Source organism: Pseudonocardia sp. TRM90224 (assembly GCF_021245725.1).
Lineage (GTDB): Bacteria > Actinomycetota > Actinomycetes > Mycobacteriales > Pseudonocardiaceae > Pseudonocardia.
On sequence record NZ_JAJGSX010000011.1, the window covers coordinates 56677 to 114347 of the forward strand.

The following is a 57671-nucleotide window of genomic DNA, read 5'->3' on the forward strand; positions in this document are numbered from 1 at the left end:
TGCCACCAGGGCCGAAGACGTTGCCGAGCAGCACCTCGTCGCAGCTGTCGAGGCCGACGTCGGCGATCGCAGCGCGCAGCACCGGCGCGGCCAGCTCGTCCACCGTGAACCGGCGCAGCACCCCACCCGCGTTGCCGATCGCGGTGCGGCGGGCGGCCACGACGACCGGGGTCCGGTCGTTCATCGCGGTGCTGATCATTGCAGGGTCGCCGCGTCGAGCGCTCCCGCTGAGAGCTGCGAGGCGATCGCAGCCCGCGCGGGCTTGCCGGCCGGTGTGCGCGGCAGCTCCTCGACGGTGAGCCAGCGCCGCGGCCGCTTCGCCGGCTCCAACCGGGCCCGTGCGGCGTCGCGCAGCGCCGGGAGCGCGGGTGGGGCGGCCGGGTCGGGCTCGACGACCGCGGTGACCAGCGCGCCGAACACGGCGTGTGGGGTGCCCGCGACCACGACGTCACGCACGCCGGGTACCGCGCGCAGCGCAGCCTCCACCTCCTCGACGGCAACGAGCTTGCCGCCGCTCTCGACGACCCCCGAACCTCCGCGCCCGTGCAGCGTGAGCGTGCCGCCGGTGTGCAGGGTCGCGGTGTCGTCGACCGTCGACCAGCCCGCCGGCGCCGGCTGCAGCTCCCCGGCGCGCAGGTAGCCGCTGAAGGCCAGCGGCGACCGGACGAACAGCACGCCGTCGCGGACCTCGACGTCGACGCCCTCGACCGGGCGCAAGGCGGTGTCGTCGCCGCGGCGGATCGCGATCAGCGAGTGCTCGGCGGAGCCGTAGTACTCGACGAGCTCGCACGCCGGCAGGAGCTCCCGCAGCCGCGCCCGCAGCGGGTCGCCGATCGCGGCGCCCCCGCAGACGACGGTGCGCAGCGTGCACGCGGCCCGCAGCTCCGGGCGCTGCACGAGCACGTCGAGCAGCGCGGCGAGCATCGCCGGGACGACGTGCACCACCGTGCAGCTCGTCGCGTGCTCGGCGGCTGTGGGGGCATGCCATCGGTGCATCAGGACGGGCCGGCGTCCGGCGTGCAGCGCGTGCAGGGCCGCGAAGAGGAAGAGCGACGAGCTGAGCGGACCGGGCACGAGCACCGGACCGTCACCCGGGAGCGGCAGCGCGGCGAAGCTGCGCAGCCACGACGCCCGGGTGCGTTGCAGCACCTTGGGCCGGCCGCTGCTGCCCGACGTCGTCGGGAGGTAGAACGCGGTGTCCCCGTTGCCGTACGGCTCGACCTCGACCGCCGACGGTGCCGGTACGCCGTCGACGACGGTGTCGGGGCGGGCGTCGGCGAGCACGGCCTCGGTCTCGATGGGCGTCCAGCTCGGCTCCAGCACGAGCGTCGCGGCCCCGAGCAGGTCGGCGCCCAGGAGCCACGGCAGCGGGTCGGCCGCCGCGACCGCCACGCGGCTCCCGACGTGGACCCCGCGGGCCGCCAGCTCGCCGGCCGCCCCGCGCACGGACGCCGCGAGCGGCGCAGGGAGTCGGGTGCCGCCGAGAACGGGTGGGCGGGTCACGCGCCCGGATCGCCCGGCTTCGTGCTCGGCCTGGACGTAGGCGCAGCGAGCGTGCCGGGGAGTGCGCGGTGCACGAGCGAGGCGATCACCGCGGCGGCGACGACCTTGGCCAGGTCGCCGGGTACGAACACCGCCGACTGGACGAGGGCCGCCCCCATGTTGCCGTTGTAGATGCCGAGGAAGGGGATCCCGATGAGGTAGTCGGCGGCGAGGCCGGCGAGGTTCGCGACGAGCATCCGGGGCAGCGTAAGCAGCCCTCGGCTCGCGATGATGCCCACGACGAAGGCGGAGAGGATCCAGCCGATCAGGAAGCCACCGCTCGGCCCGAGGAACGGGCCGATGCCACCGCGACCGCCGGACAGCAGCGGCAGGCCGACCGCCGTGACCGCGAGGAACAGCACCACGGAAGCCGTCGCCCGGCGCGCGCCGAGGATGCTGCCGGCCAGCAGCGGGCCCGCGTTCTGCAGCACGATCGGGACGCCGGAGCCGCCGACGTAGACCCCCGGGAAGACGCCGAGCACCGCGATGAACGCCGCGAAGACCACCGTCCGCGCGACGTCGGCGGCGGGCAGAGTGGCACGGGGTTCGGGCACTGGCACTCCTCGGTCGAGCTCGGCGGAAGGTGATCCTAACCGGGCTCGCCGGCACGTCGACGCCGTTGCGCACGACGTCACGTCCGCGGTGGGTCGACACCTCCAGCCCGGTGAGTCGACACTTCCAGCCCGGTGAGTTGTCACTTCCAGCCCGGTGAGTTGTCACTTCCAGCCCGGCGGGTCGTGCCGCGGGTGTCGACTCACCGTGTCAGGGGTGTCGACTCACCGCGTCGGAAGTGTCGACTCACCGTGTCAGGGGTGTCGACTCACCGCGTCGGAAGTGTCGACTCGACGGGGTGCTTCAGCCCGTCTCGCCGGTTTCGCCGTGCGGCACGCCCACCGGTTTGGACTCGGGGGAGCCGCGTTGGCGCAGGTAGACGCCGAAGACGGCCATGCTGCCCACCGCGAGCATCTCCGACTGCCAGTTCTGCGTGGTGCGGTTCCAGAAGTCCGCGTCGCCGAGGTAGGCCACCCACGTCAGCGCCGGCTCGCCGTGGCGGGCCTGCTCGGCGTTGTGCGCCGCCCACCCCGCGACCGACTGCGCGAACATGCACAGCAGGAAGATCCCGCCCATCACGATCCCGAGCGAGCGGGAGAAGACGGCGGTGCGCCAGTCGCCGGGGCGCGCCCACCGCGGCGACCCGGCGCGGGCGAACCGGCCGACCCGCTGCTCCTCGTCGCTCTCGGTGCCGGCCTCGTCGAGGTGCTTCGACTCCGGCGAGCCGCGCTGCACCAGCCACACCGTCGCAAAGATGTAGAGGAAGAACTGCAGGTACTCCGACTGCCAGTTCTCCACGACGTCCACCGCGAACGACGACGACAGGAGGTACCCGCCCAGCGACACCGCCGCGGCCCCGTGCGTCGTGAGGTCGTCGTTGTACTGCGCCAAACCCGAGATCGCCTGGCCGCCGAGCGCGAGCAGGAACAGTGCCCCGAACACCAGCCCGAGGCCGTTGTCGTGCAGGACCTTCCGGAGGGCGCTCATCTCCCCAGTACCCCGACGGTGATCGCCCACGCCAACCCCAGCGCGATGACGGCGAGATATGCGACGAACAGAGCGCGGACAGTCTTCATGCGCAGGCGTTCCCGATCACGATGCCGGGGAAACGCCCCTGATCAGGCGATGAGCGTGCCGCTGCGCACGACGTCGATCATGGGCGCGTACAGCCGGAGGATGTCGATCGCCTTGGCGTGGCTCGCGTCGTCGACACCGGCGCAGACGTCCTCGACGACCTGCACCGGCACGCCGGCGTCGGCCGCGGCGAGCGCGGTGGAGAGCACGCAGCAGTCCGTCGACACCCCGGCCAGCACGAGCGTGCCGTCACCGACCGCCGCGGCCAGCTCGTGGCCCCACTTCGAGAACGTCGTCGCGGTGACGACGTGGGACGTGCCCGGTGCGAGGTCGGTGACGACGTCGTAGAGCTCGGCGTCGGGCGAGGTCAGCGCGAACGGCCACCGGTCGTAGTACGTCTGCCACGAGCCGTGCGGGACCGGCGGCGGGACGAAGCGGGTGAACGTCACCCGCGGCGCCATCGACTCGACGAGCTGCTGCACCCGGGGAACGATCTGGGCGAAACGCGGGGTGGCCCACGGGCTCGCCGGGTTGGCGAACACGACCTGCATGTCGATCACAGCGAGATGGCGGTTCACGCGGTGATCGTCTCCTGCCACCGCCCCGAAAGCACGCGAACTTCCCCACCGTTTTGCCAATCTGCACACCCTCGGAGGTCTGCAAGTTGGCAAAACGGTGGGGAAGTTACGGGGCTGCCAGCGAGGACGGGCCGCTGGCGAGCACGGCGGTCGTGAGCGCGCGGGTGGCGGGCCGGTGCTCCGTGCGCGGGTTGGTGATCAGCACGAGGTCGATGAAGCCGAGCTCGGGCAGCCGGTGCTGCGCGCCGAGCCGGGTGAGCTGCACGGGGACGAGGCTGCCGGCCATCGCCGAGACCCCGATCCCCGCCGAGACGGCCGCGATGAGCCCGTTGACGCCGCGGCAGATGCAGGCGCTGCGGTAGGCCGTGTTGGTGCGGTCGAGCGCGTGCTGCATCGCCGTGCGGCTCAGGCTCGGGTTGGGGTAGACGACGAGCGGCACCGGCCGGCTCGGGTCGATGCGGGTCGCCGCGGCGCCGACCCACACCATCCGGTCGCGCTTGACCAGCGTGCCCTCGTGCTCGCCGCGCGGGCGCTTGCCGACGAACAGGTCGAGGCGGTCGTTCTCCAGCCGGCGGTGCAGAGTGCCGCTCTGGTCGATGGTCAGGTCGAGGTCGACGAGCGGGTTGGCGCGGCGGAAGTCGCGCAGGATCTGCGGCAGGCGGGTCAACGCGAGGTCGTCGGACATGCCGATCCGCAGCCGACCGTGCGGCTGCTCGCCGCGGAAGTACGAGGCGGCGTGCTCGTGCGAGGCGAGGATCGCGCGCGCGAACCCGATCATCGCCTCGCCGTCGCCGGTGATCTCGACGGTGTGCGTGTCGCGCTGCACGAGCGTGCGGCCCGTCATCTCCTCCAGCTTGCGCACGTGCTGGCTCACCGTGGGCTGCCGGATGCCCAGCCTGGCGGCGGCCTGCGTGAAGCTGCGGGTCTGCGCGACCGCGAGGAACGTCTGCAGCTGGATCGGGTCATAGAGGTCGGTCATTACGCCCCGCAATAACAGTAAGTCGAATGATCGGGGTTCAGAATAGCGTTCCGGCGTTCGAAACTGGGAATGTTCCCCGATCACGACGGAAGGTTTGCAGTGACAACGGCGGCGGCCGCTCCCACCCCGACCAGCCCGATCGAACCGATCGACCCGATCAAGAACCCAGCACCACCACCGCGGCGCCGCACCTTCGCAGCCTTCGCCGTGCCCAATTTCCGCGTCTACGCCGCAGGTCAGAGCGTTGCCAACACCGGCAACTGGATGCAGAGCATCGCGCAGGACTGGCTGGTGCTCCAGCTGACCGGCAGCCCCACGGCCGTCGGCTTCACGATGGCGTTGCAGTTCCTGCCGATGTTGCTGCTCGGCATGCATGGCGGGATGCTCGCTGACAGATATCCGAAACGTCTGATTCTGGCCGTTACCCAGTCGCTCAACCTCGCGCTCACCAGCACGCTCGCGGTACTCACGCTCACCGGCCAGGTCCAAGTAGGACACGTCTATCTGCTCGCGCTCGCGGGCGGGCTGGTGTTCGTCGTCGACAATCCCACCAGGCAGGTGTTCGTCAACGAGGTCGTGCCCGCGCGGTACGTGCCCAACGCGATCGCGCTCAACGCCGCGGTGTTCCAGACTTCGCGTCTGCTCGGCCCCGCCGTGGCCGCGGTCCTCATCGGGACGGTCGGCATCGGGTGGGCGTTCGCGGCCAACGCGCTCTGCTACGCGGGCCCGCTGCTCGGCCTGCTGCTGATCAAGGGCGCCGACCTGGTGCGGACGCCGCCGGCCCCGCGCGCGCCGCGCCAGCTGCGGTCGGCGCTGCGCTACGTCGCCGACCGGCCCGACGTCGCGTGGACGATCGTGCTGGTCGGGGTGGTCGGCACGTTCGGCCTGAAGTTCCCGGTGGTGCTCACGGCGATGGCGGACACGACGTTCGCCGGCGGCGCCGACCTGTACGGCCTGTTCAACGTGGTCCTCGCGGTCGGCTCGGTCGCCGGCGCGCTGCTGGCCGGCGGGCGCACCCGCTCGCACACCGGGTTGATCGTCGTGATGGCCGCGGCGTTCAGCATCGCCCAGATCGCGGCGGGGTGGGCGCCGGGCGTCCCGCTGTTCCTCGTCGCGCTGGTGCTGATGGGCATCACGAACCTGGCGTTCCAGGCAATGGCGAACTCGTCGGTGCAGACGGCCGTCGCGCCGGCCATGCGCGGCCGGGTGATGGGCCTCTACATGCTCGCGTTCACCGGCGGCACGCCGATCGGCGCGCCCATCATCGGCTGGATCACCGCCGCCTACGGTCCGCGGATCGGCATGACGTTCTGCGGTGTCGTGCCGCTGCTCGCGGCCGTCGCGATCGTGCTGCTGAACCGGCGCCGGCGCCGGGCACCCGGCGGCGACGCCGTCGACAACGACGTTGTGGTTGTTTCACGAGCCGTGGGGCAGCCATAACGTCGTTGTCGACGGGATAGCGTCGCGCCGTGGAGTCGATCAGTCGGTGCTGGCCGGAGCCGTTGCGGGTGGGGGACCGGGTCGAGGTGATAGCGCCGGCAGGCCCGCCCCCGGCCCCGCAGCTCGCCGCGGGCCTGGACGTGCTGCGGTCGTGGGGCCTCGACGTGCGGTGCGCCGCAGACCCGGAGCGGCACCACCCGACGCTGCCCTACCTCGCCGGGACCGACGCCGAGCGGGCCGCGCAGCTGCAGAAGGCGTGGTGCGACCCCGGGAACGCCGCCGTGGTCTGCGCCCGCGGTGGCTACGGGGCGTTGCGCATCCTGGACCTGCTCGACTGGACGGCGATGGCGGCGGCCGGCCCGAAGGTCTTCACCGGCTCCAGCGACATCACGGCGCTGCACGCCGTCCTCGGCCCGGCCTGCGGGCTGGTCACGATGTTCACCCCGCTAGTCGCGAGCGACGCGATGGCCGAGCCGGTCGCGCAGGAGAACATGCGCCGGATGCTGTTCGAGCGGGAGCCGACCCTGCACGGCGGCCCGTCCGCCCGCACGCTGGTCGGCGGCACCGCGGCCGGCCCGACGGTGGGCGGCACGCTCAGCCTCATCGTTTCGACGCTGGGCGTCGCAGGCGTGCCGGCCCCGCCCGACGGCTCGATCGTGCTGCTGGAGGACATCACGGAGGCGCCGTACCGGATCGACCACTTCCTGACCCACCTGCTGCGCAGCGGCTGGTTCGACACCGTCGCCGGGGTCGTGCTGGGGTCGTGGCTCAAGTGCGGCAAGCCCGAGCGGGTGCACGACGTGATGGTCGACCGGCTCGGTGGGCTCGGCATCCCGGTCGTCGAGGAGTTCGGTTTCGGCCACGCCGAGGGCCAGCTCAGCGTGCCCCTCGGGGCGAGCGTGGTGCTCGATGCGGATACACCCACATTGACGTTCGTTCGGTAAAGGGCTGGCGGTTGACGCAGGGGCAACCACTACGGTCGCCGTCATGACCATCACCGTGATCGACAGCTACGCGGCGATGCGCGAGATCCTGCACGCTCCGCTCGCCGACCGCCCGGCCCTGCTGCGTCGCATGCTGGAGCCGGTCGCGGGCATGTACCGGTTCTTCCCCGGCGAGCCCGACCTCGTCGACCTGCACCAAATGGGCAGCGCGTTCCGCATCGACCGCGACGACGAGCGCGTCCTGCCCGCGCTGGAGACGATGCACGAGGCCCGGGTGTGGGATCGGATCGAGACGGCGCTGAACGACGCGCTGAAGGTGCAGCTCGACGCCACACCGGGCATCACGGTGCCCGACATCCAGGTGCTGCTCGTGCTGGGCGACCCCGCCGACACCCTCTTCATGGACGCCGCGCTCGGGGTGACGGGCAACGGCGGGCTCTCCGGCTACATCCTGCTCAACGTCTGGCCGTTCCCGGAGAACCTGGAGCGGATCGAGGCGACCGCCGTGCACGAGCTGAACCACAACCTGCGCTACAGCACGGTCGTCTGGAACCCGATGACGGTGACCGTCGGGGAGCACGTCGTCAGCGAGGGGTTGGCCGACGCGTTCGCCCGGCAGCTGTACGGGGACCTCGGCTACACGCGCATCGGCGTGCCGTCGCAGGGCGACGACGCGGTGTTCGAGAAGGTGCTGGCCGGCCTCGACGTCACCGGGATGCAGAACTTCGCGTCCTACGTCCACGGCGACACGATCGCCGCGCGGTACGGGGGGACGCCCGTCGGGCTGCCGACCGGCGCCGGGTACGCCGCGGGCAACCGGCTCGTCGACACCTACCTCGCGGCCACCGGCAAGACGGCCGCCGAGGCGACGCTCGTCGACGCGGCGGAGATCATCGCGCACACGAGGTAGCCGTCGAGAACGACGTCCACGCTGTTCCGCTATCCCGGATCGGCCGCGACGTCGTTCTCGACGTTCGTCGGCAGCACCGAGAGCAGCAGCTTGGTGTAGTCGTGCTGGGGGTCGAGCAGCACCTCCTCCGCAGGGCCCGACTCCACGATCCGGCCCTGGTGCATGACGGCGACGCGGTCGGCGATCGTCCAGGCCAGCCCGAGATCGTGGGTGATCACCAGCGCGCCCAGCCCGAGCTCGGTGCGCAGCCGCAGCAGCAGCGCGAGGATCTCCCGGCGCACCGAGGCGTCGAGCGACGCGACCGGTTCGTCGGCCACGAGGAACGTCGGGGCGAGCGCCAGCGCGCCCGCGATGACGACCCGCTGCCGCTGCCCGCCCGACAGCTGCGAGGGCAGCACCGGCAGGAACCGCTCCGGCGGGCGCAGCTCGGCCTGCTCCAGCGCCGCGGCGACGATCGCGGCCTCGTCGCCGGGCAGCCGGTGCACCCGCGGCCCTTCCGCGACGGCCTCGTAGACGCTGTGGCGCGGGTTGAGCGCCCCGGTCGGATCCTGCAGCACCAGCTGGACGCTGCGGCGGTACCCGCGCAGCCTGCGCGACGACCGCGGCAGTGGCGCGTCGCCGTAGCGCACCTCGCCCGAGGTGGGCTGCTGCACGCCGAGCAGGCACCGGGCCAGGGTCGTCTTGCCGGATCCGGACTGGCCGACCAGCGCGACGATCTCGCCCGGCCGGACCTGCAACGACACGCCGTCGACCGCGCGGACACCGCCGCCGCCGCGCAGCGGGAAGTCGACGGTGAGCCGCTCGGCCGCGAGCGTCGGCCCCGGTCCGGGTTCGGCGTGCTCGACGAGCCGCGACGCCGGGTCGCCGACGGTGGGGAACGCCGCTGCGAGCGCGCGGGCGTGCGGGTGCTGCGGCCGGTGGATGACCTGATCCGACGGCCCGTCCTCGACCACCAGCCCGTCCTGCATGACGACGACCCGCCGGCAGCTCGCGGCGAGCACCGAGAGGTCGTGGCTGATCATCATCAGCCCGACGCCGCGCTCGGCGACCAGCACGGCGAGCCGGTCGAGCACCTGCTGCTGCACGACGACGTCCAGCGCGGTCGTCGGCTCGTCGGCGATTACGAGGTCGGGGTCGCACGCCAGTGCCATCGCGATCATGACCCGCTGCCGCTGCCCGCCGGAGAGCTCGTGCGGGTAGGCGTTCGTGCGGGCCGCGGGCAGCTCCACCTGCGCCAGCAGCTCAGTGACGCGCTGCGGGACCCCCTTGGCCGCGGGGGAGTGCAGCCGGATCGGCTCGGCGATCTGGTCGCCGACCGTGCGGACGGGGTTGAGCGAGTGCATCGCGCCCTGGAACACGATCGACGCCTGCGCCCACCGCAGCGCGCGCAGCTTGCCCCACGACAGCCCGGTCACGTCCACGCCGCCGACCAGCACCGACCCGCCGATCCGGGCATCCCGCGGGAGCAGCCGCAGCGCCGCCATGGCGAGCGTCGTCTTCCCGCAGCCCGACTCGCCGGCGATCCCGAGCGTCTCGCCGGCGCCGAGCGACAGCGAGACGCCCCGCACCGCGGGTTCCCAGCCGCGCGGGGTGCGGTAGTCGACCGTCAGGTCCCGGTACTCCAGCAACGGGGTCTCCGATGTCGGTGTCATCGGCGAGCCGCCAGCGCCGGGTTCAGCACGATCTCCAGCGCCCGCCCGCACAGGGTGAACCCGAGCACCACGGCGACGATCGCGATCCCCGGCGGCAGCAGGTACCACCACGCGCCTGCGGTGATCGCCCCGGAGTCGACGGCCGCTTTCAGCATGGTTCCCCAGGAGACGCTCGCCGGGTCGCCGAGCCCGAGGAACGCGAGCGTCGACTCGGAGATGATCGCGCTGCCGACCGTCAGCGTCGTGTTGGCGAGCACCAGCGGCAGCACCGCCGGCAGGACGTGCTTGCCGAGCACGTGCGCGTGGCCGCCGCCCAGCACCTGGGCCCGCTCGATGTAGGGCCGGGCCTCGATCGCGAGCGTCTGCGCGCGCACGAGCCGCGCGGTCGACGCCCACGACGTCACGCCGATCGCGACGATGATCGTGAACGCGCCGCGCTGCAGCACCGTCGAGAGCACGATCGCGAGCACCAGCGAGGGCAGCACGAGGAAGAAGTCGGTCAGCCGCATCAGGATCGCGGAGGGCCAGCCGCCGAAGTGCGCGGCGAGCATGCCGACCAGCGAGCCGATCACCACCGAGAGCAGCGTCGCCGCGACCCCGACCAGCAGTGAGATCCGGCTGCCCATGATCGTCAGGGCCAGCACCGAGCGGCCGCTCTCGTCGGTGCCGAGCGGGTAGGCGGCGCTCGGCGGCTCCAGCACGCCACCGGTCGCCGTGATCACCGAGAGGTCGTCGGCGGTGATGTAGAGCGGCGCGGTGAGCGCGACGACCAGCGTGGCGCCCAGCACGACGAGGCCGGCCAGCCCGCTGCGTTGCTCGGCGTACGTGCGGGCGAACCGGGCGGCCGCCGTGCGGCGTCGCTCCCACGCGATGCTCGCGGTCACCGGGTCCGCACCCGCGGGTCGACGAGCCGGTAGACCAGGTCGGCGGCCACGTTCATGATCACCACAGCGGAGGAGAGCGCGATGAGCGTGCCCTGCAGCAGCGGGATGTCGGGCACGGCGAGCGCCTGGTAGGTCAGCAGGCCCAGGCCCGGCCAGGAGAACACCGTCTCGACGGTCACCGCGCCCGAGACGACGAACCCGACCTGCAGGAAGATGATCGTGATCGTCGGCAGCAGCGCGTTGGGCACGGCGTGCCGGCGCCGCACGAGGTCCTCGCGCAGCCCCTTGGCCCGCGCCGTCGTCAGGTAGTCGGCGGTCATCTCCTCCAGCAGCGACGACCGCATCACCATCAGGTACTGCGCGTAGACGACCGCGACCATCGTCAGGCACGGCAGCACCAGGTGGTGCGCGACGTCCAGCACGGCGGGGAAGAACCCGTCGACGCCACCCGGTGAGGTCATCCCGGCGGTCGGGAACAGGTCGAGCGCCACCGCGAACACCATCAGCACGATCAGCCCGAGCCAGAACGTCGGCACCGACCACAGCACCAGCGCCGTCGCCGTCGTGAACCGGTCGAACGCGCTGCCGTGCCGCCACGCCGCGCGGCTGCCCAGCCACAGCCCGAGCGCCACCGAGATCACCAGCGCGGTGCCGGTGAGCAGCACCGTCGGCCAGAGCCGCCCGAGGATCAGGTCGGTGACGGGCTGGCTGTACTTGTACGACGTGCCGAGGTCGCCGCGGGCGAGATCGCCCAGGTAGTCGAGGAACTGCTGGGGCAGCGGCTGGTCGAGCCCGAACTCGGCGCGCAGCCGCGCGAGCTGCTCCGGGTTGCCCGGCCGGTCGCGGGTCATCGCCCGCACCGGGTCGCCCGGCAGCACCCGGAACATGAAGAAGCCCAGCACGACGATCAGCGCCATGCTGATCAGCCCGCCGCCGATCGTGCGCAGGACGAACGCGAGCCCGCCCTGTGCACGTCCCTTGGTGGGTTCGGCGAGGTCGGTGGCGGTGGTGGTGCTCGGGAGCAGGTCGGTCACCGGTGATCCGCCCGGCCGGCTATTCGCGCTCGTCGCTGGACGACCGCCGGCCGCGCACGACGAAGAACGCCACCAGCCCCAGCACGATCACGCCGCCGATGACTGCCGCGATGATCCCCGCGGGGTTGCCGCCGCCGGTGTTCGCCTGCGTCGCGACCGGGGTGGCGTTGTAGTAGCCCCAGTAGCCGGTCTGCCCGGTGATCACGCCGCCCTCGGCGGGCTGCGTGACGAACCCGGTGAACCGGTCGGAACGGTAGGCCTCCAGCAGCCGGTCGTGGGTCAGCACCACCGCGTGCACGTCGTCGTAGAGCAGGCTGTTCATCTGCTTGACGATCTCCTGGCGCTTCGGCTTGTCCAGCTCGGCCTGCTGCGCCGCGTAGAGCCGGTCGTACTCGGGATTGCAGTAGCCGGAGTCGCTCTGCGCCGTCGCGTTGTAGCTGCAGGTCTGCTGGTGCAGCATCGGGTCGGGGTCGGGGTTGACGCTCCACCCGCTGAACGCGAGGTCGAAGTTGCCGGCGCTCATGTCGTCGTCGGCCTGGTTGGACGACTTGAAGGTCGGGGTCAGCGTGACGCCGATCTGGTTGAACCAGCCGACCATGAAGTCGGCGAGCTGCCGGTTCGTGGCGACGTCGGTCGAGGAGACCAGCCGCAGCGCGAGCGGTTTCCCGTCAGGGCCGACGCGCTTGCCGTCCGGGCCCGCGCGGTAGCCGGCCTCGTCGAGCAGCGCCTTGGCCTTCTCGGGGTCGAAGTCGCGCCGCTGGCCCGGGGCCGGGGTGAACGTCCAGTCCGGGTAGACCGGCGGGATGATGCTGTAACCGGGCTCGGAGTGGCCCTGCTTGATCCGCTCGACCACCGCGTTGACGTCGATCGCGTGGTGCAGCGCCCGACGCACCCGCACGTCCTTGAGCGCCGGGTTGCCGTCGCCGAACGGCTTGCCGTCGACACCGCTCGGGTTGGACCAGTTCATGAGCAGCTCGGTGAAGCGGCGGTTGCGGCCCTCGTTGCGCGTGATGTTCGGGTCGCCGGCGAGCGAGTCGAACTGGGCAGGCGTCGTGTCGCGAACGAGGTCGATGTCGCCCTTGCGCAGGCCCTGCACCGCCGCGTCGGTGTTCTCGTACTTGACCAGCTGCACGCCGTCGGCCTTGGGCCGGCCGCGCCAGTAGGAGTCGTTGGCCTGGAGCGTGACGCTCTGCCCCTCCTGGTAGCCGGTCAGCACGTACGGGCCGCTGCCGACGACGGGGAACGTCTCGGTGTTGGTGAGGGTGCCGATCCGGTCGACCTGGGACGCCCAGATGTGCTCGGGCACGATCGGGATCTCGGAGTTGAGGATCGACGCCATCGGCTGCTTGGTGACGATCACCAGCGTCCGGTCGTCGGTCGCCGTGACCGAGGCGTAGTTCTCGACGGCGCCGCCGTTCGCCTCCTTGGCCGCGTCGTTGGTCATGATCTGGTTGTAGGTGAAGGCGACGTCCTTGGCCGTGATCGGCTTGCCGTCGGACCAGTTGGCCTCGCGGATGCGGAAGGTCCAGGTCAGCTTGTCGGGCGCGGCCTGCCAGCTCTCCGCGAGCGCCGGCTGCGCGGAGTTGTCCGGCCCCGCGGTCGTCAGGTACTCGTACATCAGCCGGTTGACCTGCGTCGAGGTCAGGAACACCGCGACGAACGGGTTCAGCGAGTCGATCTCCTGGGTCACCGCCACGCGGAGCACCGCCCCGCCGGGCGGTTGGGCGAGCGCGGTGCCTGCCCCGCCCGCCAGCGCCATCACCATGGCCGCGAACAGGCACGCCAACCTTCGAAGACCCCGAGACATGTGATTCCCCCCACCTCGTCGTGCTGGGAACCAACCACTGCCCACCGATGGCGTCAATGCTTTCCCGCCGATAGCGTCACGATCATGCGGGTGCTCGTGTCGGCGGACATGGAGGGCGCCACCGGTGTGACGTGGACCGACGACTGCGTGCCCGGCACGGAGCCGTGGCAGCGCATGCGGCGGCTCTTCGCCGGTGACGTGAACGCGGCCGTTGCCGGTCTCGTCCGGGGTGGGGCGACGGACGTGCTGGTCAACGAGGCGCACTCGGCCCAGCGCAACCTCCTGCTGGAGGAGCTGGACGAGCGGGCGCGAATGCTGACCGGCCGGCACAAACCGCTCTCGATGATGCAGGGCATCGACGCGAGCGGTGAATCGGCGGTGGACGGGGTGGTGTTCCTCGGCTACCACGCCGGCGCGGGGCAGCAGGGCGTGCTCGCGCACACCTACCTGGAGAACTCGATCACCGGGGTGTGGCTCGACGGCGAGCCGGCCGGCGAGGGCGGGCTCAACGCGGCGCTGGCCGCCGAGCACGGCGTGCCGGTGCTGCTCGTGACCGGCGACGACCGGGCGTGCGCCGAAGCCGGGCGTTACGCGCCGGAGGCGACCACGGTGGCCGTCAAGGAATGCGTGAGCCGCTACGCCGCGATCTGCCTCCCACCGGCCAGGACGGCCAGCATGATCAGCGAGGCCGCGCAGGCCGCGATGACCCGGGCCGGCCGCCGCGAGGGTGCGGTCGGGCCGCACCGGATCGAGGTCGAGTTCGACGCCGCGCACCTCGCCGACGCCGCGGCCGTCGTGCCCACGGTCGAGCAGCTCGACGTGCGCAGGGTCGGCTTCGACGCGCCGTCGATGACGGCGGCGATGCAGGCCTTCAAGATCGTCACGGCGATCGCGGGCGGGGCGGTGCAGGGCATCTATGGATGACCTGACGGATGATTGGTCCGGGGGCGTCGCGGAGCTCTGCGCCGCGCTGATCCGGATCGACACGACCAATCGCGGGCCCGGCGACGCCGTGGGGGAGCGGGTGGCGGCGGAGGTCGTCGCCGCGATGCTGGGCGACGAGGTCGGTGTCGAGCCCGCCGTGCTGGAGTCGGCGCCGCGGCGCACGAACGTCGTCGCGCGCATCCCCGGGCAGGACCCGTCGCTGGGCGCGCTGCTGGTGCACGGGCACCTCGACGTCGTGCCGGCCGCCGCGGCCGACTGGTCGGTGCCGCCGTTCGCGGGCGAGATCCGGGACGGGTACGTGTGGGGCCGCGGCGCGGTCGACATGAAGGACATGTGCGCGTGCGTGCTGTCCGTCGTCGGCTCGTGGCGGCGACGCGGTGTGGCGCCCCGGCGCGACATCGTGCTCGCGTTCGTCGCCGACGAGGAGACCGGCGGCGACCTGGGCGCGAAGTGGCTGGTCGAGAAGCACCCCGAGCTGTTCGACGGCTGCGCGGCGGCCATCGGCGAATCGGGCGGCTTCTCCGTCACCGTCGACGGTGTGCGGCTCTACCCGATCGGCTCCGCGGAACGCGGCACGATGCACATGCGGCTGCGCGCGACCGGCCGCGCGGGACACGCGTCGCGGCCCAACCCCGACAACGCCGTCGTGACGCTCGTGTCGGCGCTCGCGCGCGTCGCGGCGCACCGCTGGCCGGTGCAGCTGACCCCGACCGTGCGGGAGTTCCTGACCCGCGCCGGCGCCGCGCTCGACGTGCCCGTCGACCTCGACACCGACGACGGCGTCGACGCCACCGTCGCCCGGCTCGGCCGGATCGGCGTGCTGGCCGCGGCCACGGTGCGCAACAGCACGACGCTGACCGGGCTGACCGCCGGCAGCGCGGTGAACGTCATCCCGTCGGTTGCGGAGGCGCTGCTGGACACCCGCGTGCTGCCGGGCGCGCCCGACGAGGTGCTCGCCACCGTCGACGAGCTGCTCGGGCCCGGCGTCACACGTACGTTCATCACCCGCGGCGATCCCGTGCAGTCGCCGTTCGACTCGGAGTGGTTCGACGCGATGACCGCGGCGCTGCTTGCCGAGGACCCCGACGCCGTCGTCCTGCCGTACTGCCTCGGCGGTGGCACCGACGCCAAGGCCTTCACCGCGCTCGGCATCCCGACGTACGGGTTCGGGCCGCTGCGGCTGCCGGCCGACCCCGCCGTCTACGACCACCGTGCGATGGCGCATGGTGTCGACGAACGGGTGCCCGTCGACGCGTTGCGGTTCGGCGCGCGGGTTCTGGACCACTTCCTCCGGACGGTGTGAACGATGTCGAACGGCTCTCCTCAACGGGTCGCGGTGCTCGGTGCCGGCGCGGTCGGCGGGATGCTCGGCGTGCTGCTGGCCGAGGCCGGCCACGACGTCACGCTGCTCGGCTCCGACCGCACCTGCACCGCGATCAACGCGCAGGGGCTGACGCTGCGCAGCCGCGCGTTCGGTGAGCTGTCCGCCGCCGTGCCGGCCCGGCCGTGGCTCGTCGGGCCGGTGGACGTTCTCGTCGTCGCGGTGAAGGCGCCCGACCTGCTCAGCGCGCTGACCAGGGCCCCGGCCCCGCTGCTCGACGGCGCCGCGGTGGTCCCGCTGCTGAACGGGGTCGACCACGTCGCGCTGCTGCGCGCGGCGTACCCGCAGGCGCGGGTGGTGCCGATGACGGTCGGGGTGGAGGCGACCCGGGTCGCGCCGGGGGTGATCGAGCACTTGTCACCGTTCGCCGACTACGCGCTCTCGACCGAGCACGACACCCCCGACGGGCCGGGCGCGCTGCTCGCCGCGGCGGGGTTGAAGGTCGACTCGTCCGCGCCCGACGAGACCACGCTGCTCTGGCGCAAGCTGGCGTTCCTCGCGCCGTTCGCGCTGCTCACGACGTCCGCGATGGACGCGGTCGGACCGGCGCGGGAGGCCCGCCCCGGGCTGCTCGACGCGCTCGTCGACGAGACCGGCGCCGCGGCCGTCGCCATGAGGGCCGCGATCGACCCCGACGCCGTCCGCACCCGGCTGGAGACGCTGCCCCCGACCATGCGCTCGTCGATGCTCAAGGACGCCGTCGCCGGCGCGACCCTGGAGCTCGACGCGATCGCCGGCCCGATCCTGCGCTCCGGCGTCGACGCCCCCGTCACCCGCGAGGTGGTCCGGGAGATCGCCGCCCGCTGACGAAGTTCCCCACCGTTTTGGGCACATGCGCGCCCGCAGAGCGCGCATCCACCCAAAACGGTGGGGGAGTTGGGCCAGACTGCGGGGGTGGACCGGCTGGGCGGGCTGAACGCAGCGGATGAAGGTGGTCTGCCGGAGCCCGGGTTGGTCAGGGTCGGGGTGACGGTGCTCGCGGCCGGGGTCGGGGTGCTCGCGCTGACGACCGATCCCGGGACCGCGGCGGATGCGGCGTGGGCGCTGGTCGCGGTGGTGCTGCTGCCGCTGTGGGTGTGGTTGCCGCAGCTGCCGTTGCGGCTCGTCGTGGTCGCCGTGCTGGTCGCGGCCGTGCTCGCCACGCGCGGTGGGGACGTCGAACCGACGTTGTTCCTGGTGTCCACGGCGGCGGTGCTGGTCGGCTGGTTCGAGTGGTCGACGGCGTGGTCGGTCGGCCTGGTGGTGCTGGCGGCGCTGTGCCCGCTGGTCGTGCGGGTGCTGATGCCCCCCGAGGGGTTCAGCCAGTGGATCTGGGTGCTCGGGATCGTGTTCCCGTGGCTGCTCGGCGTGCTGGCGCGGCAGCAGTTCGCGCTCGCGCACCGGTTGCAGGACGCCCGTGCCGAGCTCGCCGAGCAGGCGGTCGCGGGGGAGCGGCAGCGGATCGCGCGGGACGTGCACGACCTCGTCGGGCACGGGCTGGCCGCGGTGCTGCTGCAGATCACGAGCGCCCGGCACGTCCTGCGCCGCGATCCGGACGCCGCCGACGAGGCGCTCGCCGCGGCCGAGACCGCCGGCCGGAGCAGCATGGCCGAGCTGCGGCGCACGATGGCGCTGCTGCGCGACGAGCCCGGCGGGCCCGCCGCCGACCTGGACGGCATCGCCGAGGTGGTGCGCAGCGTGCGTGAGCAGGGGCTGCGAGTGCGCTATGAACGCAGCGGCGAGGCACCCGTGCCCGACGGGGTCGGCATCGCGGTGCACCGGATCGCCCAGGAGGCGCTGGCCAACGCGGTGCGCCACGCCCCCGACGCGGAGACCGCGGTGGTGCTCACCGCCGAGGACGGTGCGGTGAAGCTGACGGTCACCAGCCTCGGCCCGCTCCGGGTGCGGGAACGCGACGAGCGGCCGCGCTACGGTCTCGTCGGGATGCGCGAGCGCGCGGAGGTCGCCGGCGGTGAGCTGTCGGCGGGGCCGGTCGCAGGGGGCTGGGAGGTGCGGTGTCGAGTGCCGCTGACGTGACCGGCGCTGACGTGACCGGCGCTGACGTGACGGGCGCTGACGTGACGGGAACTGGGTTGATCCGGACCGTCATCGTCGACGACCAGGCGCTCGTCCGGGCCGGGCTGGCCCGGATCCTGGGCCCCGACGACGGTTTCACGGTGGTCGCGGAGTTCGCCGACGGCGCCGAGCTGCTCGCCGGCCTGCCCGCGGCCGACCTGGTGTTGATGGATGTCCGGATGCCCCGCACCAGCGGGATCGAGGCGACCAGGGCGTTGCGGTCGCGCGTGGACCCGCCGCCCGTCCTGATCCTCACCACGTTCGATGAGGACGACGTGCTCTGGGGCGCGATCGAGGCGGGCGCCGCGGGGTTCGTGCTGAAGGACGCGAGCGCCGCCGACCTGATCAGCGCGGCGCGTGCGGTGGCCGGCGGGGGAGCGTGGTTCGACAGCGCTGTGACCGGCCGGGTGCTGCAGGCCTACCGGCGGGCGGCGCCGGGGCGGCGGGCCGGCGGGCGGCTCGACCTGCTCACGGACCGCGAGCTGGACGTCCTGCGGCGGATGGCCCGCGGCGCCACGAACACCGAGATCGCGCAGGCGCTGCACCTGAGTGAGGCGACGGTCAAGACGCACGTCCGCTCGATCTTCACGAAGCTGGGAGCGCGGGACCGGGCGGCGGCGATCGTCTTCGCGTTCGACCACGGGGTGGTGCCGGCCGGCGGCGCTCCACCCGTGGGCTGAGCGCGGGTCCCGCCCGCGGGTTGATGTGCCCGGGCCGCCGCCCGGCGACGATTTCCGGCATGACCGCAGCCGCGCTGCCCACCGATCCGACTCCCGACCGGGCTCTCCCGCCGTCGGAGTGGCGACGTGGGCCCGCGTTGCTGCTCGCGCTGGCGACCGTCGGGCTGCACGTGGTGTTCGCGGCCGGGTACGGCTACCACCGCGACGAGCTGTACTTCCTCGCCGAGTCGAAGCGGCTCGACTGGGGGTTCGTGAGCGAGCAGCCGTTCGTGCCCGCGCTCGGCGCGTTCTCGAAGTTGCTGTTCGGCGACTCGGTCGTCGCGGCCCGGCTGTGGCCGGCGCTGGCCGGTGCGGGGGTCGTGCTCATCGCGACGGTGGTGGCGGCGAGGTTCGGCGGCGGCCTGGTCGCGCAGCTCTCGGCGGGGATGTGCGTCGGGACGTCGACGATCTCGCTGGCGCTGTTCCACCTGTTCGGGCCATCGGCGTTCGACCAGCTGGCGTGGGCTGGCTGCCTGCTCGTGCTGGTGCGGCTGCTCGACGGCCTCGACGGTTTCGACCGTACCGACGACCGGTGGTGGCTCGGGTTCGGCGCGATCGCCGGGCTCGGGCTGTGGAACAAGAACACGCTGGTGATGCTCGCGATCGCGCTGGTCGTCGCGGTTGCCGTCACCCGGGAGCGGTGGGGGGTGGTGCGCTCGCCGTGGCCGTGGGCCGGTGGTGCGCTCGCCGTGCTGATCGCTTCTCCGAACCTGGTGTGGCAGGCCGTGCACGGCTGGCCGATGCTGGAGATCGCCGCGACGGTCCGCGAGGACGAGGGCGGTCCGCTCGCCGCGGCGCTGTTCGTCCCGATGCAGGTGCTCACGATGAACCCGCTGCTGGCCCCGGTGTGGATCGCCGGGCTGGTGTGGCTGGCCCGCTCGGCGCGGTACCGGCTGCTGGCGTGGGTGTTCGCGGCGATGGTGGTGCTGTTGCTCGTGGTCGGCGGGCGGTCGTACTACCTGGCGCCGATGTACGTCCTGCTCTTCGCGGCGGGTGCGGTGGTGCTCGAACGCTGGGCGGCCGGGCGGCGGTGGCGTCCGGCGGCGCTCCCGGTGGCGCTGGTGGCCGCGGCGGCGGTGATCCTGCCCAGCGCGTTGCCGGTGCTGCCCGTCGAGGCACACCGCGACCTGCCGTTCGCGACGATCAACCCGATCATCGGGGAGTCGATCGGGTGGCCGGGGTTCGTCGAGCAGGTCGCCGCCGTCCGCAACGGCCTGCCGGCGGCCGAGCGGGCGGGCGCGGTGGTGCTGACCACGAACTACGGCCAGGCCGGCGCGATCGAGATGTTCGGCGCGCCGTACGGGCTCGGGCAGCCGGTGAGCGGGCACAACTCCTACTGGGACTGGGGCCCGCCGCCGGCGGCGACGTCGACCGTCGTCGCGGTCGGCTTCACCGACCCGGCGCGCCTGGCGACCCTGTTCGGTCGGGTCGAGCGCGCGGGCACGATCGACAACGGCGTCGGCATCGACAACGAGGAGCAGGGCGCCCCGATCTGGATCTGCCGCGAGCCCCGCGCGCCGTGGTCGGAGCTGTGGCCGCAGCTGCGGCGGTACAACGCCTGACGTGCGGCTGACGGGCGGGCTGCGGTGACGGGCCGGGATGTGTGCGTTCCGCATGCGAGGGCAGGAAAGCCACTTTCCGGCCCTCACAGGGCATGAAAGTGGCTTTCCTGCCCTCCCCGACCCGGCACCGACCTGCGTGTCCACCACCTCCGCGAGCACGCCGCCGCCAGCACCGCGCCCGCCGTGTTGAGCAGGACATCGTCGACCGACGAGTGCCGTCCGATCGCGAGCGCGTACTGCAGCACCTCCACCCCGACCGACGCGCCCGCGGCCACCAGCGCCACCCGCCACAGCCCGGCGAACGCCGCCCACCGCATCGGCAGGCAGCAGCCGAGCGCGGCGAAGACGAGCAGGTTGCCGCCGAGCTGCTCGACGACGGTCGCGGCTGGCGCGCTGCCGAGGTCGGCGAGATCGGTCAGCGGCAGCAGCGTGAGGGAGCGTCCGGTCCCGTTCGGGCGCAGGATCATCCACAGCCACGGCAGCGTCCCGAGCACCATCGCCACCTCCAGCAACGGCTCGCGCCACGCCCCGCGCCACCTCATCAACGCCCACGCGACCAGCCCCGCGATCGGGACGGCGGCGAGGGCTGTGAGGATGACACCACCCCATCGGGCCACGATGTCGGTCACCTCGGCAGTCTCACGTGGCGATGGTGAACAAGGCATCAGATCGGAGGCAGAGGTCCAGCAGTGATCCAGCAGGGTGTGACGGAGCAGGGCGCCGGGACCGCCGTGGCGCAGCCGCCGCCGACCGGCCGCGAGGTGTCGACGGCCGCTCTCGTGCTTGCGGTCGTCGTGGGCGTGCTCTCCGCGGGGCTGTACGCGGTGCTGACCGCGCGGGCTGGCGACGTGCTGCACCTCATCGACCTGACGGCGTACCGGATCGGCGCGCAACGCGTGCTCGACGGCGTCTCGCTCTACGACACGCCGCTGATCGGGACGACCAAGGGCGTGTTCGAGTTCGTCTACCCGCCCTTCGCTGCGCTGATCTTCCTCCCGGTCGCGCTGGTGGAGGGCGCGGCGTTCGTCGCCACCGGGGTCGCGGTCAACGCCGCGGTGCTGGTCGTCGTCGTGTGGGCGAGCCTGCGCGCGCTCGGGTACCGCGCCGGGCCGCGGCTGTTCGGGCTCTCGCTCGCCGGCGCCGGGCTGCTGATCTGGGTGCACCCGATCTGGGAGACGTTCGCCTTCGGGCAGGTCAACCTGCTGCTCGCGGCGCTGGTGCTGGTCGACCTCGTCGCGCCGGCGACCGCGCGCTGGAAGGGCGTGCTCGTCGGCATCGCGATCGGCATCAAGCTGACGCCGGGGTTCTTCGTCGTGTACCTGCTGGTCACCCGGCAGTACCGGGCAGCGGCGACGGCCGTCGGGTCGTTCGTCGCGACCGCCGCGCTCGGTGCGATCGTCATGCCCCGCGACTCGCTGACGTTCTGGTCGGGCGCGTTCCTCGATCCGGCGCGGGTGGGCGTCCCCGACCACCCCGGCAACCAGACGTTGCGCGGCATGATCGCCCGGCTGCTCGGCATGGGCACGGCGCAGTCGGTGCTGTGGCTCCTGGTCGCGGTCGCGGTCGCAGTGGCGGGCCTGTGGCTCAGCCGGCGCCTCACGCTCGACGGCAACGTGTTCGCCGCGGTCGTCCTGTGCGCGCTCACCGCGACGGCCGTGTCGCCGTTCAGCTGGGTGCACCATTGGGTGTGGCTGGGGCCGCTGCTGATCCTGTTGCTGCACCACGCCCTGCGCGACCGTACGGTGACGGCATGGGCAGGGTTCGTCGTCGCGGCGCTGATCTCCTCGCACGGCCCCCTGGCGCTGCTGGCCCCGGACTACCCGACGCTGCTCGCGATCCCGGCGTGGCACCACCTGGAGATCGGCTACGAGCACGCCTACATCTGGCTCACCGTCGCGCTGCTCGTCGCCGCAGCATTGCGCCTGCGCGCGGTGGCGCGGGAGCCCTGAGTTGGCGGGAGCCCTGAGTTGGCGGGAACCCTGAAGTGACGGCTGGCCGCGACGAGGTGCTCGCCGCCGCGCGGTCGGGCAACGAGATCGCCTTCGCCGAGCTCGTCGAGCGGCACCGGCGGGAGCTGCGCGTCCACTGCTACCGCATGCTCGGCTCGTTCGACGACGCCGAGGACCTCTTGCAGGAGACCCTTCTGCGGGCATGGAAGGGCATCGCGGGGTTCGAGGGCCGCGCGAGCGTGCGCGGGTGGCTGTACACGATCGCGACCAACGCCTGCCTCGACGCGCTGCGCGGCCGGTCGCGGCGAGTGCTGCCGCAGCACCTCGGCGCGCCGTCCGGCCTCGACGTCGACCTGCCGCCGCGCACGGACATCCCGTGGTTGCAGCCGTTCCCCGACCGGCTGTGGGAACCGGCCGCGCCGGCCGAAACCGAGCCCGACGCCGTGATCGTCGGCCGGGAGACGATCGAGCTGGCGTTCCTCGCCGCGATCCAGCACCTCCCGCCGCGGCAGCGCGCCGTGCTGCTGTTGCGTGACGTCTTGGGCTGGCCGGCCCGCGACACCGCGACCGCGCTGGAGTCGAGCGTCGCGTCGGTGACGAGCGCGCTGCAGCGGGCTCGCGACACGCTGCGCGAGCGGCTGCCCGAACGACGTGTCGACTGGGCCGTGCAGGAGCCGACCGACGCGGAGCGGGCCGTGCTGCGCCGCTACATGGACGCGATGAACCGCGCGGACGTCGCGGGGGTCGCGGCGCTGCTCGCCGAGGACGTGCGGGCGGCCATGCCGCCGCTGCCGATGTGGTACCTGGGCCGGGCGACCGTCGAGGAGGCGCTGACGCTGAGCTGGGACCCCACCGGTCCCGCCTACATCGGCCGGTTCCACGCCGTGGCCGTCGACGCGAACGGGCACCCGGCCGCTGCCGCGTACCTGTGCCCGCCGGGCGGCACGGTGTTCGAGGCGTGTGCGATCGGGGTGCCGGTGATCGCCGACGGGATGATCGTCGAGCTGACGTCGTTCCACGACCCGGGGTTGTTCGCCGCGTTCGGGCTACCGATGACTTTTCAGCCCGGCTGACGTCGCAACGGTCATGGCAACGATCCTGTACTCGGCGACCATGTCGTTGGACGGCTTCATCGCCGGCCCGGGCGACGACATGTCCTGGCTGGCCGACATACCGCTCGACGCCCCCGATCCCGACGCCGCCCTCACCCTCGACATCGGCGCCCTGCTCGTCGGAGGCGGCACCTTCCGGGCCTCCGACCCGTTCGCGGGGACCGACGAGGAGGGCGCGATGCGCGGCACCTGGAGCGGGCCGCAGTTCGTGCTCACCCGCAACCCACCGGCCACCCCGGTGCCGGGCGTGACGTTCTTCGACGACCTGCCCGAGGCAGTCGCCGCGGCATCGGATGCGGCGGGGGAGCGGTACGTCAACGTGCTCGGCGCCACGATCGCCCGCGGGTGCCTGGAGGCCGGGCTCCTGGACGAGATCCTCGTGTACGTCGCACCCCTCCTGCTCGGCGACGGCACCCGCCTCCACGAGCACGCGGGCGGGCGGCGCACCCGCCTGACCACGATCTCCAAGTACCCGGGCGCCCTCCACTATCGCGTCGACCGCTAGGCGGCGCCGCTCGACGGGGCCGGGGGAGGGCAGGAAAGCCACTTTCCTGCCCTGTGAGGGCCTGAAAGTGGCTTTCCTGCCCTCACGTGCTGGCCTCGGTTGGCGCCCGCACCCGGTAGCCCGTCGGGAACAGCCGCACGTCGCCCCCGCGCGTGAGGAGGCCGAAGAGCCCGCGGCGGGCGAAGAGCGCCGCCAGTACCGCGACGGCGCCGAGCACCACGAGGTACCAGGAGCCGAAGGGTGAGAGCAGCTGCTGCAGCGCGAAGAACACGATCGCCCCGATGACGGGCCCTTCGATGGTGCCGAGCCCGCCGATCACCACCATGAAGATCATGAAGGCCGACCACTGCACGCCGTAGACCGAGTCGGGCTGCACTCGCAGCGAGTCGAGCACGATGATCGCGCCCGCCACCCCGCACCCGGCCGCGGCCAGCACGAACACGATCCGCTTCGCCGAGCGCACCTCGACGCCGAGACTGTCGGCTGCCGTCGGTTCGTCGCGGATCGCGGTCAGCGCGAGCCCCAGCCGCGACCGCATGAGGAGGAACACCCCGCCGACGGCGGCGACCAGCGCGGCGAGCGCGCACCAGTAGATGACGGCTCCGCGCAGCGCCGGCGCGTACGCCGAGAGCCCCGTGACCGACGCGCCCGAACCGCCCCCGACGGCGCCGACCTCGACGGTCAGGAGCCGGAACACCTCGGCGACCACCCACGTCCCGATCGCGAAGTAGCCGCCGTACAGCCGGAAGACCAGGAACGACGTCGGCAGCGCGACCAGCCCGGCCACCAGGGCCGCGATCGGGACCGCCAGGAACGGGTCGAGCCCCACCAGGTCGGCGACCAGCACGGTGTACGCGCCGATGCCGAGGAAACCCTGCTGCCCGACGGAGATCATCCCGCCGTACCCGGCGAGCAGGTTCCACATCGAGGCCAGCACGACCAGCGCGAACAGGTCGACCAGCAGGCGCGTCACCGAGCCGGGCGCGTAGTAGGGCAGCGCTGCGAGCACCACGACGAGCGGTACGACCACGCCGGTGGCCACCCGGGACGTCCGCGTGTGGCGGACGATGTGAGCGTCGGTCATCTGCGTTCCGCCCTCCGCAGGATCCCGCCCGGCCGCGCCGCGAGGACGGCGAGGAACACGAGGTGGCCGGCCAGCACGCCGTAGCTCGGCTGGATCTGCGCCCCGACGGTCTGCGCGACGCCGAGCACGAGCCCGCCGACCAGCGTCCCCCAGAGCGAGCCGAGCCCGCCGATGATCACCGCCTCGAACGCGAAGATCAGCAGCTGCGGGCCGAGCGTCGGGGTGAACGTGCCGCGCATCCCGGAGAAGACCCCCGCGACCGCGATCGTCGCGAACGCGATCGCCGTCGCGACGGCGTACACCTTGCGGTCGTCGAGGCCCATCAGCTGGGCCGTCTCGGGATCGTCGCTGGTCGCGCGCATGGCCCGGCCGATCGCGGTGCGCGAAATCAGCAGCTGCAGCCCCACCAGCACGGCCACCGCGACGCCGAGCGTCAGCACGGCGAGCCACCCGACCGAGAGGAGGTCGGTCAGCGCCAGCCCGGCGGTCCCGAGCGTCCCGGCCGGGAGCGAGCGGGTGTCCGCCGAGAACGCCTCCAGCAGCAGGTTCTGCAGGACGACCGACAGCCCGAACGTCACCAGCAGCGGCGCGAGCTCGCCGCCGCGCAACGCCGGGAAGAGCACCGCGTGCTGCAGCGCGTACCCGGCGGCCGCGAGCGCAGGCACCACCACCAGCAACGTCAACAGCGGGTGCACGCCGAGCGCCTGCCCGACGACCAGCGCGAGGAACGCAGCCAGCACCGTGAGGTCGCCGTGCGCGAGGTTGACGATCCGCAGCACGCCGAACACGAGCGACAGCCCGCACGCGTAGAGCGCGTAGACCCCGCCGAGCAACAGCCCCTGCACCACCGCGTTCACCCAGGTCATGCGCTCGCCCCGAAGTACGCGGCCGTGACGGCCGCCGCGGTGACCTCGGCCGCGGGCGCGGCGAGCACCGTCGCGCCGGCGCGCAAGCAGAGCACCGTCTTGGCGATCCGCAGCGCCTGCCCGACGTCCTGCTCGACGACCAGCATCGTCATCCCGGACGACGCGATCTCGGCGAGCGCGCCGTACAGCCGCTCGACGACCACCGGGGCGAGCCCGAGCGACACCTCGTCGAGCATCAGCACCCGCGGGTTGGCGACCAACCCGCGCCCGATGGCGACGGCCTGCTGCTCGCCGCCGGAGAGCGAACCGGCCGCGCGGCGCGCCAGCAGCGGCAGGTTGGGGAACAGGTCGTAGACGGAATCGAGGTCCCACCGCCCGCGCGCCCGGGTGGCCGCGATCTCCAAGTTCTCCCTGACCGTGAGGCTGGGGAAGAGCTTCCGCCCCTCCGGCACGAGTGTCACACCCTCGCGCACCCGCTCGTGCGGGCGCCGCGACCCGAGCTCGACCCCGGCCAGCTCCACCCGGCTCTGCGGGGAGAGGGTGACGGTGCCCATGACCGAGCGCAGGAGCGTCGTCTTGCCCGCGCCGTTGGCGCCGATCACCGCTACCGTTTCGCCGTCGTGCACGGTGAGGTCGATCCCGCGCAGCGCCTGGAAGTGGCCGTACCAGGCGTCGACGTCGACGAGCCGCAGGAGCGGCGTGAGCCCCGTGTTCACCGTTCCCACCCCTCGACCTGCGACCCGAGGTACACCTCGCGGACGGTCGGGTCGGCGAGCACCGCGCCGGGCGTGCCGACGGCGAGCACCGCGCCCGACGCGAGGCACAGCATGCGGTCGACCACCTCGGCGAGCGCGTGCACGATGTGCTCGATCCACACGACGGCCGTCCCCGCGGCCCGCACCTCGCGCACGACACCGATCAGCTCCGGCAGCTCGGCGTCGGTGAGCCCGCCGCCGATCTCGTCGAGCAGTAGCACCCGCGGCCGGCACGCCAGCGCCCTGGCCAGCTCCAACCGCTTCCGGTCGAGCAGTCGCAGGTCACCGGCGAGGGTGTTGGCCTGCGCAGCCAGCGCGGTGCGCTCGAGGCTCTCGTACGCCGCCCGCTGCGCGTCCCCACCCCTTCGCCGCGCCCCGTGCACCGCGCCGACCAGCACGTTCTCGAACACGGTCATGCCGGAGAACGGCCGCGGCGTCTGGTAGGTGCGGCCCATGCCGGCGCGGCAGCGCGCGGCGGCGGACGCCGACGTGACGTCCTGCCCGCCCAGCTCGATCCGGCCCGCGTCGGCCCGCAGCACCCCGTCGAGCAGGTTCAGCAGCGTCGTCTTGCCGGCGCCGTTGGGTCCGACGATGCCCAGCACCGAGCCCTCGGCGACGTCCAGGTCGACGGCGTCGACCACCCGGACGGCGCCGAACGACCGGGTCAGCCCGCGTACCGTCAGCACCGCACCAGCCAGCACCGCACCAGCCAGCACCGCACTAGGCGGGTGGCGCCGGGGCCGGCAGCGGCTCCACGGCACCGCCGACGGGGATGTCCGGGTGCTGGGTGTTGCTGACGATCACGAGGTCGAACGGCGTCGCGGTGCCGGGCCGCCACTGCCCGCCGACGAGCGGCGTCTTCGCGACGTTCGGCACCGGCCCGCTCGTCCAGTCCAGCGGCCCGACCACGGTGTTGAGCTTCATCCCGGCGATCGCCGCGGCGATCCCCGCGCGGTCGTCGATCGACGAGACCGCCCCGAACGCGGCCACCGCCACCTCGAAGAGCGCGTGCGCGAAGCCGATCGGCTGCGTCCACTGCTTCTTCGTCTCCTGCGTGTACGCGTCGGCCAGCGCCTTCGCGCTCTGCCCGGTCAGCGACGACTGGAACGGGTGGCTCGGCGACCACCACACCTCGGTGCCGAGGTTGACCCCGATCGGCCCCAGTGCCTCGACGCTCGACGGGAAGAGCAGCGCCTTGCCGATGGTGGCGATCTTGGGGTGGTAGCCCTGCTGGGAGGCCTGCCGCCAGAACGTCGTGAAGTCGGGCGGGATCGGCACGCCGAGCAGGATCTCCGCGGCGCCGTCGCGGAACCGCGCGATCTGCGACGAGAAGTCCTGCGTGCCGTTCGGGTAGGTGCCGGGGTCGAGGATCGTGTAGCCGCGCTTGGCCTGTTCCGGCGCGAAACCGGTCGCCGGGTCGCCCCACGCGAGGCCGTCGGGGTCGTTGGGCCAGAGCGCGCCGGCGATCTTGTTGGTGCCGACCTGGTCCCACATGTCGCCGTAGACCTTCTCGACGTCCTCGAGGCCCCAGAAGAAGTTGTACGTCCACTCGAACTTGGTGTCCGGCTGCCCGCCACGGCCGAAGAACCAGGGCTGCCACGGCGTCACGGTCGCGACGCACGGCAGGCCGTTGGCCTCGCACTGGTCGCTCACCGGGTTCGACGTGTCCGGTGTCGAGGACACCAGCATCAGGTGCACGCCGTTGTTGAGGATCAGGTCGCCGGCGACGTCGGCGGCGCGGTTCGCGTCCGACTGGCTGTCGCGCTTGAGGATCTCGACCGGGAACGGGCGGTCGCCCACCTTGATGGGATTCTGCTTGAAGTGGGCGTTCATCGCGTTGATGACGAACTGGTCAGCCTCACCGAAAGGGGCGAGCGGCCCCGTTTCCGGGCTCACGTAGCCGATCTTGATGACATCGCCGCCACCGCCGCCGCTCGGGCTCTGCAGGCCTGGGCTGCACGCCGCGGCGAGCCCCCCGGCCGCCGCCACCGTGCCTGCCGCGCCTACCGTGCGGAGGAAGCCGCGTCGATCGATCCTGATGCTGTCAGCCATGACACCTCGCGCTCAGAAGGTGGACCGAATGGGCCGTCCCGCGGCCCGGCCGGGCACAGGCTAGGTCAAGTTGTGAGCCAGGCCTCCTCCGGGATCACTCGCCTGCGCGGAATCCGGTTCTGATTCCACTCCGCGTCGAGCCGCAATAACCGTGCGTTGCGCACGTGTGCTCCAATAGCACCCCTGTTGTTCCCCTGAAGGTGTGACACAGCTCGCCGTGGTGACTACGCTGCATGCGAGCGCGCAAGGGTGCTGTCACGCCGAAGCAACCGCCGCCGGACCGCTCCCCACGGGCCTGCGCGGCCCACGGCGGCGAGCACGTCCCGCCCGAAGAAGCCGACGGAGATGCTGACGTGAGCAAGAAGCTCGCCTGGTCGTCGCCCCGCAACTGGAGCCTCCGGGTGAAGTTCTCGGTGGTGCTGCTCGTGCCACTGGTGCTCGCGGTGGTGCTGGGCGCGCTGCGGATCGCCGACCAGGTGGGTGCGGCGTCGGAGCTCGACCGGGTCGCCCGGTTCGGCACCATCCACTCCGACGTCACGACGCTCGTCGAGCAGGCGCAGCTGGAGCGGTTCCGCGCGACCGAGTTCGTCGCCGGCGGGCGCATCGGCGACCAGACGCAGCTGCGCGAGGCCATCGCGAAGGTCGACGAGCTGGCCGAGACGACCCGCCCGAGCGTCGAGAGCCTCTACGCCGACGACCCCGACCTCGTCGGCATCCACCGCACCGCCGAGCAGGCGATCGCCAGGCTGCACGGGTTGCGGCTGCTCGTGCTCGGCAACAGCAACGCGCCCGCTTCCGCGGTGCTGTTGCGCTACAACGAGCTGGTAAACGCGCTGGTCCAGCTCGACAACGCGGTGCTGCGCGGGGTGAACAGCACCGAGGTGAACGGGCTCGCGAGCGCCCTCGCGGGCCTCGGCGCTGCCCGCAACGAGGCCACGCTGCAGGAGGCGCAGGTCGTCTCGATCCTCGCGGGCCGGGAAGCGCGCGCCGCGGCCGCGGCGGAGCTGCAGGGCAGCGACGCGCGGCTGGTCACCAACCTGCAGTCGTTCCGCTCCGCGCTCGACCAGGGCCAGCGCGTCCGGTACGCGACGCTGATCGCCGGGCCGGTCAACACCGAGCGCGGCCGGCTCGTGCAGGGTGTGCTCGCCGGCGTCGCCACCCCGGCACCGACCGAGCTCTACCAGCGGTTCCTCAGCGAGCTCGACCGCGCTGAGGACGGCATGCGCACCGAGCTGTCCGGCACCAGCGCCGAGCGGCGCCAGACCGCCATCACGATGGCCGGGCTGAACGTCGTGCTGCTCGCGATCGCCCTCGTGCTCGGCGCGGTGATCGTGCTCGTCATCGCGCGCGGCATGATCGGCTCGCTGCGGACGCTGCGCCGGATCGCCATGGACGTCGCCCAGGAACGGCTGCCGGAGGCCGTCGCGAGGATGCGGCAGGGCTCGGTACCGAACGTCAACATCCGGCCCGTGCCGGTGACGACGCAGGAGGAGGTCGGCCAGGTCGCGCGCGCGTTCGACGCGGTGCACGCGCAGGCCGTCCGGCTGGCCGCCGAGCAGGCCACGCTCCAGAACAACGTCAACGCGATGTTCATCAACCTCTCGCGGCGCAGCCAGGCGCTCGTCGACCGTCAGCTCGTGCTGATCGAGTCGCTGGAGCAGGGCGAGGAGGATCCCGAGCACCTCGCGTCGCTGTTCCGGCTCGACCACCTCGCCACCCGCATGCGCCGCAACAGCGAGAACCTGCTGGTGCTGGCCGGCACCGAGCTGTCGAAGCGCGCCGCGCAGCCGCTGCCGGTGGTGGAGGTGCTGCGCGCGGCGGTCGGGGAGATCGAGCAGTACCAGCGGGTGGTCGTACAGACGCCGCCGGACGTGGCGTTCTACGGGCGGGTCGCGCACGACATCCAGCACCTCGTCGCGGAGCTGCTCGACAACGCGGCGACGTTCTCCCCGCCCGACACGCAGGTCGTCGTCACCACGAGCCGCTCGGCCGACGGCTCGGTGCTGATCGAGATCTTCGACGACGGCATCGGGCTGCCCCGCGAGGCGTTGACGGCGCTGAACGAGCGGCTGCGGCTGCCGACGGAGGCGAGTGTCGCGGCGTCGCGGCGCATGGGCCTGTTCGTGGTCGGGAAGCTCGCGAACCGGCACGGGATCTCCGTCGCGCTGCACGCCGACGGGCAGGAACCGACCGCGGGCGCGGTCACGCGCAACGGCGTGACGGCACGCGTGACGATCCCGGCGTACCTAGTGCACGCGGAGTCGATCATCGCGCTGGCCGGCGCCCGGTCGGGTGCGACGGAGCAGGCGGCCTCCATGCAGGCGAGCGGCGTCCAACCGGTGCCCGTGCCGGTGGTCCGGCCGCCGCTCACATCGGTGCCGCCGCTGCCGGCGCCCGCCCAGGCACCGCAGCCGGTCCCGGCGCCCGCACCTGCACCCCAGCGGCATCCCCTCGCGCCGCTGGTGGCACAGCCGTCGACCCAGCCGTCGACCCAGCCGTCGGCCCAGCCGTCGGCGCAAGAGTCGGCGCAGATGCCGACCTCGGAGCAGATGGGGTCGGCGACGGCGGAGGTGCCGATCGTCGGCGCGGTCGAGCCGCCTGCGATGACGACGCCGATGCCGGTGGTCCCGGCCGCGGTGCCGCTCCCGCCCCAGCGCACGACGGCGGACGCACCGCCGTTTTGGGAGCAGCCCACGAGCGCGCAGGCCGTGCCCCCGCCGGTCCAGCAGCCGGTCCAGCAGCCGCAGCCCGGGCAGCAGCCCCCGCCCGGCCAGCAGCCGGCACAGCAGCCGGTCCAGCAGCCAGTGGCCTTCCAGCAGCAGCCGCCGCAGGGCCCGCAGTTCCAGCCGTCGCCGTTCGCGTCTCCGCAGCAGTTCGGCCAGAACCAGCAGCCCCAGACCCAGCAGCCCCAGCAGTGGCAGCCGGAGCAGCAGACGGTGGCCCAGCCACTGCCCCAACCGCAACCCCAGCCCCAGCCCCAGCCCCAGTTCCCCCCGCCGGTGCAGGAGCAGCCGACCGCGGCGCATCGGGCGCCGGAGCCGGTGCAGCAGCAGGCGCCCCCATCGCCCCCACCGGCGCCGCCGGTGCCACGGCCGCAGCCGATGCAGCGACCCCAGCCCCAGCCCCAGCCCCAGCCCCGGCCGGGGCCCCAGGTTCAGCCTTCGCCGCGACCCCAGCCGTCGCCGGTGGAGCAGCCGGCGGAGTCGGTCTGGACGCTGCCGCCGAACCGTGCCGCAGCTCAGAGCGGCGAGCAGGGTCCCATTCCGGGGGTGCCACCGCTTCCCGATATCGCGCCGGCGGAATCGGACCCGTCGCGGCTGTTCGTCGCGGCGACGCCGCCGCCCGCGCTGCCCGACCCGAACGCGCCGCGACCCGCGGACCCGTTCTCCGGTGTGGAGTTCGACGACCCGACGCCGCAGCCGATCTTCGAGGAGGTGTCGACCGGGTGGTTCCGGGCGACCTCGCCCGCCGATCCGGCCACCGAGGCGTTGCCCGTGCTCGCCGCGAAGGCGCGGACCGACGCCAGCAGCGACGCCAGGGCCACCGATTCGGGCGGCGGGACCGAGACCGAGGCGGATGCGGAGGAGACCGCCGGCGCCGCCATGAGCGCCGCCGAGCTGGCCGAGGCGATCGCCGCCGACTTCGCGACTCCGGCCGACTCGGGATGGCAGGCCGTGCAGCAGGCGCAGGTGCAGACCCCGGTTCCGGAGCTGACCACCGCGGGCCTGCCGAAACGTGTCCCGCGCGCCCGGCTGCTGCCCGGCAGCGCCGGCAACTCGGCGCCGCCCACGAAGCGCGACGCGGAGATCGTCCGCGGGCGCTGGGCGAGCCTGCAGCGGGGTGTGCGCGAAGGCCGCGAGACCCGTTCGACCACGCAGACCGAGTGGGAGTAATGCCGTTCCGTCGAGCCGCCCGGCCCGTGTGTAGCGTCGCGCCCGATTCCGGAACGGCCAGAACGGGGGAACTCGGTTGAGCACGGACGTCGCCGATGCGGCAGGTGGGGAGGGCGGTGCGCCCGTTCGGGCGCACGAGCCCGAGCTGGTCCAGCTGCTGACCCCTGAGGGCGAGCGGGTCGACCACCCCGCGTACGCGATCGACCTGACCCCCGCCGAGCTGCGCAGTCTGTACCGGGACATGGCGTTGACCCGCCGGTTCGACGGCGAGGCCGTTGCGCTGCAACGGCAGGGTGAGCTGGCGCTGTGGGTGTCGGCGCTCGGGCAGGAGGCCGCGCAGATCGGTTCGGCGCGGGCGACCCGCCGCACCGACTACGTGTTCCCGAGCTACCGCGAGCACGGCGTGGCGTGGTGCCGCGGGGTCGACCCGCTGAGCCTGATGTCGATGTACCGCGGGGTCACCAACGGCGGGTGGGACCCGCACGCGACCAACTTCCACCTGTACACGATCGTCATCGGCCCGGTCGCCCTGCATGCGACCGGCTACGCGATGGGGGTGGCGAAGGACGGCGCCGACATGGCCGTCATGTGCTACTTCGGGGAGGGCGGCTCCAGCCAGGGTGACCTGTCGGAGGCGTTCAACTTCGCAGCCGTGAACAACGCGCCTGTGGTGTTCTTCTGCCAGAACAACCAGTGGTCGATCTCCACGCCGTACGAGAAGCAGTCGAGGGTGCCGGTCTACCAGCGCGCGGCCGGGTTCGGGTTCCCCGGTGTGCGCGTCGACGGCAACGACGTGCTCGCGGTGATGGCGGTGACCCGCGCGGCGCTCGACCACGCCCGCGGCCACAACGGGCCCGTGCTCGTCGAGGCGCTGACGTACCGCATGGGCGCCCACGCCACGTCCGACGACCCCACGCGCTACCGCCTGGCCGAGGAGACCGCGGTGTGGGAGCGCAAGGACCCCATCGCGCGGCTGCGGACCTACCTCGAGCGGCAGTCGCTGGCCGGCGCCGACTTCTTCGCGCACGTCGACGCCGAGGCCGACGCGCTCGCCGCGCGGGTCCGCGACGGGCTGCGCAGCATGCCCGACCCGGGCCCGACCGAGTTCTTCGACCACGTCTACGCGGGGCAGCACGCCCTGGTGGACGAGGAACGCGCGCAGTTCGAGGCGTATCTCTCGACGTTCGAGGAGACCACCCGATGACCCCGCCGAAGATCACGGCGCTGTCGATGGTGCGGGCGCTGAACGAGGCGCTGCGGTCGGCGCTCGACGAGGACCCGAAGGTGCTCGTCATGGGCGAGGACGTCGGCCGGCTCGGCGGCGTGTTCCGCGTGACCGACGGCCTGCAGAAGGACTTCGGCGAGGACCGCGTCACCGACACCCCGCTGGCCGAGTCGGGCATCGTCGGCACGGCGATCGGGCTGGCGCTGCGTGGCTACCGGCCGATCGTGGAGATCCAGTTCGACGGGTTCACGTTCCCGGCGTTCAACCAGATCGTCACGCAGCTGGCGAAGCTGCACGCCCGGTCGGAGGGCGTGCTGCGGCTGCCCGTCGTCATCCGGATCCCGTACGGCGGCGGGGTCGGCGCGATCGAGCACCACAGCGAGTCGCCGGAGGCGTACTTCGCGCACACCGCAGGGCTGCGGGTGGTGACGCCGTCGACGCCGGAGGACGCGTTCTGGATGCTGCGGCAGGCGATCAGCACCGACGACCCGGTGATCTTCTTCGAGCCGAAGCGGCGCTACTGGGAGAAGGCACGGGCCGACCTGTCGTCGCCGCCTGCCGCGTTGCACGCCGCACGGGTCGTGCGGCCGGGCCGCGACCTGACGCTCGTCGCGTACGGGCCGATGGTCGGGCTGTGCGTCGAGGCGGCGGAGGCGGCCGTCGCGGAGGGGCGCGACCTGGAGGTGCTCGACCTCCGGTCGCTCTCGCCGATCGACTTCGACGCGGTGCAGGCGAGCCTCGAGCGGACCCGGCGGATGGTCGTCGTGCACGAGGCGCCGGTGTTCTTCGGTGCGGGCGCCGAGGTCGCCGCCCGGATCACCGAACGGTGCTTCTACCACCTGGAGGCCCCGGTGCTGCGGGTCGGCGGCTACCACTCGCCGTACCCGGCGTCGCGGATGGAGCACGAGTACCTGCCCACGGTCGACCGGGTGCTCGATGCCGTCGACCGCGCGCTCTCGTATTGACATCCGTTGGCTGACAACGACTTCGACAGGCTCCTCGGGGAGCCCCGCACGGAAGGCAGGTGACGTGACCGCCACCGAGAACGGGCGTTCGCTCGGCGAGTTCCGGATGCCCGACGTCGGCGAAGGTCTCACCGAGGCCGAGATCATCGAGTGGTACGTCGAGCCCGGTGACACCGTGAGCGACGGCCAGCTGATCTGCGAGGTCGAGAGCGCGAAGTCGGCGGTGGAGCTGCCGATCCCGTTCGACGGCGTGGTGCACGAGATCCTCGCGCCGGTCGGCTCGACCGTCGAGGTCGGCGCGGTGATCATCCTGATCGACCAGGGGCCGGCGCGGTCGCCGCTGGCCGATCCCAGGCGGGGCCCGGTCGCCGAGCCGGAAGGGTGGTCACCGCTGGCTCCGCCGCCGCGCCAACCTGCGCGAACCGTCGCCGAGGACGACACGGGCGACCACGAGCAGGTGCGCTGGACGCCCGTGAACGGCGGCCCGACGGGGTGGTCACCCGTCGCGGACGAGCGGATCGAGCCGCGCCGCTACCCCATGGAGACGGGTGAGCGCGCCGCGCGGCGCCCGACGCAGCCCGAGCAGACCCCGCCGCGTCGCCCACCTGCCGGCCGGCCCGGCAGCACGGAGCAGGGTGGCCGGTCGGCGTACCCCGAGCAGGTCCGGCGTGGCCACGGCACCGACCCCGGCCAGCGGCCCCCGGCCGCGCAGCGTTCCCCGCTGGCGGACCCGCAGCGTCGGGTCGCCGGCGAGGACCGCGGCGAACGTCCCGCGAACGACGTGCGGCGGCCGCCGACCGACGAGCACGGCGAGCGGCGGCACCCGACGGGGGAGCAGGCCGCGCGGCCCTCACACCCTGCGCAACCGCTTTCGGGGCCGCTTTCGGGGCAGCCGCTGTCCGGTCAGCCGCTCTCCGGTCAGCCGCGGCGGCCACCGGCTTCCGAGTGGCCGACCCGGCCACCGTCGCGGCCGGTAGCCGACCGGGGCCGCCCGCAGCGAACAGAGCGCCCGCAGCAGGTAGAGCGCCCGCAGCAGGTAGAGCGCTCGCAGGTGGAGCCGCTGGCTTCGCCGGAGGCTGCGCCGGAGACAGCGGCGCAGCCGATCGTGCCCGATCTCGGGCCGCCGGCGGCGCGTGCGCCGGAGTGGGCGACCGATCTGTTCGTGCCGGCCGATCCGGAGCCCATCGATCCCGATCGCGGGTTCCCGCCGCGGCGTCCGGTGTCCGAGACCCGGCCGGTGCCGCCGCGGGAGCGGGCCGGAGACAGCACGGGGGGCACTGCCGCGGCCGAGCCGGTGGCGCGCGGCGAACGGCCGCCGGTCACGGCTCCTTTCCCCGTGCGTGCGGCCGCCGAGCGGGTGGAGGCGGCAGCGCCTGCTCCGGCGGCGGAGAAGCCGCAGCCGGAGCGGCCGCTGGCGAAGCCGCCGGTGCGCAAGCTCGCGCGTGACCTCGGCGTCGAGCTGGCGGAGGTGCGGGCGTCCGGCCCGAACGGGGTCGTGACCAGGGAGGACGTGCACGCCGCCCGGGAGCGGGCCGGCCAGGACGAGGCGGTCGAGCGGGAGGTTGCTGCGCTGCAGGCGCTGGTGGACGTCGGGATGGCGGAGCTCCCCGCGCACGTCGAGGAGCCGGTCGCGCAGGAGCCGGTCGCGCAGGCACCGGCGGCGAAGGTGCCGGTCGTCGAGGAACCGGTCGTCGAGGTGCCGGTCGTCGAGGTGCCGGTTGTCGAGGTGCCGGTTGTCGAGGTGCCGGTTGTCGAGGTGCCGGTTGCCGAGGTGCCGGTTGCCGGGACGCCCGCTGTCGAGGCGCCCGATATCGAGGAACCTGGCACCGCGGAACCTGGCACCGGGCAGCCGGTAGAACCGGAGGAGGCGCTCCCGGCGGGGGTGCTCGACACGCTGTCCGCGGCCTACCCGGCGGGCCCGGCCACGGACCTGATGATCAGCTGGAGCACCGTGTCGTCGGTGTCGCAGGACGAGGGCGTGCGCCGCGTGCCCGTCACCGGGGTCCGCAAGGCCACCGCGCGGGCGATGGTCACGAGCGCGTTCACCGCGCCGCACGTCACCGAGTTCGTGACCGTGGACGTCACGCGGACGATGAAGCTGGTCGCCTCCCTGAAGGAGGACCCGGTGTTCGCGGGTGTGCGGGTCGGGCCGCTGTTGATCGTCGCGAAGGCGCTGATGGTGGCGGTCTCCCGCAACCCCGGCATCAACGCGGCGTGGGACGAGGAGCGCCAGGAGATCGTCCAGAAGGAGCGGGTGAACCTCGGCATCGCTGCGGCGACCCCGCGCGGGCTGATCGTTCCGAACATCCCCGACGCCGGCCGGTTCACGTTGCGGCAGCTGGCGGGGGAGTTGGACCAGCTGGTCGGCACCGCGCGGGCGGGCCGCACCCAGCCCGGCGCGATGCGCGACGGCACGATCACGATCACCAACATCGGGGTGTTCGGCGTCGACACCGGCACCCCGATCCTGAACCCGGGGGAGGCCGCGATCCTCGCCTTCGGTGCGGTGAAGGAACTGCCGTGGGTGCATCGCGGTGAGGTCCGGCCGCGCAAGGTGACCACGCTCGCGCTGTCGTTCGACCACCGCGTCGTCGACGGCGAGCTCGGGTCGCACGTCCTCTCCGACGTCGCCGCGATCCTCGAACGCCCCAAGCGCCTCTTCGCCTGGACGTAGAAGTTCCCCATCGTTTTGTGCACTTGCGCGCCGAAAACGCGCGCAAGTGCACAAAACGGTGGGGAAGTTCGGGGTCAGGGAGCGCTGGCAGTGACGCCGGTGACGGAGAACGCGTCGGTGCGGAAGCCGGCGCCGCCCGTCCACGGCTCCATGCCGGCCTGGATGCTGGTGAGGTACCAGTCGGGCTTGACCACACCGCGGTCGACGGCGTCCTTCGTGAACGCGGAGAGGTCGAGGTCGGTCACCGAGCGCACCGGCTGGGTGCGGACGTAGGAGATCACCTGCGCGCCGTTCTCCCCGCGCCAGATCTCCCAGTCGGCACCGGCGACCTTCGCGGTGCCGGTCTGCTCGCCGATCGGGTTGGGCCCGGTGTCCTCGAGCCAGATCATCAGCTCGGTGCCGGTGACGGTGTCGTCCTTGCGCGGGGTCGGGTCGTACCAGATGTCGTACGCGACGTTCCACGTCCCGCCGGTCGGCGGGGTGAACGTCCACGTGCTGGTCACGGGCCCGAGCTCGCTCACCTTCTTGGGCAGGACGGTGCCCGCGGTGCAGGTGCCGTAGTGGCAGCCACTGAAGATCGACGGGTAGGCGGCGGGGCCGGCGTCGTTGCTGTGGGCGCCCTTGGTGACCTCGAAGCCGGTGCTGAACGCCCGCACGCACTGCGTGCCGTCGGAGCCCCACACGTTGTTCTGCACCTCGTAGGCGCCGCCGGCGACGGGCGTCGACCCGAACTTCTCGCAGACCTCGACACCGGCGTCCGCCGGGGCGGCGTTCGCGCTCCCGGTGGTCGCACCGATGACGACGGCGGTGATGGCCAGTACGACGGCGCGACGCACGACGGTCATGGCGCTCATGATCGACCATGCCGCCAGCGGCGCGCGGCAGGGGGATCCGCACGTCGTCGCCACGTTCGGAGTAAAGATCGACGAATCACTTAGGTTCAACTAAGCTGAAGGCGTGCCTCAGTTGGTTGTGGAATCGACCCAGACACCGTTCTCCCAGTTCCTCCGCTCCTCGACGAGCGAGGTGCACGAGAGAGCCCACGGCTCGGCGTACATGACCGAGCTGCTCGCCGGCCGGCTCCGCACCGAGGAGTACGCGCTGCTGGCCGCGCAGCTCTACTTCGTCTACAGCGCGCTGGAGGCCGCGAGCGACACGCTCGCCGACGACCCGGTCGCCCGCCCCTTCGTGATCGACGAGCTGCGCCGCGTCCCCGGCCTGGTCGCCGACCTGGAGTTCCTGATGGGCCCCGAGTGGGAGTCGCGGATCGAGGCGCTGCCCGCGACGAGGCAGTACACCGAGCGGCTGCGTGAGGTGGCCGAGTCGTGGCCGGGCGGGTACGTCGCCCACCACTACACGCGCTACCTCGGCGACCTCGCCGGCGGCCAGGTCGTGCGGTCGGTCCTGCAGCGCAGCTACGGCATCACCGGCCCCGGCTCGCTCTTCTACGACTTCGCCCACGTCGGCAACCCGGCGGCTTTCCGCAGGCGCTACCGCGCCGCCCTCGACAGCGCCCCCTTCGACGCGCAGGAGCGCGAGCGCGTGCGCGACGAGACACTCCGCGCGTTCGAGTACAACATCGCCGTGCTCGAAGAGCTCGCCGCCGCCATCTGACCCTGCCCAGCTCGGGGGTGCAGCTCACCCGGGGTTGGGGAGGGCAGGAAAGCCACTTTCCGGCCCTCACAGGGCAGGAAAGTGGCTTTCCTGCCCTCGCGTGCGGATCGCACGCATCCTGGCCAGCTCACTGGTCCCCACCCTCGTTGAGGAGCCGGTCCACCTCCCGCGCGATCAGCCCCAGCCGGGCCTCCTTCACCAGCGGGATGTCGCGGCGCCGCCGCCGGACGTCGGTGAGGTCGATGTCGACGGTGAGCAGGTGCTCCACGCCCTCCGGGGCCTCCGCGACGATCTCGCCCCACGGGTCGACGACGTGCGAGCCGCCCCAGAACCGCAGCTCGCCGCCGGGCCCCTGCTCGGCGCCGACGCGGTTCACGAACACCACGAACAGCTGGAACATCCGCGCGTAGAAGCGGGTGATGTCGCGCCAGTAGCCCGCGGAGTCGTACTTGTCCGGGAACGTGCTCTGCGCGCTCGCCGCCGGCATCAGCAGCACCCGCGCGCCGTCCTGCGTCGCGAGGAATGCCAGCTGCGGCTGCCAGGCGTCGTTGCAGAGCAGCACCGCCATCCTGGTGGTGTCGGTGGCGGGGAACGCCCGCAGCGCCGGGCCCGGGGTGAAGTACTTGCGCTCCTCGAACGTCATGTACGTCGGCAGGTAGAGCTTGCGGTGCACGTGCACCAGGCTGCCCTCGCGGAAGTAGGCGGCGCTGTTGTACGTGTGCACGCCGGGCCCTTCCTCGACGAACCCGGTGAGCACCCCCGCCGTCCCGGCCTTGCGCGCGAGGTGCAGCAGCCGCTCGTCGCCGGCATGCATCGAGAGGTCGGAGTCGACCTGCCCGATCGAGTAGCCGGTGACGTGCAGCTCGGGGAAGACGACCAGCTCCGACCCGTCGTGCACGGCCTCGCCGATCAGCCGTTCCGCGCGGGCCAGGTTCGAGTCGACGTCCCCGAGCTCCGCGTCGACCTGTGCGAGCGAGATGCGCACTACGCGATGAACCCGTTGTCGCGCAGGAACTGCTCGGCTACCTCGTCGGGCAGCTCGCCGCCGACGTCGACCTTCTCGTTCAGCAGGCGGACGGCGTCCGTGGTGAGCACCTTCGCGATCGGGTTGAACACCTCGGCGAGCTTCGGGTTCTTGTCCAGCACGTCCTGGCGGATCGTCATGGCCGCGTTGTAGTTGACGAAGAACTGCTTGTCGTCCTCCAGGATCACGAGGTCGTTGGCGGCGACGGCGCCGTCGGTGGTGGTGACCTCGCCGAACCCGCACGTGTCACCCGACTTGACCTGCGGCGGGATCAGCGAGAGCTCGACCTCGGCGACGTTCGCGTCGGGCAGGTCGAAGCCGTAGCCCTTCTCCAGGCCCGGCCAGCCGTCGTCGCGGGTGCGGAACTCGGCCGCCATGCACATCCGCGCGGCGTTCTGGTCGCGCGCGACGAGCGCCGCGTACTCGCTGAGCGTCTTGACCCCGAGCTGTCCGTCGCGGCCGGCCGCGGTGGCGACGGCGTAGGAGTTGTTGAGCGGCGCCGCGTCGAGCCACGCGATGTTGTTCTTCTTGTCCTCGGTCGCCACGGCCTGGTAGAGCGCGGCCGGGTCCTTCGGCGCCTGGCTCGTCTCGTGCCGCAGGTGGGTCGACCAGCCCGTGCCGGTGTACTCCCAGTACATGTCCAGCTCGCCGGCCGTCAGCGCGGTCCGGACGTTGGTGGTGCCGGTGATGCTGATCAGCCGGCCGACGTCGGCGCCGGTCGCTTCGAGCGCCTTCACGGCGATCTCGCCGAGCACCTTCTGCTCGGTGAACTCCTTCGACCCCACCCGGAACGTCGCGCCGGAGAGGTCGATGGCGCCGAGCGTGCCGCCGCCTCCGCCACCCCCTCCGCCGCCGGTCCCACCTCCGCCGCACGCGGTGACGGCCAGCGCTGCGACCGCGAGTACGGCCAGCATCTTCGGGCGGATCGACATGGCGTGCCTCCTAGAGACCTTTGGGGCGAAGGACGTCCTCGGCGACGCGTCCCAGGTAGTCGATGAGCAGGGCGAGCACCGCCGTGAGGACGCTGCCGACGACCGTGACCAGCGGCCGGTTCTGCACCAGGCCGGCGATGATGATGCCGCCGAGCCCGCCGGCGTTGGTGAGCGCCGCGATCGTCGCGGTCCCGACGTTGATCACCAGCGCGGTGCGCAGGCCGGTCAGGATCACCGGGACGGCGAGCGGCAGCTCGATCCGGCTCAGCACGCCGAGGCGGCTCATGCCCATCCCGCGGCCCGACTCGACGACGGCCGGGTCGACCTGCGTGAGCCCGATCATGGTGTTGCGCAGCACCGGCAGGGCCGAGTACGCCACGAGCGCGACCACCGCCGGCCAGAACCCGATGCCCCAACCGATCGCGAAGAGCACCAGCAGGCCGATCGACGGGATCGACTGCCCGATGTTGAACACGCCGACCGCGGCAGGCGTGATCCGGCGCGCGAAGGGCCGCGTGAGCAGCACCCCGAGCGGGACGGCCAGCAGCAGCACGAGCGCGGTCGAGACGGCGGTGAGCGTGACGTGCTCCAGCGTCGCCTGCCCGATGAAGTCCAGGTTGACCCTGCGCTCCTCGATGCTGTCGAGCGAGCGGGTGCCGACGTACACCGCCAGCACGACCAGCACCGCCAGCAGGATCGCCGGCGTCACAAGGTAGCGGCCCAGCGCCCGCCGCTCGTGGCTGACCAGCTCCTCCGGGACGACGACGGTCACAGCAGGTCCTTCTCGACGGGCTCGAAGGAGCTGCGCGAGCGTTCCCGCTCCGCCGTCCGCATGCCGCGGATCGCCTCGTTGATCGTGTCCATGTCGACGACACCGGTGTAGCGGCCGCCCTCGCCGACGACGACCGCTGTGCAGTAGCGGGCGGTGAGCATCTCGTTCAGCGTGTCCGAGAGCGTCGCCATCGGGCCGACGACCGCGAGCGGCAGCCCGACCTCGGACAGCTTCCGGCCGCCGAGCTGGCGCAGGTGGTCGGCGCTGACCCAGCTGCGCGGCCGGCCGTCCTCGTCGATCACCAGCAGGCAGCCCTTGTCCGAGACCTCCAACCGGCGCAGCGCGTCGGCGGGGTCCGTCCCCTCGTCGACGGTGGTCCACTCGCCGAGCGCGATGTCGCGCACGCGGCTGAGGCTCAGCCGCTTCAGCGAGGCGCCGCGGCCGATGAAGTCGGCGACGAACTCGTCGGCCGGATCGACGAGGATCCGCTCCGGGGTGTCGAACTGGGCGATCTGCGAGTGGTCGCGCAGGATCGCGATGCGATCGCCCATCTTGATCGCCTCGTCGATGTCGTGCGTGACGAACACGATCGTCTTCTTGATGTCGGCCTGCAGCCGCAGGAACTCGTTCTGCAGCCGGTCGCGCGTGATCGGGTCGATCGCACCGAACGGCTCGTCCATCAGCATCACGTCGGGGTCGGCGCTCATCGCACGGGCGACGCCGATGCGCTGGCGCTGGCCGCCGGACAGCTGCTTGGGGTAGCGGTCGCGGTAGACGTCCGGGTCCATCCCGACGGTGCGAATCAGCTCGTCGACGCGTTCCGCGATGCGGTCGCGGTCCCACTTGAGCAGCTTCGGCACGGTCGCGATGTTCTGCGCGATCGTCTGGTGCGGGAACAGCCCGATCTGCTGGATCACGTACCCGATGCGCCTGCGCAGCTGGTCGGGGTCGGCCTTGGTGACGTCCTCGTCGTCGAGGAAGATCCGCCCGGACGTCGGCTCGATCAGGCGGTTGATCAGCTTCATCGTGGTCGTCTTGCCGCAGCCGGACGGCCCCACGAAGATCACGATCTCGCCCTCGGGGATCTCCAGCGAGAGCTCCTCGACGGCCGGTTCCTTCTGCCCGGGGAAGCGCTTGGTCAGCTTGTCCAAGCGGATCTTGACGGTCATCTCAGCCCCCGTGACGTCGTCAGCCGGAAAAGAAGCAGGTAGACCACGTCGAACAGAACCGCCAGCAGGATCACCCCGAGCGTCCCGCCGAGCACGAGGTTCAGCGCGTTCGGGCTGCTGATCCGGGAGAGCCCTTCGAAGATGTCGTTGCCGAGCCCCGGCCCCTGGATGTACGCGCCGATCGCGGCGATGCCGAGCGTCAGCAGCGTCGAGACGCGCATGCCGGTGAGGATCACCGGCCACGCCAGCGGCAGCTCGATCCGCAGCAGCCGCTGCATCCGGCCCATCCCCATGCCCTGCGCCGATTCGACGACGGCGGGGTCGACCTCGCGCAGCCCGACGATCGTGTTGGCGACGATCGGAAGCAGCGAGTAGAGCACCAGCGCCACCACCACCGGCGTCGTCCCGATCCCCAGCACGTTGATGAACAGGCCGAACAGCGCCAGCGACGGGATGGTCAGGAACACCGACGTCACCGCGATCGTGAGCTGTCGCGAGCGCGGCCGGTGGTAGACGGCCATGCCCAGGCCGACCCCGATCACCGTCGCGATCAGGACCGCGGTGATCGTCACCAGTGCGTGCGCTATCGCGAGCTCGAGGATGTCGTCCCAGCGCGACTGCAGGTACCGGAAGAAGTTCATCGCTGCTGGCGCGCCTCCCAGCCGTCGTCGACCTGCGGGGACAGTGGCATGGTGTTGCCGCAGGCACAAGGCACGTGCCGGAGCGGCAACAAAGTCGATATCTACAGCATTCCGGAGACGGCGGTGGCGCGCTCGGTGAGCGGCGCGAGCGCCGCCTGCATCGCGTCGTCGTCGAATCGGCCGGCCGGGCCCTGCACGCCCAAGATCGCGACGAGCCGGCCGCCGCGGTCGAGCACCGGGACGGCGATGGCGTGCAGCTCCGCCTCGCGCTCGCCGCGGGCATGCGCCCACCCCCGCTCCCGGACGGCGGCGACCTCGCGCCGCAGCTCGTCGGCGTCGGTGATCGTCCGCGGGGTGAACCGCTCCAGCGGCTCGGTGACCTCCGCGCCGGTCCAGGCCAGGAAGACCTTCCCGCTCGCGGTGGCGTGCGGGACGCTCGGCCGGCCGATCTCCGCGACGCTGCGCACGGTCGACGGGCTTTGCACGAAGTCGATCGTCACGGCGGTGCTGCCGCCGGGCACCGAGAGGTGCGCGGTCTCGCCGGTGCGCTCCATCAGCGCGAGCAGGTGCGGCCGGACGATCTCGCGCAGATCGACCCGCGCGAGCGCGGCGTTGCCCAGCTGCACCAGCCGCACGCCGAGCCGGTAGCGCCCGGTCGCCGGGACCCTGCGGACGATCTCCTCCTTCGCGAGCGTGGCGAGCAGCCGCGAGACGGTGCTCGCGTTGATGCCCGTCCGGCGCGCGATCTCGTTGGTGCCCAGGTCGTCGGGGGCGTCCGCGAGCGCCGCGAGGACCGCGACAGCCCGCTCGACGCCCGCGATGAGCCGTTCCGTTGTCGCGCTGTCGTCCGCCATGTACCGTTCCGTTCCTCAGAATGGAAACAGCGTTGCCCTGACGGCAACAGTACCGCCTGTGCCGGTGTCCGTCGAGATGCCGGACGGAAGGAGCCGGCATGACCGCAGTGCGCGCGAGCCTGGGGGAGCGGCTTGCCGCCGGGCCGGTGATCTGCGCGGAGGGGTACCTCTTCGAGCTGGAGCGGCGCGGCTACCTGCAGGCCGGAGCGTTCGTGCCCGAGGTGGTGCTGGAGCACCCGGAGCGGGTGACGGCGCTGCACGAGGAGTTCGTGCACGCCGGGACCGACGTCGTCGAGGCGTTCACCTACTACGCCCACCGCGAGAAGCTGCGCGTGATCGGCAAGGACCACCTGCTGGAGCCGATGAACCGGCAGGCGCTCGCGCTGGCGGGGAGCGTCGCTGCTGCCTCGGGGACGCTGCTCGCGGGCAACATCTGCAACACCAACGTCTACGACCCGGCCGATCCGGAGAGCGTGCGTTCCGTCCGGGGGATGTTCACCGAGCAGGTCGGGTGGGCCGCCGAGGCCGAGGTCGACATGGTCATCGGCGAGACGTTCCGGTACCTCGACGAGGCACTGCTCGCGCTGGAGGTGATCCGCGCGGCCGGGCTGCCATCGGTCATGACGTTGACGCTGCACGGCGCGGCCGAGACCCGCGAGGGTGTTGCACTGCCCGAGGCGATGCGCCGGCTCGCCGATTCCGGCGCCGACGTCGTCGGGCTCAACTGCGGGTGGGGTCCCGCGACGATGGCTCCGCTGCTCGCCGACCTGGTGAAGGCCGTCGACGTGCCCGTCGCGGCGCTGCCGGTCCCGTACCGGACCGACCCGGCGCACCCGAACTTCCAGTCGCTCGCCGACCCCGGCTACGCGGGCCCGCCGGACGGCCGGCCGTTCCCGACGGGCCTCGACCCGCTGACGTGCACCCGCTACGAGATCGCCGAGTTCACCCGTGCCGCGCAGGACGCCGGGGTGCGGTACTTCGGGCTGTGCTGCGGCGCCGCACCGCACCACGTCCGCAGCATGGCCGAGACGCTCGGCCGCACCCCACCGGCCGCCCGCTTCTCCGAGGACATGTCCCGCCACGTCTACTTCGGCTCCGAACCCACCCTCGCCAAGCACAACCTGGAGTACGGCCGCACCCTCTAGCCCGAACTTCCCCACCGTTTTGGGCCCCTGCGCGCTCCGGCGGCGCGCATCCACCCAAAACGATGGGGAGATCCGGTGGCGGGACCACAACGTCCCCACCGTTTTGCCAACTTGCACGGGTTCGAGGGTGTGCAGGTTGGCAAAACGGTGGGGAAGTTCGCTGCGTCTGGGATGTTGGGCGTCAGGCGGCTAGCAGCTGGCCGATCACGACCATCACGACGCCGCCGGCCAGCACCGCGTACGGCAGCATGCCGGCCCGTTTCGTGGGGGTGAGGTCGACGCCGTCGGGGCCGACCTCGTACATCGACTCGGGGAACTTCCCCTTGTCCACGACGTGGTGCCGGTAGGCGAAGATCGGCACGATCAGCGCCGCGAAGATCACGCCGGTGAGCAGCGCGCCCTGCCCCCAGACGTTGGCGCCCCACCCGAGCAGCAGCGCGTTGACGAACGCCAGCACCGCGCCGGCCCCGATCAGGACGGTCGGTGCCCGCCACGGCCGCGCGGCGTGCGGGTTGTCGACGCGGTGCAGCCAGCCGGCGTTCAGGTTCAGGAAGTTGAAGATCATGTAGCAGACCGTCGACGCGGCCAGCACGAACACGTAGTCGCTCATCAGCAGCAGCACGATGTTGAAGGCGAGGTCGGTCCACATCGCCCGCGCCGGGGCGCCGTGCCGGTTGGCGCGCCCGAGGTAGCGCGGCAGCCAGCCGTCGACCGAGCCCTGGTACAGCGTGCGCGACGAGCCCGCCATCGTCGTCATGATCGAGAGCAGCACCGCGAGGATCAGCATGACGACCAGCAGGCTCGCCACGAACGAGCCGCCGCCGACCATGTCGCCCATCGCCGCCGCGACGCCGGTGTTGTCGACGATCGGGTCGGTCGTGAGCCGGTCGACGCCGAGCGAGCCCTGGAACGCGATCGGCACGAGCGTGTAGATCGCGAGGCACGCGAGGCCGGCCGCGAAGATCGCCTTCGGGGTGTCGCGCCCGGGGTCGGTGAACTCGCGGGTGTAGCAGATCGACGTCTCGAACGCGTACGCCGACCACGCGGCGAGGAAGAGCCCGCCGGCCACCAGCGTCCAGCCGTCGAGGTCCCAGGCACCGCTGAGCGGGACGAACGGGCTGAAGTTCGCGCTCGCCACGTCACCGGTGATCAAGGGCACGATGCCGACGACCAGCAGCGGCACGAGCACCGCGATGCCGATGACGGTCTGCACGCGCGCGGCCCGCAGGATGCCGTGGTGCTGCAGCAGGAACACCAGCAGCAGGAACGCGACGGCGATCAGGAACTGGGCGTTGAACCGCAGCTCCAGGCCCTCCTTCAACGCGCTGAGGTCGACCAGCGACACCGACCACGTGTTGATCGCGGCGTCCGGTGGGAACAGCGCGGTGAGCAGGTACCCGGCGCCCAGACCTGCGCCGATGGCGAGCACCGGCGACCACGCCAGCCAGTTGCACCACACCGAGATCGGCGCGACGTACTTCGAGTACGGCGCCCAGGCCATCGCCCCGTACACCGACGCCCCACCCGACTTGTGCGGGTACATCCCGGCGATCTCGGCGTAGGTGAAGCTCTGGATCAGCCCGAACGCGACCGACACCGTCCACACCACCACCGACGGCGTGCCGACGGTCGCGGCGATCGACCCGATGGAGAACAGCACGAGCGCAGGCACGCCGCTCGCGATCCAGAACGCCCCGGTCCAGCTGATCGTCCGCTGGAGGCCAGGGTCTGCTTGCACTGCTGGACGTGCCGTCTCGGCCATGGCCGACCTCCGGTCAGTGAATGGGCTTCTCCCAGCCGTCCAGCGTGGGAGCCACGTAGTTCTCCCCGACGGTTGCCGATCCCGCGAGCCACGAGCCCAGTTCGGGCTGCGCGAACTTCGCGTGCTTGTGCTTGAGCCAGATCCCGTACGAGTTGCCCTCCTGCAGGTGCTTGATCAGCACCTTGCGGGCGTACTCGTCCTCGCGCCCCTCCGGGACCTCGAAATGGATCTTCAGGAACGCGTTGGTGTACCGGTCGAAGACGGCGTTCATGCCGTCCTCGCTCATCATGTGGATGTCTTCCAGCCAGTTGAGGTCCTCGCCGGGGGTCGCGGCCATGAGGTCGACGTCGTCGACGAGCGAGCGCTCGAACTGGTACGGGAACGTGCGCCCGGTCAGCTCCTCGGTGTCGATGCCCTGCCGCGTCGTGAGCCGGCGGGCGGACGGGTCGAAGGGCAGGTCGACGGGGCCGGAGCTCGTCCCGGAGGACTCGGACACTTCAGACATCGCGCATCCCGTCGTTGGCGACGTGCTTCTCCAGCAGGTGCTTGATCTCCGAGAGCGTGCGTTCCTCCGTGACGCCCGGGATGTACGTCGTGCCCGCGAGCGGGACCTTCGCCATCGCCGCCGCCTCGGTGGTGAGCGCGCAGAGGTCCTCCGGTTCGAGGCTGTGCACGCTGGTCTTGCCGCATGCGCGGGCCAGCATCTGCACCTCCAGCGTGAGCGTGTGCAGGAAGTTGTAGACCCGCTCGGCCGCGGCGTCGACCTCGAGGCGTTTGCGCAGCTCCGGGTCCTGCGTCGCGACGCCGACGGGGCAGCGCCCGGTGTGGCAGTGGTAGCAGCTGCCGGCCGGGACACCGACCGTGCCCTCGTAGTCGGTGACGCCCGGGATCTCCTTGTTGCAGTTGAGCGCCATCAGCGACGAGTGGCCGATCGCGATGGCCGTCGCGCCGAGCGCGAGGCACTTGGCGATGTCCCCGCCGTTGCGGATGCCGCCGGCGACGACGAGGTCGATCTCGTCGGCCAGCCCGACGTCCTCCAGCGCGCGCCGCGCCTCTGGGATCGCCGCCATCAGCGGGATGCCGGTCTCCTCCGCCGCGATGTGCGGCCCCGCGCCGGTGCCGCCCTCCGCGCCGTCGAGGTAGATGATGTCCGGCCCGCACTTCGCCGCCATCCGCACGTCGTCGTAGACGCGCGCGGCGCCCAGCTTCAGCTGGATCGGCACCTGGTAGTCGGTGGCCTCGCGGATCTCCTGGATCTTCAGCGACAGGTCGTCGGGCCCGAGCCAGTCGGGGTGCCGCGCGGGGGAGCGCTGGTCGATCCCCGCCGGCAGCGAGCGCATCTCGGCGACCTGCTCGGTGACCTTCTGGCCCATCAGGTGCCCGCCGAGCCCGACCTTGCAGCCCTGCCCGATGAAGAACTCGACGGCGTCGGCGAGCATGAGGTGGTGCGGGTTGAACCCGTACCGGCTCTGGATCACCTGGTAGTACCACTTGGTCGAGAGGTCGCGTTCCGGCGGGATCATGCCGCCCTCGCCGGAGCACGTCGCCGTGCCGGCCATCGACGCGCCCTTGGCCAGCGCCATCTTCGCTTCCAGCGACAGCGCGCCGAAGCTCATCCCGGTGATGTAGACGGGGATGTCGAGCTCGATCGGGTTCTTCGCGAACCGCGCACCGAGCACGGTCTTCGTCTCGCACTTCTCGCGGTAGCCCTCGATGACGAACCGGGTCAGCGTGCCCGGCAGGAACATCAGCTCGTCCCAGTGCGGGATCGGCTTGAACATCGAGAAGCCGCGCATGCGGTAGCGGCCCAGCTCGGACTTGACGTGGATGTCGTTGATCACTTCGGGCGTGAAGATCCGGCTGTGCCCGAGAACCTGCTTGTCGTCCATCCGGCGCTCCTAGAGAACGAGCTTGCGCTCGGTGGGCTCGAGGTTGTCGTAGTTCCACAGCTTCTTGCCGCACACGAACTTGCGGAACGTGTCGGGCCGGTCCATCCGGTAGATGCGGAACTTGCGGTCGATCAGCTCGTGGTCGGCGTCGGTCATCTCGGCCTCGACGCAGTCGACGCCCAGCGCGGCGACCTTCCCGCCCACGTAGAGCTGCCCGTCGTACATCGAGTCGCCGAGGCCCTGGCCCGCGTCGCCGCAGATGATCTGACGGCCGCGCTGCATCATGAAGCCGGTCATCGAGCCGACGTTGCCGCCGACGATGATCGTGCCGCCCTTCTGGTCGATCCCGGTCCGCGCGCCGGCGTGGCCGCGCACCACGAGGTCGCCGCCGCGCAGCGCCGCACCGGTGAGCGAGCCGGCGTTCTTGTCGATCACGACGACGCCGGACATCATGTTCTCCGCGACCGACCAGCCGACGCGCCCCGTGATGTGGATCTCGGGGCCGTCGATGAGGCCGCACCCGAAGTAGCCGAGGCTGCCGTTGATCGTGATCCGGCAGCGGGTGAGCAGCCCGACCGCGATCGAGTGCTGCGCCCCGGGGTTGTGGATGGTCAGCTCGGTGACGCCCTCGGTGTAGAGCAGCCGCCGCGCCTCCAGGTTGATCTGGCGCGGGGTGAGCCCGGCCGCGTCGAACTCGGCCGTCTCCCCGGCCACCGTCGCGATCATCGGAGCCTTGGTGTCGGGCTCGGCGAGGCCACGGTGGTCGACCCTGTGGGAACTCTTGGGTGTCACCTGCTCCACACCAGCACCTCCCGCTCGTAGGGGTCGTAGGTGTCGATCTCCCGGTTCAGCACGGCCCTGATCGCGACCTCCTCCGACGCCAGCGCCACCAGGTCGTCCGCTTCATAGAGCACCAGCGGCTTCGCGGCCATCTCGTCCTTGGCCACCCCGAGCTGGTCGGACGTGACGACGAGGTAGGTGAAGACGCCGTCGAGGTCGTCGAGGCTCTGCTTCATCGCCGTCTCCAGCGAGAGCCCGTCGGACATCCGCTGCGCGATGTAGACGGCGATGATCTCCGAGTCGCACTCCGACTGGAACCGGTGGCCCATCCGCTCCAGCCGCCGCCGCCACTGGTGGTAGTTGGTGAGCTGGCCGTTGTGCACCACCGCGACATCGGAGAACGGGTAGGCCCAGTACGGGTGCGCGCCGGCGATGTCGACGTCGCTCTCGGTCGCCATCCGCACGTGCCCGATCGCGTGGGTGCCGCGGAACCCGTCGAGCCGGTACTGCTCGGCCACGCTCCTCGCGTCGCCGAGATCCTTGACGATCTCCAGCGAGCGCCCGAGGGAGAGCACCTCCGCGCCGGGCACGTCCTCGACGAAGTCGGCGAGCGGCTTCAGCTCGCCGTCGTAGCGGAACGTCGCCCGGTAGGCGTACTCCGACTCGCCCTGCACGCGGTCGACGCTCGCGCCGAGCTTCGCCAGCCGCGCCTCGACCTCACGACGGTTGCGCTCGAGTCGCTCGGTGAAGTCGAAGTCGCGGTGCTGCGTGGGGTCGGCCAGCGTGAAGCGCATGACGGTGAGCTCGTTCGGCTCGCCGTACAGCGCGTACCCCGTCGAGTCGGGGCCGCGGTGGCGCATCGACTGGAGCATCCTGGCCATGTCGCGGCCGACGTCCCCCGTCCGGCCCCGGTAGATGATCCCTGCGATTCCGCACATGGGCATTCCCCTTCACAACAGGGCAGTTCAGGCAGTTCAGGGCAGGATGTCGAGGTACTCCTTGACGTCCCAGTCGGTCACCGCGGCGCAGAACCGCTCCCACTCGTCACGCTTGTAGTGCTCGAAGACCGTGTACATCTCGCCGGGCAGCGCGCTCTGCACGACCTCGTCGGCCTCCAGCGCGGCGAGCGCGTCGCCGAGGGTCATCGGGATCTTGCGGACCTCCTTGCCCTCGGCGAGCGCCTCGTAGATGTTGCGCTCCTCCGGCGGGCCGGGGTCGAGGTTGCGCTTGATGCCGTCGGCCATCGCCTTGATCAACCCGGCCATCGAGAGGTACGGGTTCACCGCGGAGTCGACGGAGCGGTACTCGAACCGGTCGGGCGAGCTGACTCGCAGCGCCGTCGTCCGGTTCTGGTAGCCCCAGTCGGCGTAGAGCGGTGCCCAGAACCCGGTGTCCCAGAGCCGACGGTAGGAGTTGACGGTCGGGGAGGTCAGGCAGGTCAGCGCGTTCAGGTGTTCCAGCACACCGCCGATCGCGGCGAGCCCGAGCTTGCTGGGCATGCGGGGGTTGTCGCCCTCGGGGAGGAACGCGTTGGTGTCGCCCTGCCAGAGCGAGATGTTGTGGTGGCACCCGTTCGCGGAGACGCCGGTGAACGGTTTCGGCATGAAGCAGGGGAACGCACCCAGCTCCCTGCCGACCTGCCGGCAGATCTGGCGGTAGGTGGTGAGCCGGTCGGCGGTGTGCTCGGCGCGGTCGAACTGCCAGTTCAGCTCCAGCTGCCCGGGCGCGTCCTCGTGGTCGCCCTGGATCATGTCCAGGCCCATCGCCGTCGAGTACTCGATCACCTTGTGGATCAGCGGCTGCAGCTCAGCGAACTGGTCGATGTGGTAGCAGTACGGCTTGGTCATGCCCTCGACGGACGGGGTGCCGTCGGGGTTGAGCTTGAGCCACATCATCTCCGGCTCGGTGCCGGCACGCAGGTGCAGGCCGGTCTCCTGCTCGAACTCCTTGTGGATCCGCTTGAGGTTGCCGCGGCAGTCGGAGCTCAGGAACGCGCCGGGGTCGACCTCCTCCTCCTTGCAGCGGAACAGCGTGCAGAACACCCGTGCCGTCTTCGGGTCCCATGGCAGGACGCAGAACGTCTCGGTGTCGGGGAGCCCGACCAGCTCACGCGCCTCCGGCCCGTACCCGATGTAGTCGCCGTGGCGGTCGATGAACAGGTTCGCCGTTGAGCCGTAGACGAGCTGGAAGCCCTTCTCGGCGAATCGCTCCCAGTGCGCGGCCGGAGCACCCTTGCCCATGATCCGTCCGGTGACGGAGACGAACTGGTAGTAGATGTACTGCACGCCGCTCTTGTCGATCTCGCGACGCACCCTGGCGATGTCCTCGGAACGACCATCGGTGGCCAGGAATTGATCGAGATCGGTGTCCATGAAACCCCTCCACATCGAGCGCCGGTGCTGCCGTGGGAGTTCTGCGATCCGTGTGGGATCCCCTCGAGATCCACGGACAGTAAACCGTGTCTCGTGTGACGAGACAACGGGGAAGTAGTTGTGCGCTACCGTTGACACCGTGAGCATCGAGGCGGTAACCGAGGGGGACGACCCGGTCGATGACAGGGCCGATGACCGGGCCGACCACCGGGCCGACGACCGGCCCGGTAGCGGGCTCGAGGAGTCGCTGGCGACCGTCATCGCCGAGCGGGTGCGCGAGTTCCGGCTGCGGCACGGGTGGACGGTCGGGCGCCTCGCCGACGAGTGCGGGCTGTCCAAGAGCATGCTCTCCAAGATCGAGAACGCCCAGACGTCGCCGAGCCTCGCGACGATCGCGCGGCTGTCGGAGGCTCTCGCGGTGCCGGTCACGGCGTTCTTCCGGGGGCTGTCGGAGGAGCAGGACGTCATCCTGGTCAAGGCCGGCGGCGGGCTGGACATCCAGCACCGCGGCTCGGAGCGCGGCCAGCGCTACCAGACCCTCGGAACGATGCGGGCGCCGCACGACAGCCTCGAGTCGATGCTTGTGACGCTCACCGAACGGGCCGACGCCTTCCCGCTCTACCAGCACGCCGGCACCGAGCTCATCTTCATGATCAGCGGGAAGATGGAGTACTGCTACGGCAACACCCGCTACGTGCTGGAGGCCGGCGACACCCTGCAGTTCGTCGGCGAGGTGACGCACGGGCCCGGCGAGCTGATCCAGCTCCCCATCCAGTTCCTCGCGGTCAAGGCCCGCGCGTAGCCCACCGGCCCACCGCCCCGCGGCGCGCCCGCCCAGGGGAGGGCAGGAAAGCCACTTTCCTGCCCCCACAGGGCCGGAAAGTGGCTTTCCTGCCCTCGCGGGTGCGTCGGCTGCGCGCACCGCGAGCCGCAGAAGCCTGTGCACTGTGGGTGGACAAGGTCCACCGTTGCTGAGTATGGTCCCCGTCACTGGCCGCCGAGCGAGAGGCTTGTGGCGTGATCGATCGCAACGGCAAGTACTCCGCGATCAGCCTGATCACCCATGGGTTGCGCAAATCGGAATGGCCGCGCGCGTGGCGCGCGCACGATCTCCGCAAGAGCTACGACGTCGTCGTCATCGGCGGCGGCGTGCACGGTCTGGCCACCGCCTATTACCTCGCGAAGAACCACGGCATCACGAATGTCGCGGTGCTCGACAAGGGGTATCTGGGCGGCGGCGGCTCGGGCCGCAACACCGCGATCCTGCGCTCCAACTACCTCACACCCGAGGGCGTCCGGTTCTACGACCGCTCGCTGGAGCTGTACCGCCACCTCGCGGCCGACCTGAACTTCAACGTCATGTTCTCCCGGCGCGGGCACCTCACCCTGGCCCACAACGACGGCTCGCTGCGCACCATGCGCTGGCGCGCCGAGGTCAACAAGCTGCAGGGCATCGACTCGCAGGTGATCGATCCGGCGCAGGTCAAGGAACTGGTCCCGCACCTGGACACGTCCGACGAGACCCGCTACCCGATCCTGGGCGCGCTCTACCACCCACCGGGCGGCATCATCCGCCACGACGCCGTGGTCTGGGGCTATGCCCGCGCCGCCGACCGGCTCGGGGTGCACCTGCACCAGAAGACCGAGGTCACCGGCATCGACGTGGTGAACGAGAGGGTCACCGGCGTCCGGACGAACCGCGGCGCGATCTCCGCGCCGATCGTCGTGAACTGCACAGCCGGCTGGTCGACCCTCATCTCCGACATGGCAGGCGTGCGCACCCCGGTCCAGACGTTCCCGCTGCAGGCCGCGGTCACCGAGCCGGTGCGCCCGTTCCTGCACGCCGTGGTCGTCTCCGGCACCCTGCACGTCTACGTCAGTCAGACCGACCGGGGTGAGCTCGTGTTCGGCGCGAGCGTCGACCCGTTCCAGTCGTACTCGATGCGCGGCTCCCTCGAGTTCGTCGAGGGGCTCGCCGCGCACGTCCTGGAGCTCATGCCGGGCCTGTCGCAGATGCGGCTGCTGCGGCAGTGGGCCGGGCTCTGCGACATGACGCCCGACTACTCGCCGATCATGGGCACGACCCCCGTCGAGGGTTTCTACCTGGACGTCGGGTGGGGCACCTACGGCTTCAAGGCAGGCCCGGTGTCGGGCGAGTCGATGGCGCAGGCGATCGCCACCCGCTCGACCCCGGAGATCATCTCGGCGTTCGGACTCGACCGGTTCGCCGAGGGCGAGCTGGTGGGGGAGAAGGGCGCAGCAGCCGTCGGGCACTAGAGCGTCTGGAGGATCATGATCGAGCTGCCCTGCCCGTGGTGCGGGCCGCGTGGTGTGAGCGAGTTCCGCTACGTGGGCGAGGGCGCCACCCGCCCCGACCCCGCCACGGCCACCCCGCAGGAGTGGCGCGCCTACCTCTACCTGCACGAGAACGCCCGCGGCTGGGTGCGTGAGAACTGGTACCACACCGCCGGCTGCCGCCGGTTCTTCAAGCTCGAGCGCGAAACGGAGTCCAACGAGACCCGGGCGGCGACATGACCTCCCACCGGCTCACGCGCCAGCAGGGTGAGGTCATCGACCGCGCCCGCACCATCGCGTTCACCTGGAACGGCCGCAACGTCACCGCCCACCCCGGCGACACGATCGTCTCCGCGCTCGCGGCCGCCGGCGAACGCGTGTTCTCCCGCAGCTTCAAGTACCACCGCCCGCGCGGCCTGCTCACCGCCAGCTACCACGACCCCGGCACGATCCTGCAGGTCGACGACGAGCCCAACGTCCGCGCCGCGCACCGGCTCGCCACCCCCGGCATCGCGGTGTCGTCGCAGAACACCTGGCCGTCGCTGAAGCTCGACGTCAAGGCCGTCAACCAGGTCGTCGGCCGGTTCCTCGCGCCGGGCTTCTACTACAAGACCTTCATCCAGCCCGAGCGGCTCTGGCCGGTCTACGAGAAGGTGCTCGCCCGGTTCGCCCACGCCGGCCGCATCTCCGGCAACGCCCCGCACCTGCAGTCGCACAAGCGGTTCGCCCACCCCGACGTGCTCGTCGCCGGCGGCGGCCCCGCGGGCATCACGGCCGCGCTCGCAGCCGCCCGGGCCGGCGCGCGCGTCATGCTCGTCGAGGAGGAGCACCAGCTGGGCGGGCACCTGCGCTGGGGCGGCTCCGCCGAGCTCGCGCGCCTCGCCGAGCTGCGGGCCGCCGTCGCTGCCGAGCCGGGCATCGAGGTGCTCTTCGACTCCGCCGTGCTCGGGCGCTACGACGGCAACTGGATCGCCGTCGTCGAGCGCGAACACGGCCACGAACGCCTGGTCAAGGCCCGCGCGGGCACGCTCGTCGTGGCGCCGGGGCTGATCGAGCGGCCGTACGTGTTCGCCGGTAACGACCTGCCTGGCGTGATGCTCTCGACCGCCGCCCGGCGGCTGATCAACTTGTACGCCGTGCGGCCCGGCGACCGCGCGGTTGTGCTCACCGCCAACGCCGACGGCGACGCCGTCGTCGCCGACCTGCGCCGAGCCGGTGTCGACGTCGCCCGGATCGTGGACGCCCGCCGCGGCGAGGACGTCGTGCGCGCGCACGGCCGCGGCCGCCTGCGTGCGGTCGAGCTGGCCGACGGCCGCAGGATCGAGGCAGACCTGCTGGTCACCGCCACCGGGTGGACCGCCCCGACCGCGCTGGTCAACCAGGCCGGCGACCGCCCGGTGTACGTCCCGCGCGCCGCCCGGTTCGTCCCCGGCCGCGACCTGCCCGAATCAGTGCTGGTCGCGGGCGGGCTGGCCGGCGACGGCAGCCTCGACGAGCTGTGCGGGCACGCCGACGCCGTCGGCGGCGAGGCCGCCCGCCGCGCGCTGGCCCACCGCGCGCGCAAGCTCTCGGTGCTGCCGACCCGCACGGGGCCCGCGCCGGAACCGGCCCAGCGGGACGCGTCGCCGATCGCGGCGCTGCCGCTCGACGAGCACCCCGAGCTCTTCCGCGGCCGGACCCACGGGATCGTCGACTTCTCCGAGGACGTCTCCTCCGCCGACATCTTCACCGCGGCGAAGGAGGGCTACGACTCGGTCGAGCTGCTCAAGCGCTACACGACCGCGACGATGGGCCCCGCCCAGGGCAAGCTGGAGACGGTCAACACCGTCGAGGTGCTCGCCGAGGCCACCGGCTCCACCATCGCCGAGACCGGCACCACGACCTGGCGGCCGGTGCACGTGCCGGTGACCTTGGGCGCGCTCGCCGGGCGGATCAGCGAGCCGGTGCGGCGCTCCCCGATGCAGGCCGCGCACGAGCGACTGGGCGCGCGGCCGCTCGTCGCCGGCCAGTGGATCCGGCCCGACCACTACGGCGACCCGGTCGCCGAGGCGCGCGCGGTGCGCGAGTCGGTCGGGATCATCGACGTGACCCCGATCGGCAAGCTCGACCTGCGCGGCCCCGACGTCGCACAGCTGCTCAACCTGCTCTACGTCAACAAGTGGTCGAAGCTCGCAGTCGGGCGCGTCCGCTACGGCGTGATGTGCGCCGAGGACGGCGTGGTCTTCGACGACGGCGTCACCGGACGGCTGGGTGAGGACCACTACCTGATGTCCACGACGTCCTCGGGCGCCGCGGCCGTGTGGGAGTGGGTCGAGAACTGGCTGCAGACCGAACGCCCGCAGTGGAAGGTCCACGTCACGCCGCTGACCACGGCGTACGCGAGCATCAACGTCGCCGGGCCGCGCTCGCGCGAGCTGGTCGGCCGCCTCGTCGAGGACGTCGACCTGGCCGAGGACGCCTTCGGCTACATGAACGTGCGCACCGGGCGCCTCGCCGGCGTCGACGGCTGCGTGCTGTGGCGGATCGGCTTCACCGGTGAGCTCTCCTACGAGCTGCACGTGCCCGCCGGGTACGGGCTGCACGTCTGGGAGGCGCTGCTGGAGCACGGCGCCGACCTCGGCGTCCGCCCGTTCGGTGTGGAGGCGCAGCGCATCCTGCGGCTGGAGAAGGGCCACTTCATCGTCGGGCAGGACACCGACGGCCTGACCAGGGCGTTCAGCGCTGGGCTCGACTGGGCGGTGAAGCTCGACAAGGACGACTTCGCCGGCCGGCCCGAGCTCGTGTGGCAGGAGAAGTCGGGCGGCGGACCGCGGCTGGTCGGGCTGCAGCCGGTCGACGGGTCGGTGGTGCCGCCCGAGGCGAGCCAGATCGTGATCGACGAGCGGATCGTCGGGCGGGTCACGTCCAGCCGGATGTCGCCGACGCTGCGCCGCTCCGTGTGCCTCGCCCAGCTCGACGCCCCGCTCGCCGTGCCCGGCACCGAGGTGACGGTGCTGCTGCCGGACGGGCGCCGGGTGCCGGCGCGCGTCACCGAGCACCACGCGCACGTCGACCCGGAGGGCAACCGGCTGCGCGGCACGTCCGACGAACCGGTCGGGCCGGTCCGCGAGACCGGGACCGCGACGCTGCGCAGCCCGCTCGAAGCGCCGACCCGCGCGGTCGGCTCGGCCGCGCCGTGCGAAGCGACCGTCACCGACCTGTCGCACCTGACGAAGGTGCACGTCAGGGCCCCGCACGGGGGTGCGGTCGGCGCGGCGCTCGGCATCGCCTTCGGTCGCGCGGTC

General features: G+C 72.0%; 51 protein-coding genes (2 of these 51 only partly in view). 22 read left to right on the forward strand and 29 right to left on the reverse strand.

Annotation, left to right across the window (positions count from 1 at the left end):
* The 6 genes from LL648_RS19400 to LL648_RS19425 form a co-directional block, all read right to left on the reverse strand.
* Positions 1–199, reverse strand: the 5' end (the start) of a protein-coding gene (locus tag LL648_RS19400) for a thiolase family protein (protein ID WP_232664021.1). The gene continues 938 nt to the left of window position 1, outside the view; only the first 199 of its 1137 coding nucleotides appear in the window; it begins with the start codon at positions 197–199; the stop codon falls past the left edge of the window.
* On the reverse strand, positions 196–1503 hold the full coding sequence (locus LL648_RS19405; RefSeq protein WP_232664022.1) for a class I adenylate-forming enzyme family protein: 1308 nt from the start codon (positions 1501–1503) through the stop codon (positions 196–198). Before LL648_RS19405 ends, LL648_RS19400 begins: the two co-directional genes overlap by 4 nt.
* A complete protein-coding gene (locus tag LL648_RS19410; RefSeq protein WP_232664023.1) occupies positions 1500–2096 on the reverse strand; it encodes a biotin transporter BioY in 597 nt (198 codons plus the stop codon). The genes LL648_RS19405 and LL648_RS19410 overlap by 4 nt, the downstream gene beginning before the upstream one ends.
* Before the next feature lie 301 nt (positions 2097–2397).
* A complete protein-coding gene (locus tag LL648_RS19415; protein ID WP_232664024.1) occupies positions 2398–3081 on the reverse strand; it encodes a DUF6766 family protein in 684 nt (227 codons plus the stop codon).
* A 131-nt stretch (positions 3082–3212) separates the two neighbouring features.
* Positions 3213–3746: a cysteine hydrolase family protein gene (locus LL648_RS19420; RefSeq protein WP_232664025.1), complete on the reverse strand. Its 534-nt coding sequence runs from the start codon at positions 3744–3746 to the stop codon at positions 3213–3215.
* 106 nt (positions 3747–3852) lie between these two features.
* Positions 3853–4725 (reverse strand): LysR family transcriptional regulator, encoded by an 873-nt coding sequence (locus tag LL648_RS19425; protein ID WP_232664026.1) that lies wholly within the window; start codon positions 4723–4725, stop codon positions 3853–3855.
* Positions 4726–4824: 99 nt separating this feature from the next.
* Here LL648_RS19425 and LL648_RS19430 point away from each other — a divergent pair, with 99 nt between their 5' ends.
* Genes LL648_RS19430 through LL648_RS19440 form a run of 3 tightly spaced genes read left to right on the forward strand, consistent with a single transcriptional unit; the run spans position 4825 to position 8019 of the window.
* On the forward strand, positions 4825–6165 hold the full coding sequence (locus LL648_RS19430) for an MFS transporter (protein WP_232664027.1): 1341 nt from the start codon (positions 4825–4827) through the stop codon (positions 6163–6165).
* Between the two features lie 29 nt (positions 6166–6194).
* On the forward strand, positions 6195–7109 hold the full coding sequence (locus tag LL648_RS19435) for a S66 peptidase family protein (protein WP_232664028.1): 915 nt from the start codon (positions 6195–6197) through the stop codon (positions 7107–7109).
* A gap of 43 nt (positions 7110–7152) precedes the next feature.
* A complete protein-coding gene (locus LL648_RS19440) occupies positions 7153–8019 on the forward strand; it encodes a DUF2268 domain-containing protein (RefSeq protein WP_232664029.1) in 867 nt (288 codons plus the stop codon).
* Positions 8020–8048: 29 nt separating this feature from the next.
* On the opposite strand, the gene LL648_RS19445 is transcribed toward LL648_RS19440, so the two are convergent.
* Genes LL648_RS19445 through LL648_RS19460 form a run of 4 tightly spaced genes read right to left on the reverse strand, consistent with a single transcriptional unit; the run spans position 8049 to position 13396 of the window.
* A complete protein-coding gene (locus LL648_RS19445) occupies positions 8049–9671 on the reverse strand; it encodes an ATP-binding cassette domain-containing protein (protein WP_232664030.1) in 1623 nt (540 codons plus the stop codon).
* A complete protein-coding gene (locus tag LL648_RS19450) occupies positions 9668–10555 on the reverse strand; it encodes an ABC transporter permease (protein ID WP_232664031.1) in 888 nt (295 codons plus the stop codon). The genes LL648_RS19445 and LL648_RS19450 overlap by 4 nt, the downstream gene beginning before the upstream one ends.
* A complete protein-coding gene (locus LL648_RS19455; RefSeq protein WP_374112075.1) occupies positions 10552–11589 on the reverse strand; it encodes an ABC transporter permease in 1038 nt (345 codons plus the stop codon). The genes LL648_RS19450 and LL648_RS19455 overlap by 4 nt, the downstream gene beginning before the upstream one ends.
* A 19-nt stretch (positions 11590–11608) precedes the next feature.
* A complete protein-coding gene (locus tag LL648_RS19460; RefSeq protein WP_232664032.1) occupies positions 11609–13396 on the reverse strand; it encodes an ABC transporter substrate-binding protein in 1788 nt (595 codons plus the stop codon).
* 84 nt (positions 13397–13480) lie between these two features.
* On the opposite strand from LL648_RS19460, the gene LL648_RS19465 reads away from it, so the two are divergent.
* The 6 genes from LL648_RS19465 to LL648_RS19490 all read left to right on the forward strand — a co-directional run bounded on the left by LL648_RS19465 (position 13481) and on the right by LL648_RS19490 (position 20058).
* Positions 13481–14320, forward strand: a complete 840-nt coding sequence (locus LL648_RS19465) for a M55 family metallopeptidase (protein ID WP_232664033.1) — start codon at positions 13481–13483, stop codon at positions 14318–14320.
* Entirely contained in the window at positions 14313–15644 is a 1332-nt protein-coding gene (locus LL648_RS19470) for a M20/M25/M40 family metallo-hydrolase (protein ID WP_232664034.1), read from the forward strand. Before LL648_RS19465 ends, LL648_RS19470 begins: the two co-directional genes overlap by 8 nt.
* Before the next feature lie 3 nt (positions 15645–15647).
* On the forward strand, positions 15648–16529 hold the full coding sequence (locus LL648_RS19475) for a ketopantoate reductase family protein (protein WP_232664035.1): 882 nt from the start codon (positions 15648–15650) through the stop codon (positions 16527–16529).
* Positions 16530–16598: 69 nt separating this feature from the next.
* Positions 16599–17738 (forward strand): sensor histidine kinase, encoded by a 1140-nt coding sequence (locus tag LL648_RS19480; protein ID WP_232664036.1) that lies wholly within the window; start codon positions 16599–16601, stop codon positions 17736–17738.
* Positions 17717–18457, forward strand: coding sequence for a response regulator transcription factor (locus tag LL648_RS19485; RefSeq protein ID WP_308190360.1), 741 nt, complete (start codon positions 17717–17719; stop codon positions 18455–18457). Before LL648_RS19480 ends, LL648_RS19485 begins: the two co-directional genes overlap by 22 nt.
* Before the next feature lie 59 nt (positions 18458–18516).
* Positions 18517–20058: an ArnT family glycosyltransferase gene (locus tag LL648_RS19490; protein WP_232664037.1), complete on the forward strand. Its 1542-nt coding sequence runs from the start codon at positions 18517–18519 to the stop codon at positions 20056–20058.
* Between the two features lie 83 nt (positions 20059–20141).
* Here LL648_RS19490 and LL648_RS19495 read toward each other — a convergent pair whose 3' ends face one another.
* Complete coding sequence (locus LL648_RS19495) at positions 20142–20687, reverse strand: VanZ family protein (RefSeq protein WP_232664038.1); 546 nt, start codon at positions 20685–20687, stop codon at positions 20142–20144.
* Between the two features lie 60 nt (positions 20688–20747).
* On the opposite strand from LL648_RS19495, the gene LL648_RS19500 reads away from it, so the two are divergent.
* The 3 genes from LL648_RS19500 to LL648_RS19510 are packed head-to-tail and all read left to right on the forward strand — an operon-like array spanning position 20748 to position 23624.
* Positions 20748–22007, forward strand: coding sequence for a glycosyltransferase 87 family protein (locus LL648_RS19500; protein ID WP_232664039.1), 1260 nt, complete (start codon positions 20748–20750; stop codon positions 22005–22007).
* A gap of 35 nt (positions 22008–22042) precedes the next feature.
* On the forward strand, positions 22043–23080 hold the full coding sequence (locus LL648_RS19505) for a sigma-70 family RNA polymerase sigma factor (RefSeq protein ID WP_232664040.1): 1038 nt from the start codon (positions 22043–22045) through the stop codon (positions 23078–23080).
* Between the two features lie 13 nt (positions 23081–23093).
* A complete protein-coding gene (locus tag LL648_RS19510) occupies positions 23094–23624 on the forward strand; it encodes a dihydrofolate reductase family protein (RefSeq protein WP_232664041.1) in 531 nt (176 codons plus the stop codon).
* An 82-nt stretch (positions 23625–23706) separates the two neighbouring features.
* Here the strand turns inward: LL648_RS19510 and LL648_RS19515 are convergent, their stop codons facing one another.
* Genes LL648_RS19515 through LL648_RS19535 form a run of 5 tightly spaced genes read right to left on the reverse strand, consistent with a single transcriptional unit; the run spans position 23707 to position 28381 of the window.
* A complete protein-coding gene (locus tag LL648_RS19515; protein ID WP_232664042.1) occupies positions 23707–24708 on the reverse strand; it encodes a branched-chain amino acid ABC transporter permease in 1002 nt (333 codons plus the stop codon).
* Positions 24705–25574 (reverse strand): branched-chain amino acid ABC transporter permease, encoded by an 870-nt coding sequence (locus tag LL648_RS19520; protein ID WP_232664043.1) that lies wholly within the window; start codon positions 25572–25574, stop codon positions 24705–24707. Before LL648_RS19520 ends, LL648_RS19515 begins: the two co-directional genes overlap by 4 nt.
* Positions 25571–26290 carry an ABC transporter ATP-binding protein gene (locus LL648_RS19525; protein ID WP_232664044.1) on the reverse strand — a complete coding sequence of 240 codons (720 nt, stop codon included), beginning with the start codon at positions 26288–26290 and terminating at the stop codon, positions 25571–25573. Before LL648_RS19525 ends, LL648_RS19520 begins: the two co-directional genes overlap by 4 nt.
* Positions 26287–27045, reverse strand: a complete 759-nt coding sequence (locus tag LL648_RS19530; RefSeq protein WP_232664045.1) for an ABC transporter ATP-binding protein — start codon at positions 27043–27045, stop codon at positions 26287–26289. The genes LL648_RS19525 and LL648_RS19530 overlap by 4 nt, the downstream gene beginning before the upstream one ends.
* Before the next feature lie 4 nt (positions 27046–27049).
* Positions 27050–28381 carry an ABC transporter substrate-binding protein gene (locus LL648_RS19535; RefSeq protein ID WP_232664046.1) on the reverse strand — a complete coding sequence of 444 codons (1332 nt, stop codon included), beginning with the start codon at positions 28379–28381 and terminating at the stop codon, positions 27050–27052.
* Between the two features lie 353 nt (positions 28382–28734).
* On the opposite strand from LL648_RS19535, the gene LL648_RS19540 reads away from it, so the two are divergent.
* From LL648_RS19540 to LL648_RS45775, 4 genes are all read left to right on the forward strand, one after another.
* Positions 28735–32274 carry a sensor histidine kinase gene (locus LL648_RS19540; RefSeq protein WP_232664047.1) on the forward strand — a complete coding sequence of 1180 codons (3540 nt, stop codon included), beginning with the start codon at positions 28735–28737 and terminating at the stop codon, positions 32272–32274.
* Positions 32275–32350: 76 nt separating this feature from the next.
* The gene (gene pdhA / locus LL648_RS19545; RefSeq protein WP_232664048.1) at positions 32351–33478 is read left to right on the forward strand and encodes a pyruvate dehydrogenase (acetyl-transferring) E1 component subunit alpha; all 1128 of its coding nucleotides are present in this window, start codon (positions 32351–32353) and stop codon (positions 33476–33478) included.
* Entirely contained in the window at positions 33475–34464 is a 990-nt protein-coding gene (locus tag LL648_RS19550) for an alpha-ketoacid dehydrogenase subunit beta (protein WP_232664049.1), read from the forward strand. Before pdhA ends, LL648_RS19550 begins: the two co-directional genes overlap by 4 nt.
* Before the next feature lie 64 nt (positions 34465–34528).
* Positions 34529–37138 (forward strand): 2-oxo acid dehydrogenase subunit E2, encoded by a 2610-nt coding sequence (locus LL648_RS45775; RefSeq protein ID WP_374112076.1) that lies wholly within the window; start codon positions 34529–34531, stop codon positions 37136–37138.
* Positions 37139–37212: 74 nt separating this feature from the next.
* Here LL648_RS45775 and LL648_RS19570 read toward each other — a convergent pair whose 3' ends face one another.
* Positions 37213–37983, reverse strand: a complete 771-nt coding sequence (locus LL648_RS19570; protein WP_232664050.1) for a GH12 family glycosyl hydrolase domain-containing protein — start codon at positions 37981–37983, stop codon at positions 37213–37215.
* A gap of 121 nt (positions 37984–38104) precedes the next feature.
* Between LL648_RS19570 and LL648_RS19575 the strand changes: the two genes are divergently transcribed.
* Positions 38105–38752 carry a biliverdin-producing heme oxygenase gene (locus LL648_RS19575; protein ID WP_255685971.1) on the forward strand — a complete coding sequence of 216 codons (648 nt, stop codon included), beginning with the start codon at positions 38105–38107 and terminating at the stop codon, positions 38750–38752.
* Positions 38753–38879: 127 nt separating this feature from the next.
* Here LL648_RS19575 and LL648_RS19580 read toward each other — a convergent pair whose 3' ends face one another.
* From LL648_RS19580 to LL648_RS19605, 6 genes are all read right to left on the reverse strand, one after another.
* Positions 38880–39737, reverse strand: coding sequence for a nitrilase-related carbon-nitrogen hydrolase (locus LL648_RS19580; protein WP_232664052.1), 858 nt, complete (start codon positions 39735–39737; stop codon positions 38880–38882).
* A complete protein-coding gene (locus LL648_RS19585) occupies positions 39737–40708 on the reverse strand; it encodes a glycine betaine ABC transporter substrate-binding protein (protein ID WP_232664053.1) in 972 nt (323 codons plus the stop codon). Before LL648_RS19585 ends, LL648_RS19580 begins: the two co-directional genes overlap by 1 nt.
* Before the next feature lie 10 nt (positions 40709–40718).
* Complete coding sequence (locus LL648_RS19590) at positions 40719–41480, reverse strand: ABC transporter permease (protein ID WP_232664054.1); 762 nt, start codon at positions 41478–41480, stop codon at positions 40719–40721.
* Positions 41477–42649: an ABC transporter ATP-binding protein gene (locus tag LL648_RS19595; RefSeq protein WP_232664055.1), complete on the reverse strand. Its 1173-nt coding sequence runs from the start codon at positions 42647–42649 to the stop codon at positions 41477–41479. The genes LL648_RS19590 and LL648_RS19595 overlap by 4 nt, the downstream gene beginning before the upstream one ends.
* Positions 42646–43290, reverse strand: a complete 645-nt coding sequence (locus LL648_RS19600; RefSeq protein WP_232664056.1) for an ABC transporter permease — start codon at positions 43288–43290, stop codon at positions 42646–42648. The genes LL648_RS19595 and LL648_RS19600 overlap by 4 nt, the downstream gene beginning before the upstream one ends.
* Before the next feature lie 101 nt (positions 43291–43391).
* The gene (locus LL648_RS19605; RefSeq protein WP_232664057.1) at positions 43392–44144 is read right to left on the reverse strand and encodes an IclR family transcriptional regulator; all 753 of its coding nucleotides are present in this window, start codon (positions 44142–44144) and stop codon (positions 43392–43394) included.
* Between the two features lie 98 nt (positions 44145–44242).
* Here LL648_RS19605 and LL648_RS19610 point away from each other — a divergent pair, with 98 nt between their 5' ends.
* Positions 44243–45289 (forward strand): homocysteine S-methyltransferase family protein, encoded by a 1047-nt coding sequence (locus tag LL648_RS19610; protein WP_232664058.1) that lies wholly within the window; start codon positions 44243–44245, stop codon positions 45287–45289.
* Positions 45290–45470: 181 nt separating this feature from the next.
* On the opposite strand, the gene LL648_RS19615 is transcribed toward LL648_RS19610, so the two are convergent.
* The 6 genes from LL648_RS19615 to LL648_RS19640 all read right to left on the reverse strand — a co-directional run bounded on the left by LL648_RS19615 (position 45471) and on the right by LL648_RS19640 (position 52092).
* On the reverse strand, positions 45471–47027 hold the full coding sequence (locus LL648_RS19615) for an APC family permease (protein WP_232664059.1): 1557 nt from the start codon (positions 47025–47027) through the stop codon (positions 45471–45473).
* A 37-nt stretch (positions 47028–47064) separates the two neighbouring features.
* Positions 47065–47556 (reverse strand): hypothetical protein, encoded by a 492-nt coding sequence (locus tag LL648_RS19620; RefSeq protein ID WP_232664060.1) that lies wholly within the window; start codon positions 47554–47556, stop codon positions 47065–47067.
* A complete protein-coding gene (locus tag LL648_RS19625; protein ID WP_232664061.1) occupies positions 47549–48940 on the reverse strand; it encodes an FMN-binding glutamate synthase family protein in 1392 nt (463 codons plus the stop codon). The genes LL648_RS19620 and LL648_RS19625 overlap by 8 nt, the downstream gene beginning before the upstream one ends.
* A 9-nt stretch (positions 48941–48949) precedes the next feature.
* Positions 48950–49666 carry a glutamate synthase gene (locus LL648_RS19630; protein ID WP_232664062.1) on the reverse strand — a complete coding sequence of 239 codons (717 nt, stop codon included), beginning with the start codon at positions 49664–49666 and terminating at the stop codon, positions 48950–48952.
* Positions 49667–49728: 62 nt separating this feature from the next.
* Positions 49729–50658 carry a class II glutamine amidotransferase gene (locus LL648_RS19635; RefSeq protein WP_232664063.1) on the reverse strand — a complete coding sequence of 310 codons (930 nt, stop codon included), beginning with the start codon at positions 50656–50658 and terminating at the stop codon, positions 49729–49731.
* Between the two features lie 36 nt (positions 50659–50694).
* Positions 50695–52092: a glutamine synthetase family protein gene (locus LL648_RS19640; RefSeq protein WP_232664064.1), complete on the reverse strand. Its 1398-nt coding sequence runs from the start codon at positions 52090–52092 to the stop codon at positions 50695–50697.
* Positions 52093–52231: 139 nt separating this feature from the next.
* On the opposite strand from LL648_RS19640, the gene LL648_RS19645 reads away from it, so the two are divergent.
* From LL648_RS19645 to LL648_RS19660, 4 genes are all read left to right on the forward strand, one after another.
* Positions 52232–52894: a helix-turn-helix domain-containing protein gene (locus tag LL648_RS19645; protein WP_232664065.1), complete on the forward strand. Its 663-nt coding sequence runs from the start codon at positions 52232–52234 to the stop codon at positions 52892–52894.
* 215 nt (positions 52895–53109) lie between these two features.
* Positions 53110–54369 carry an FAD-dependent oxidoreductase gene (locus LL648_RS19650; RefSeq protein ID WP_232664066.1) on the forward strand — a complete coding sequence of 420 codons (1260 nt, stop codon included), beginning with the start codon at positions 53110–53112 and terminating at the stop codon, positions 54367–54369.
* A 15-nt stretch (positions 54370–54384) separates the two neighbouring features.
* The gene (locus tag LL648_RS19655) at positions 54385–54627 is read left to right on the forward strand and encodes a sarcosine oxidase subunit delta (RefSeq protein WP_232664067.1); all 243 of its coding nucleotides are present in this window, start codon (positions 54385–54387) and stop codon (positions 54625–54627) included.
* Positions 54624–57671, forward strand: partial view of an FAD-dependent oxidoreductase gene (locus tag LL648_RS19660; protein WP_232664068.1) — the 5' portion only. 450 nt of this gene lie beyond the right edge of the window; the window shows 3048 of its 3498 coding nt (coding positions 1–3048); it begins with the start codon at positions 54624–54626; its stop codon lies beyond the right edge, outside the window. Before LL648_RS19655 ends, LL648_RS19660 begins: the two co-directional genes overlap by 4 nt.

Bases quoted from the DNA above. Each gene is read 5' to 3' on its own strand.
- LL648_RS19415 (WP_232664024.1), bottom strand. From the start codon at position 3,081: ATGAGCGCCCTCCGGAAGGTCCTGCACGACAACGGCCTCGGGCTGGTG.
- LL648_RS19425 (WP_232664026.1), bottom strand. From the start codon at position 4,725: ATGACCGACCTCTATGACCCGATCCAGCTGCAGACGTTCCTCGCGGTC.
- LL648_RS19440 (WP_232664029.1), top strand. From the start codon at position 7,153: ATGACCATCACCGTGATCGACAGCTACGCGGCGATGCGCGAGATCCTG.
- LL648_RS19445 (WP_232664030.1), bottom strand. From the start codon at position 9,671: ATGACACCGACATCGGAGACCCCGTTGCTGGAGTACCGGGACCTGACG.
- LL648_RS19460 (WP_232664032.1), bottom strand. From the start codon at position 13,396: ATGTCTCGGGGTCTTCGAAGGTTGGCGTGCCTGTTCGCGGCCATGGTG.
- LL648_RS19465 (WP_232664033.1), top strand. From the start codon at position 13,481: ATGCGGGTGCTCGTGTCGGCGGACATGGAGGGCGCCACCGGTGTGACG.
- LL648_RS19470 (WP_232664034.1), top strand. From the start codon at position 14,313: ATGGATGACCTGACGGATGATTGGTCCGGGGGCGTCGCGGAGCTCTGC.
- LL648_RS19475 (WP_232664035.1), top strand. From the start codon at position 15,648: ATGTCGAACGGCTCTCCTCAACGGGTCGCGGTGCTCGGTGCCGGCGCG.
- LL648_RS19490 (WP_232664037.1), top strand. From the start codon at position 18,517: ATGACCGCAGCCGCGCTGCCCACCGATCCGACTCCCGACCGGGCTCTC.
- LL648_RS19510 (WP_232664041.1), top strand. From the start codon at position 23,094: ATGGCAACGATCCTGTACTCGGCGACCATGTCGTTGGACGGCTTCATC.
- LL648_RS19515 (WP_232664042.1), bottom strand. From the start codon at position 24,708: ATGACCGACGCTCACATCGTCCGCCACACGCGGACGTCCCGGGTGGCC.
- LL648_RS19520 (WP_232664043.1), bottom strand. From the start codon at position 25,574: ATGACCTGGGTGAACGCGGTGGTGCAGGGGCTGTTGCTCGGCGGGGTC.
- LL648_RS19535 (WP_232664046.1), bottom strand. From the start codon at position 28,381: ATGGCTGACAGCATCAGGATCGATCGACGCGGCTTCCTCCGCACGGTA.
- LL648_RS19550 (WP_232664049.1), top strand. From the start codon at position 33,475: ATGACCCCGCCGAAGATCACGGCGCTGTCGATGGTGCGGGCGCTGAAC.
- LL648_RS19570 (WP_232664050.1), bottom strand. From the start codon at position 37,983: ATGACCGTCGTGCGTCGCGCCGTCGTACTGGCCATCACCGCCGTCGTC.
- LL648_RS19585 (WP_232664053.1), bottom strand. From the start codon at position 40,708: ATGTCGATCCGCCCGAAGATGCTGGCCGTACTCGCGGTCGCAGCGCTG.
- LL648_RS19595 (WP_232664055.1), bottom strand. From the start codon at position 42,649: ATGACCGTCAAGATCCGCTTGGACAAGCTGACCAAGCGCTTCCCCGGG.
- LL648_RS19600 (WP_232664056.1), bottom strand. From the start codon at position 43,290: ATGAACTTCTTCCGGTACCTGCAGTCGCGCTGGGACGACATCCTCGAG.
- LL648_RS19605 (WP_232664057.1), bottom strand. From the start codon at position 44,144: ATGGCGGACGACAGCGCGACAACGGAACGGCTCATCGCGGGCGTCGAG.
- LL648_RS19610 (WP_232664058.1), top strand. From the start codon at position 44,243: ATGACCGCAGTGCGCGCGAGCCTGGGGGAGCGGCTTGCCGCCGGGCCG.
- LL648_RS19620 (WP_232664060.1), bottom strand. From the start codon at position 47,556: ATGTCTGAAGTGTCCGAGTCCTCCGGGACGAGCTCCGGCCCCGTCGAC.
- LL648_RS19625 (WP_232664061.1), bottom strand. From the start codon at position 48,940: ATGGACGACAAGCAGGTTCTCGGGCACAGCCGGATCTTCACGCCCGAA.
- LL648_RS19630 (WP_232664062.1), bottom strand. From the start codon at position 49,666: ATGATCGCGACGGTGGCCGGGGAGACGGCCGAGTTCGACGCGGCCGGG.
- LL648_RS19635 (WP_232664063.1), bottom strand. From the start codon at position 50,658: ATGTGCGGAATCGCAGGGATCATCTACCGGGGCCGGACGGGGGACGTC.
- LL648_RS19640 (WP_232664064.1), bottom strand. From the start codon at position 52,092: ATGGACACCGATCTCGATCAATTCCTGGCCACCGATGGTCGTTCCGAG.
- LL648_RS19655 (WP_232664067.1), top strand. From the start codon at position 54,385: ATGATCGAGCTGCCCTGCCCGTGGTGCGGGCCGCGTGGTGTGAGCGAG.